We start from the raw sequence: 55,436 nt of genomic DNA, 5'->3' as shown, positions 1-55,436 counted from the left end.
GCTGATGTACGTCATGCGCCGCACGCAATTCGGCCGCGCCCTGCGCGCCATCGCCGAATCGCCCAAGGCCGCGTGGCTGCTGGGCATCAACGTCGAAAAACTGTTCGTCACCACCTCGTTCGCCGCGGCTGCCCTGGGCGGCGTGGCCGGCGTGCTGATCGGCCTGTACTCCAACGCGCTGTTCCCCCTGATGGGCCAGCCGATGCTGCACAAGGGCATCGCGGTCATCATCCTGGGCGGCATGGGCGACATCCGCGGCGCCATGCTGGGCGGCCTGTTCCTGGGCTTTGCCGAGGTGCTGTCGGTGGCCTACATCGGCTCCACCATGCGCGATGCGGTGGCTTTCGGCCTGCTGTTCCTGATCCTGCTGGTGCGCCCGCAAGGTCTGTTCGGCAAAGTGGTTCAACGCAAGGCTTAAAGAATGAGCGGATTCGAAAACTTCTGGGCCATTTACGGCAACCTGGTGCTCACGCTGGGCACCAACGCCTTGCTGGCCCTCTCCATCTGGCTGACCCTGGCTTGCGGCATGCTGGCCATGGCCAACGCAGCCTTCATGGGCATCGGGGCGTACACCGCCGCGCTGCTCACCATGAACTACGACGCGCCGTTCTCGGTCGCGCTGGCCGGCGGCATGGCCGCGCCCGCGCTGGTGGCGGCGCTGATCGGCTTGCCGACCTTGCGGCTGTCCGGGGTATATCTCGCCATGGCCACGCTGGGCTTTGGCGAAGTGGTTCGCGTGACCATCCTCAACACCGAGTCCATCACCGGCGGCGCGCTGGGCCTTAACGGCATCCCGCAGCTGACACAGTGGTGGCATGTGGTGCTGTCGGTCGTCATCGTGCTGTTCGTGCTGTGGCGCGTGCGCGCCTCCAAGATCGGACGCTCGTTCGACGCCATCCGCGGCGACGAAACCGCGGCCGGCCTGATGGGCATCGACGTGCGCGCCAACAAGATGCTGGCCTTCGTGGCCGGCGCGATGATCGCGGGTCTGGCCGGCGCCCTGAACGCGCACCTGACCTTCTTCATCGGCCCCAACGAGTACGGTTTCGACCGTGGCGTGGAAATCCTGACCATGGCGATCCTGGGCGGCATCGGCGGCCTGGCCGGTCCCGTGCTGGGCAGCTTCATCATTACCGTGCTGCCCGAAATGCTGCGCGGTTTTGCCGATCTGCGCCTGGTCGCGAACGGAGTGATTCTGGTGGTGATTGTGTTGTTCCTGCCGCAAGGCATCTGGGATCCGGCGCGCTTCAAGCGCTGGATGCGCCAAGGACGCCAGGGAGGCAAGCGCCATGCTTGAGCTTTCTTCCGTCTCCAAGAGCTTCGGCGGCCTGCATGTGCTGCATGACGTCAGCCTGTCGGTCCCCGAAGGCGCCATCTTCGGCCTGATCGGCCCCAACGGCGCCGGCAAGACCACGGTCTTCAACCTCATCACCGGCTTGTTGCCCCCCAGCGGCGGCACCATCACGTTCAACGGCCAGAGCGTGCTGGACAAGAAGCCGCACCGCATCACGCGCATGGGCATCGCCCGCACGTTCCAGAACATCCGTCTCTTCAAGGAGATGACGCTGCTGGAGAACGTGGTGGTGGGCGCTTATCGCCACATGAACTACGGCTTTCCCAGCCTGTTGCTGGGCCTGCCGGGCTACCGCGAGCACGAAAAGCGCGCCCGCGAGCGCGCGCATGAACTGCTCACCTGGATGCGCCTGGACCACAAGGCCAACGATCTGGCGGACAACCTGTCCTACGGCGAACAGCGCCGCCTGGAGCTGGCGCGCGCGCTGGCCACCGAGCCCAAGCTGCTGCTGCTGGACGAGCCCGTTGCCGGCATGAACACCGGCGAGCGCGCCGAACTCATGCGCGAGATCCTGGCGATCCGCGACCGCGGCTACACCATCCTCATGATCGAGCACGACATGCGCTTCGTCATGGGCTTGTGCGAGCGCATCGCGGTGCTGAACTTCGGCAAGATCATCGCTTGCGGCGGACCCGACGAGATCCGCAACAACGAACAGGTCATCGAAGCCTATCTGGGCCGCGAAGACGACGAAGACACCGAACAAGCGGAGGCCGCCAAATGAGCGCCATGCTGGAAGTCCGCGGACTCGAGGTCAATTACGGCCACATCGAAGCCGTCCGCGGCATCGACCTGGACCTGAACGCCAAGGAAATCACCGCCCTGGTCGGCGCCAACGGCGCCGGCAAGTCGACCACGCTGCTGGCGCTGTCGGGCCTGCTGCCCAAGGCGCGCGGCAAGATCACTTTCGAAGGCGAGGACATCACCAACCTGCCACCGCACCAGTTGGTGGCGCGCGGTATCGTCCAGGTGCCGGAAGGGCGGGCCATCCTCACCACCATGACCGTGCTCGAAAACCTGGAGCTGGGCGCCTACCGCCGCGGCCTGAAGAACGTCGACTCGGACCTGGAATACGTGTTCAACCTGTTCCCGCGCCTGAAGGAGCGGATCACCGGCATCGCCGGCAACCTGTCGGGCGGCGAACAGCAGATGCTGGCCATCGGCCGGGCCCTGATGGCCAAGCCGCGCCTGCTGCTGCTGGACGAACCCTCGATGGGCCTGGCGCCCATCGTGGTGCAGGAAATCTTCCGCTCCCTGCGCGCGATCAACGCCGACGGCCTGACCCTGTTCCTGGTCGAGCAGAACGTGCGCCAGGCGCTGAAGATCGCCCAGCACGGCTACGTGCTGGAGAACGGCGCCATGGCGCTGACCGGCACCGGCCGCGAACTGCTGGGCCATCCGCGCGTGCTGGAAGCCTACCTGGGCGCCTGAACCGGCGCTCCAGGGCGTGCGTCCCTGATTGTTTGGATGTGCCGGCGGCGCCTCAGGGCGCCGTCGGCGTATTTCCAACGCGGATTAAGTTGCCCACTTTTTGAGCAGCTGTGTTAGAATCGCAGGCTTTCCCTCATTTTGGCTAATGCACGGGCGGGTAATAACGCTTAGGCAAGACGCTGATATCGACTGAATATTTGGAAAACCCGATGGGTTCTTTCTTGGATTTCGGTCTAGTTCGGGGAAAAAAACTGGCTGGATGGTCCAGCCAGGAAAATTTTTATTCTTAGGAACCATCATGAAGACCTTTGTGGCCAAGCCGCATGAAGTCCAACGTGACTGGTTTGTGATCGACGCCAAGGGCAAAGTCCTCGGTCGTGTGGCCAGCGAAGTCGCACGTCGTCTGCGTGGCAAGCACAAACCTGAATTCACGCCGCACGTTGATACCGGTGACTACATCGTCATCGTCAACGCTGCCGATATCGTTGTTACGGGCGCCAAGGCGAAGGACAAGAAGTACTTCCGCCACACGACGTACCCGGGCGGTATCCGTGAAACGAACTTCGAGAAGATGCAAGAGCGTTTTCCCGGCCGCGCCATCCAGAAGGCTGTCAAGGGCATGCTGCCCAAGGGTCCTCTGGGCTACGCCATGATCAAGAAACTGAAGGTGTACGCCGGTGCCGAGCACCCGCACACCGCCCAGCAGCCCAAGACGCTGGATATCTAAGGAAACGCCATGATCGGTAACTGGAATTACGGAACCGGCCGTCGCAAAACCTCGGTGGCTCGCGTTTTCATCAAGAAGGGCACGGGTAAGATCGTTGTCAACGGCAAGCCCGTCGACGACTTTTTCGCCCGCGAAACCGGCCGCATGATCGTGCGCCAGCCGCTGGAACTGACCGGCCACCTGGAATCGTTCGACATCAAGGTCAACGTGCACGGCGGCGGTGAAACCGGCCAGGCCGGCGCAGTCCGTCACGGCATCACGCGTGCCCTGATCGACTACGACGCGACCCTGAAGCCCGCACTGTCGCAAGCTGGCTTTGTCACCCGCGATGCCCGCGAAGTCGAACGCAAGAAGGTCGGCTTCCGCAAGGCACGTCGGCGCAAGCAGTTCAGCAAGCGTTAATACGCTGCTGCAAGAAAAGCCCGCTTCGGCGGGCTTTTTTTCGCACTGTTTGTTCCAGCGCCGGATGCGGTCCGGCCGTTGTACGTCCCGCGCGGAACTCCGCGCATTCCCTCCGGTCGGAAAGAAGGACTGCGGTGCCATTTCGGGCTCTTAGCCGCAACACCCGCTTTCCCGAGCGATACAATCGATCCTCGTTCTACGAAGAGCACACATCATGGCCCAAGCATCGAACACCCGCATCAAGGTTGGTATCGTCGGCGGCACCGGTTACACCGGCGTCGAGCTGCTGCGCTTGCTGTCGCAGCATCCCAATGTGGAATTGACCGCCATCACGTCCCGCAAGGAAGACGGGCTGCCGGTGGCTGACATGTATCCGAACCTGCGCGGCCGCGTGAATATCGCTTTCTCCGCGCCGGAAAAGGCCACGCTGACGGATTGCGACGTCGTGTTCTTCGCGACGCCCCACGGCGTTGCCATGGCCCAGGCCCAGGAACTCATCAATGCCGGCACCAAGGTCATCGACCTGGCCGCGGACTTCCGCCTGCAGGACATCCCCACGTTCGAACGCTGGTACAAGATTCCCCATACCTGCCCGGACATCCTGGCCGAGTCCCAGTATGGCCTGGTGGAGCTGAACCGCGAGGCCATCTCCAAGGCCCGCGTCATCGGCAACCCCGGCTGCTATCCCACCACCGTGCTGCTGGGCCTGGCCCCGCTGCTCGAAGGCGGCAAGAAGCTGATCGATGCGCAAACCCTGATCGCCGACTGCAAGTCGGGCGTCTCGGGCGCTGGCCGCAAGGCGGAAGTGGGCTCGCTCTTCTCCGAAGCCTCCGACAACTTCAAGGCCTACGGCGTGGCTGGCCACCGCCATCACCCGGAAATCGTCGCACAGCTGGAAAAGATCGCTGGCGGCAAGGTCGGCCTGACCTTCGTGCCGCATCTGGTGCCGATGATCCGCGGCATGTTCTCCACCATCTACGCGCGCATCCTGCCCGAGGCCCGCGATACCGACTTCCAGGCCCTGTTTGAACAGCGCTACGCCGACGAACCCTTCGTCGACGTGATGCCCGCCGGCAGCCTGCCGGAAACCCGTTCGGTGCGCGCCTCCAACAACCTGCGCATCGCGCTCAGCCGCCCCGGCAATGGCGACCAACTGATCGTGCTGGTGATCCAGGACAACCTGGTCAAGGGCGCCGCTGGCCAGGCCGTGCAGAACATGAACCTGATGTTCGGCATCCCTGAATCGACCGGCCTGGACCAGGTCGCGATCCTGCCTTGATGTACGCAGGCTTGCGGCCGTAAGGCCGCAAGCCGCCGCTCTTTATGCCCGCCGATTCCTCTACCACGCCCCAGCCTCGCTCCGCCGGCGGATTGGCGCGCGTATTCGTAGGCCTGCTGATCGGCGTGCTGCTGGGCGGTTCCGCCAGTTTTTTCTACGCTCGCAAGCTCTACCGGCCGCAGGATGCCGTGGTGATCAGCGCCCGGCAGGCCGAGGTCCAGGAAGAGGCCATGCGTCAGCAGTCGACCCAGCTGCGTTACACGCAGGGCCAACTGGACACCGCCGACGGCGAACTGGTCATCGAACGCGCCGCGCGCCAGGAACTGGAAACGCAGCTACGCACGGTCCAGGCCGAGGTCGGCCGGGTCCGCGATCAACTGGCGTTCTATGAGCAGCTGTTGCCGCCGGGCCCCGAGGGTTCGGTGGACATCCGCGGCGTCGAGATCGACCGCAGCGGCGGCGGCCTGCGCTACAAGGTCCTGCTGATGCGCAGCGGCCGCAATGGCGGGTCTCCGTTTTCGGGCGCTTTGCGTTTCCAGGCCACCGGCATCCTGAAGGGCGAGACCGTGAAGGTGGATCTGGCGCCCATGCAGGTCAAGGCCGAATCCGGCTCCGTCGCCATTCCTGGAGACAGCACGCCGACCTCGCCGCTGGCCCTGCAGTTCGACCAGTATCAGCGCAGCCAGGGCATCCTGGCGCTGCCCGACGGATTTGTCCCCGAAAGCGTGACCGTCAGCGTCCTGGAGGGCGACACGGTCCGGGCGTCAAGAAGCGTCAAGCTCGAACTTTGAGTCTGCGCAAGCCCTGCGCTATAGTGACACTATGCGAGCGCCGTTGCCGCTCACCGAAATATGGCCGAACCGGCCAGGAGTGAACCATGAATGCAGTGACCGAAACCGTCGACCTGCAGGCCGCCCCGCCTGCTCCCCTGGTGTTTACCGACTCGGCCGCGGCCAAAGTGAAGGATCTGTTGGCCGAAGAAGGCAATCCTGAGCTGAAGCTGCGCGTTTTCGTGCAGGGCGGAGGCTGTTCGGGTTTCCAGTACGGCTTCACCTTCGACGAAGTCGTGAACGATGACGACACCGTGCTGGACAAGGCTGGCGTGCAACTGTTGGTGGATCCGATGAGCTTCCAGTACCTGGTCGGCGCAGAGATCGACTACAAGGAAGACCTGGAAGGCGCGCAGTTCGTCATCCGCAATCCCAACGCCAGCACCACCTGCGGCTGCGGTTCCTCGTTCTCGGTGTAATCACCCAGGCAGGAAAAGCAAAAGCCCTTCGGCGCGCCGAAGGGCTTTTTGCATGGGCGTGCGGTTTTCAGGCGGGATAGAGCGCGCCCAGGATGCGCGGGCCACGCGCGCCGGTGACGGCGGGCAGGCCCGCCGGCCTGCGCTGCACGAAGGCCTGCGCCAGCCAGGCGAACGCCAGGGCCTCGACTTCCTGCGCCGGCACGCCCAGCGCATCGGTGGCGTGCACGGGCCGCTGCAGGCAGTAGGCCAGCTCACGCATCAGGCCCGGATTGCGCGCGCCGCCGCCACAGACGAAGACTTCCTGCGTGCCCGCCGCGGCCGCATCGACGGCATTGGCGACCGTGCGCGCGGTCAGGCGTTGCAGCGTGGCCTGCACGTCTTGCGGCGCAGGCTTGGGGCCGTCGAACGCGGCCAGGCGGTCGTCCAGCCATTGCATGTTGAACAGGTCGCGCCCGGTGGACTTGGGCGGGGGCAGGGCGAACCAGGGTTCGCTGGCCAGCATTTGTTCCAGCAGCGGCGCCAGCACCTGGCCGGTCGCGGCCCAGCGGCCATCCGCGTCATAAGGCCGGCCCAGGTGACGCTGGCACCAGCCATCCAGCAGGACGTTGGCGGGTCCCGTGTCGAAGCCGCGGGGCGCATGCCCCGGCTCCAGCAGCGTCACGTTGGCGATGCCGCCCAGGTTGAGGACGGCGCGGCCTTGCGGCGCGCCGAAGATGGCAGCGTGGAAGGGCGGCACCAGCGGCGCACCCTGGCCGCCCGCGGCCACGTCGCGGCTGCGGAAATCCGCCACCACGTCGATGCCGGCCAGTTCCGCCAGCACGGCGGGGGCATTGAGTTGCACGGTGTAGCCCAGGTCGGGCCGGTGCCGGACCGTCTGGCCGTGGGCGCCGATGGCGGTCACGTCGCCGGCCGCGACGCCGGCCTGCTGCAACAGGGCCGCCACGGCCTGGGCATACAGGCGGGCGAGGGCGTTGGCGGCCAGCGCGGCGCGGGCCAGCTCGTCGTCGCCGGATTGATTCAGGGCCAGCAGTTCGCGCCGCAGGTCCGCAGGCATGGGCAGGCTGGCGCTGGCGAGCACGGCTGGCGCCGCGCCGTCGTCCAGGCGCACCAGCACGCCGTCCACGCCGTCCACGCTGGTGCCTGACATCAGTCCGATATAGAGCTGAGCGTTAGTTGTGGAAGGATTCACGAGAGCCTCGAAAAAGAAAAAGCGGCCGCGCAACTGAGAGTGCGGGGCCGCCTTTGACGGGGACGTTAGGCCGGCTTTAGCGGCTGGCCACGTTGGTCAGCGCGTCGGGCAGGGTCTGCTGGAACTCGGTCAGCAGCTGGATCTGCGCCTTGTACGGAGCCACGGCCTGGTTGAAGGCGCGGACTTCGGCGGGTTCCAGGCTGCGGGCGACCGGCAGGTCCACCGACAGGGGATCGATCGGCTGGTTGTCCACGCGGAATTCATAGTGCAGGTGCGGGCCGGTGGCCCAGCCGGTAGCGCCGACATAGCCCAGCAACTGGCCTTGCGAGATCTTCGAACCCTTGGTGATGCCTTCGGCAATGCGGCTCTGGTGGGCGTACAGCGTCGAATACTTGCCGTGGTGCTTGACGATGACGACGTTGCCGTAGCCGTTCTGCCAGCCGGAGAATTCCACCGTGCCGTCAGCGGTGGAGTGGATCGGCGTGCCGGAAGGCGCCGCGTAGTCCACGCCCTTGTGTCCCGTCCAGGTCTTGTGGATGGGGTGCATGCGCATGCCGAAGGTGGAGCTGATGCGGCTGAATTTCAGGGCGGTGCGCAGGAACGCGCCCCGCAGGCTGGTGCCGTCGAAGTCGTAGTACGAACCGCTCTTTTCGTCGGGGCTGAACCAGACGGCGTTGTAGGTCTTGTCGCCGTTGATGAATTCCAGCGCCAGCACTCGGCCGGCGCCGGCGTAGCGGCCGTCGTGCGAACGCACTTCGTAGACCACGCGGAATTTGTCGCCCTGGCGCAGGTCGCGCAAGAAGTCGATCTTGGCGCTGAGGATGTCGGCCATCTGCATGGTGACCGAGTCCGGGATGCCGGCGGCGTCGGTGGCGCCGAACAGCGACGAACGGATCGTGCCCACGGCGACGCGGGTCTGGCGTTCGGTGCTTTCGGTGATTTCCTCGGCCTTGTAGCTGTCGCCTGCCGGCGCGACGTGCAGCATGCGCGTCACGACCTGGCCGTCCGTCTCGTTGCCGGGGGTGTGGATGTAACGCAGCCAGATCAGGTTGCCGGCTTCGTCCGTCGCGGCCTGCACCGAGCGGCCCGGGTACAGCTTGTAGATGCTGCGGGCGCTGGCTTCGTGCGTCAGGAAGGTCTGCAGGCTGGGCGCGTCGAGTTCCAGGCGTTGCAGCACCGCGGCCAGCGTGTCGCCGGCGCGGATCCGGGTTTCGCTGATATAGGGAGCGGCACTGGGAGTGCTGACTTCGACTTGCTCGGCGCTTAGCGGCAGGACGCTGCTGATGATGCGCGAAGGGGGGAGTTCAGTGCGGTCGGGTTGCTGCACCATGCCGAGGGCGGCGGCGCCAGCGAACAGACCAATTGCGGTGACGAGGAGAGTGCGGCGGAAAAGTCCCGAGCGCTGGGGCTTGGGCTCGCCGGGCGCAAACACGGCAGCAACTTTGCGTTTGATGCTACTCGCCATTTCGTGGAGGCCACGATTCATCGTGAAGATACCCTCTCAGGTGGCTTGAGCTCGCAGGGTGCGTGACACGAACGGCCCTCGCGCGCACATTTCGGGGCAAGGGCTGGCGCGGGGCGCATCTTGTGAACAACGGGGTGTAAACCGGACCACAACTGCGTATAGATGGCAATTGCGTATGATTAGGGCGGTATCCTAGCTGATTCGGCTAGAATTTTCGATAGTTTTCGTCACTTTTTACACCTTTTTATCGGCTGAAGCCGAGTTGGTCCCCCTGCCATGTCACCCTCAGAAGCCCCGATTACCCCCGAAGTCGAAGCAGACCTGCGTATAGCGAAGCGCGGTTGCGATGAGTTGCTGGTCGAGTCCGAATTCGCCCGCAAGCTGGCCAGGAGCCGCGCCACGGGCGTGCCTCTGCGCATCAAATTGGGGTTGGATCCGACCGCGCCGGACATCCACCTGGGTCACACGGTGGTGCTGAACAAGATGCGCCAGCTGCAGGACATGGGCCACAACGTCATCTTCCTGATCGGCGATTTCACCTCCACCATCGGCGATCCCAGCGGCCGCAACAACACGCGCCCGCCGCTCACGCGTGAACAGATCGAGGCCAACGCCAAGACCTATTACGCCCAGGCCAGCCTGGTGCTGGATCCGGCGCGCACCGAGATCCGCTACAACTCCGAGTGGTGCGATCCGCTGGGCGCGCGCGGCATGATCCAGCTCGCGTCGCGCTACACGGTCGCGCGCATGATGGAGCGCGAGGACTTCACCAAGCGCTTCAAGGGCGGCATCCCGATCTCGGTCCATGAATTCCTGTATCCGCTGATGCAGGGCTATGACTCGGTGGCGCTGAAGTCCGATCTGGAGCTGGGGGGCACCGATCAGAAGTTCAACCTGCTGGTCGGGCGCGAGCTGCAAAAAGAGTATGGACAGGAGCCGCAGTGCATCTTGACGATGCCGCTGCTGGTCGGGACGGATGGCGTAGAGAAGATGTCCAAGTCCAAGGGCAACTACATCGGCATTTCGGAGTCGCCCGATTCGATGTTCGGCAAGCTCATGTCGATTTCCGACACGCTGATGTGGCGCTACTTCGAGCTGCTGTCGTTCCGCTCTCTGGAAGAGATCGCGGCGCTCAAGCAGGAGATCGATGGCGGCCGCAACCCGCGCGACGCCAAGGTCATGCTGGCCCAGGAAATCATTGCGCGCTTCCATTCCGCCAAGGCTGCCGATGACGCGCTGGCCTCGTTCGAAGCCCGTTTCCGCGACGGCGCGATCCCCGACGACATCCCCGAAGTGAACATCGGCGGCGCGCCGGTGGGCATACTCAAGCTGCTGCGCGAAGCCGGCCTGGTGGCCTCCGGTTCGGAAGCGCAGCGCAACGTGGAGCAAGGCGGCGTGCGCGTCAATGGCGACCGCGTGGAAGACAAATCGTTGCAATTGCCGGCGGGGACTTACGTCGTTCAGGTGGGCAAGCGCAAATTTGCGCGTGTTAACTTGAACCCATGATTGCGAAGTTTTGATACGCTGAGGGTACAGACAGGGGCAGTGGGGCCTTTGCGGCACATCAAGGAGCACGACATGAAACTTTCGAGTTTGTCCTTTTCCGATAACGAGTCGATTCCCGAACGCTACGCCTTCGGCAGGATCGATGCGCAATCGCACGTCGCGCTGGCAGACAACTTCAACCCGCAGTTCTCCTGGGACGAAGTTCCGGCGGGCACGCAGTCGTTCGCCTTGATCTGCCATGATCCCGATGTGCCCTCCGAACCCGACGACGTCAACCAGGAAGGCCGCGAGGTGCCGGCCAGCCTGCCCCGCGTGGACTTCTTCCACTGGGTGCTGGTCGATCTGCCGGCCGACCTGCGCGACATCGAGGAAGGCGCCTTCTCCAGCGGCATCACGCCGCGCGGCAAGGGCGGCCCGCTGGCGCCGATGGATGCGCGCCAGGGCATCAACTCGTACTCGTCATGGTTCGCCAACGATCACGACATGAGCGGCGACTACTTCGGCTATGACGGCCCGTGCCCGCCCTGGAACGACGCCATCCCGCACCGCTACGTCTTCACCCTGTATGCGCTGGACGTGCCCACGCTGAACCTGCAGGGTTCGTTCACCGGCGAAGACGCGCTGCGCGCGATCCAGAAGCACGTGTTGGCGCAGGCGTCGTTGACCGGCACCTATACGCTCAATCCAAAACTGGCTCCCAAGCAGATCGGCGCCACCTCGGCCTGATTCGCCGCGCCACAGAAAGGCCGCAGTCTTGCGACTGCGGCCTTTTTTTATCGCCGAAAAGATTCAGCCCGTGGCGCGCTTGAGCCGCAGCAGCGCCAATCCAAAAGTGATGAAGATGGCGCCGACCAGGCGGTTGATCCAGGTCACGATGCGGGGTTGGCGCAGCAGGCGCCGGGCGCGGTGGGCCAAGGCGCCATAGGCCAGCAGCGACACCAGCGACATGCCCGTGAAGATGCCCGTCAGGATGAAGAACTGCGGCAGCAAGGGCTCGGCCGCGTTCAGGAACTGAGGAAACAGCGCCGTGAAGAACAGGATGGGCTTGGGGTTCAGCGTTGCAACCAGCGCGGCTTCCGAATAGAGCCGCCCAGCGCTGCGCGGCGCCAGCGCGGCGGCGTCTGCGGGCGGCGCAATGTTCGAGCGGCCCAGCAGGTGCCGCAGGCCGATGTAGAGCAGGTACGCCGCGCCGGCCAGCTTGAGCAGCATGAACAGCATGGCGGACGATTGCAGCACCACGCCCAGTCCCAGCATGGCGGCGGCCGACAGCAGGAACAGCCCGGTGACATTACCCAGGGTGGAGGGCAGCACGGCCCGCCATCCACCCGCCGCGCCGTTACGGATGGCCAGCATGGTGGCCGGGCCGGGGCTGACGACGCTGACCGCAGCTACTAACGAGTAGGTTATGAGCGTGGCGCTTTGCATGAAAGTTTCTCAAGTCGGATTGAGACGGCTTTTCCGGCCGCGGAGGATGGCGTGGTTTTCGCGCCCATGCCGGGAATTTTGCCCGGGTTCCCTGCATTTTGGGAGCATTTGATCCTGTCCGACGGGGTAAACTATCCGTCATTCTCCGGGTTTACCCACCCGGGCGCAGTTTTCTCCTCTCTTACCGCCTCAGGAACCCCCCGTCATGTTTGACCGCAACCTCACCTTGTCCAAGGCTGACCCGGACGTTTGGGCCGCCATCCAGAAGGAAGACGTCCGCCAGGAACAGCACATCGAGCTGATCGCCTCGGAGAACTACGCCAGCCCGGCCGTCATGGAAGCCCAGGGCACGCAGCTCACCAACAAGTATGCCGAAGGCTATCCGGGCAAGCGCTACTACGGCGGTTGCGAATACGTGGACGTGGTCGAGCAGCTGGCCATCGACCGCCTGAAGCAGATCTTCGGCGCCGAAGCCGCCAACGTGCAGCCCAACTCGGGTTCGCAGGCCAACCAGGGCGTGTACATGGCCGTCCTGAAGCCGGGCGACACCGTGCTGGGCATGAGCCTGGCCGAAGGCGGCCACCTGACGCACGGCGCGTCGGTCAACGCCTCGGGCAAGCTGTACAACTTCATCTCCTACGGCCTGGACGAAAACGAAGTCCTGAACTATGACCAGGTCGAGCAACTGGCCAAGGAGCACAAGCCCAAGCTGATCGTGGCTGGCGCCTCCGCCTACGCCCTGCACATCGACTTCGAGCGCATGGCCCGCATCGCCCGTGAAAACGGCGCGCTGTTCATGGTCGACATCGCCCACTACGCCGGCCTGGTCGCTGGCGGCGCCTATCCCAACCCGGTGCCGCACGCCGACTTCGTCACCTCGACCACGCACAAGTCGCTGCGCGGCCCGCGCGGCGGCGTCATCATGATGAAGGCCGAGCACGAGAAGATCATCAACTCGGCGATCTTCCCCGGCATCCAGGGCGGTCCGCTGATGCACGTCATCGCCGGCAAGGCCGTGGCCTTCAAGGAAGCGCTGGAACCCGCCTTCAAGGACTACGCGCAGCAAGTGGTCAAGAACGCCAAGGTGCTGGCCGACACGCTGGTCAAGCGCGGCCTGCGCATCGTCTCCGGCCGCACCGAAAGCCACGTCATGCTGGTGGACCTGCGTTCCAAGGGCATCACGGGCAAGGAAGCGGAGGCCGTGCTGGGCCAGGCCCACATCACGGTCAACAAGAACGCCATCCCGAACGACCCGGAAAAGCCCTTCGTGACCAGCGGCATCCGCCTGGGCACGCCGGCCATGACCACGCGCGGCTTCACCGAAGCCGAAGCCGAGCTGACCGCCAACCTGATCGCCGACGTGCTGGACAACCCGCGCGACGAAGCCAACATCGCCGCCGTGCGTGCAAAGGTCAACGAACTGACCTCGCGCCTGCCGGTCTACGGCAAGAAGTAAGCGAGCATCCCTGCGGCGGGCTGTGGCCCGGCCGCAGCGGTCTACCAGGGACGGCCCCGCAAGGCGCCGTCCCTTTGTTTTCGGGCGGCTGGCGCCGCCTGGTAAAAAATACGGGGGCGGATTAGCCCGTATTGGCGCTGGCGGCCGGACGCCTCGTTACAATATGCTCAACTATTGCCCCCTCAGTGCCTTTAGGGATCACACATGCGGTGTCCATTTTGCGGCAATGCCGAAACGCAGGTCGTAGACAGCCGGGTCTCCGAAGAAGGCGACGCCATACGCCGTCGCCGTCGCTGCCTGTCCTGTGACAAACGTTTCACCACCTATGAACGGGTGGAGCTGGCCATGCCCTCCATCGTCAAGCGCAATGGCAGCCGCAGCGACTACGACCCCGGCAAGCTGCGCGCCAGCCTGAGCCTGGCGCTGCGCAAGCGTCCCGTCAGCACGGAAGACGTGGACGCCGCGGTCGCGCGCATCGAAGAGCAGTTGCTGGCCAGCGGGCTGCGTGAAGTGCCCAGCGAACACATAGGCGAGCTCGTGATGAACGAACTGCGCAAGCTCGACAAGGTGGCATACGTGCGCTTCGCTTCGGTCTACAAGAGCTTCGAGGACATCGGCGAATTCGTCGAAGCCATCCGCGAGATGCAAGGGCCGCTGTTGCCGGGCAAGCTGCGCAAGGACTAGCAGGGCTCAGGTTCAACCGATCCGCGGCCGGCTGGCCGCATCGAAGCTCGAAAATGACGGCGCTGCGGCGCCGTCATTGCATGGTGGGAGCCGTACGCGCCAGGCTGGGCGTCAGCGGCTGGAACTTGCGCCAGACGCGGCGCATGTGCTGCGCCGAGCCGAATCCCGACTTTTCGGCCACGCGCTCCAGGTCCAGCCGGGTATCGCGCAGCAGGTCGCGCGCCAGCGCCACGCGTATCTGATACAGGTAGTCCATCGGCGTGCAGCCCGCGTGTTCGCGGAACAGCCGCGTCAGATGGCGCGCGCTGGTGTGCGCCTGGTCCGCCAGCGATTGCGCCGACCAGGGCGCCGCCGGGTCGCGGATGACCGCGTCCTGCACCCGGTGCACGCCTGGATGCAGGTGGCTGCGATGGTCCAGCCAGGGCGACAGCGTGGAATCCGTGCCGGCGCGCCGTTGGTAGACCACCATGTCGCGCGCCGTTTCGCTGGCCACGCGCGGGCCGCAATGGCGCGACACCATGTGCAGAGCCAAATCGATGCCGGCCGTGATGCCGGCGCTGCTGACCAGTTTGCCGTCTTCGACGAAGATGCGGTTGTCATGCAGCCGCGCGCTCGGGTCAATGCTGGCCAGCTGTTCCAGGCAAGTGTGGTGTGTGGTGCAGTCGCGCTGCCGCGTCAGGCCGGCGGCGGCGGCGAACAGGGCGCCTGCGCACACCGTCATCAGCGTGAAGCCGTCCACCGGATGGCGGGCCGCGAGCCAGTCGATGATGGCGCGCGAGTCGGGGTCGTCCAGGCGCGTGGGCTTGCCCACCACGCCGGAAATGATGACCAGGGCTTCGGGCGGCAGGCTGGCCGGCAAGGCTTGGATATGAGCCAGGTGCAGGCCGGGCAGGCCGCTTTCGACTTCCCGGGACGGACCGCAGAAATGCTGTTCGAAGGCCCCGGGAACCAGCTTGTTGGCGACGCGGAAGGCCTCCGCGGGGCCTGCCACGTCCAGCAGCACGACGCCCCGCGTCAGCACGAAATACACTGGAACCATGCGGCCCTCCGCCAGTGTCAGGCCGCCAGCGCGTCGGCGGCGCGTGCGATGCGGGCAAAACGCCCTTGCAGCACCAGCTCGGTCCGGTCGCGGATCTCGGCCGGCGTGTAATGCTGGCCGGACGGGCTCTGCATGGCAAAGGTCAGGGTGGCGTCCGTGGGGAACACCACCTTGTAGCCGGCGTCGCTGGCGTGGCGCGAGGTGGTTTCGCAGCACTGTTCGGTGCGGATGCCGCTGACGATGATGCCTTCGATGCCGTGCTTCACCAGCCAGTCCTGCAGGCTGGCGCCGTCCGCGTCTTTGGCGTAGAGCGAGGAATGCACGGTCTTGTGGAACACGGCGGTGGGCTCGATGCGCAGTTCCTTGAGCGTCTTGACGTGGCCGGAGGCCATCGAGAAGGGGTTGGCGGGGTCGTTCGACACGCTGGTGTGGAACACCTGCAGTACCGGAATGTCGCGGGCCTGGGCGGCGTCGATCAGGGATTGGATCTGTTCCACGAACGCCGGGTACTCGGCTTCATCCCAAAACGGACGTTGCCGGAAAGAGTCTTGTACGTCGATGACGATCAGTGCTTGTTTCATGGATCGCGCTCCTGGAGGGCGAATTTTAGGGGTGTGCAGCTATTTTTACTGCAATCCGGCGCGGCGGCGAGTGCGGCGAAAGACGGCCATCGGCCTAAAACGGACATTGGCCGCCGCTGTCCCGTGGACCCGCTGCCGGACCGCCTGCCCGCCCTGCGGCGGACATACAATCCTGGACATGATGATTCCCAGCGACAACGACGACATTTTCTGGATGCGCCGCGCCCTGGCGTTGGCGCAGACCGTCATGTACTCCACCGCACCCAACCCCCGGGTCGGCTGCGTGATCGTGCGCGGCGGACAGGTGCTGGGCGAAGGCGCCACGCAGCCGCCGGGCGGCCCGCACGCGGAAGTCTGCGCCTTGCGCGACGTCCAGGCGCGCGGCGAATCCGTGGAAGGCGCCACGCTTTACGTCACCCTGGAACCCTGCAGCCATTTCGGCCGCACGCCGCCCTGCGTGGACGCTGTGCTTGCGGCCCGGCCGGCGCGGGTCGTGGTGGCCATCGGCGACCCCAATCCGCTGGTCAATGGGCAAGGGCTGGCGCGTCTGCGCGATGCCGGGATCGCGGTGACCACGGGCGTTTGCCGCGCGGAGGCGCTGGCCATCAACGCGGGTTTCATCTCGCGCATGAGCCGCGGCCTGCCGTGGGTGTGGATGAAGATGGCGGCCTCGCTGGACGGGCGCAGCGCGCTGCATAACGGCGTCTCGCAATGGATCACCGGACCCGAGGCTCGCGCCGACGGACACCGCTGGCGCGCCCGCGCCTGCGTGGTGCTGACCGGCATGGGCACCGTGCTGAAAGACGATCCGCAGCTCAATGTCAGAGGCGTGGACACGCCCCGCCAGCCGCGCAAGGCGGTAGTGGACGGCCGTTTTGAAATCCCCGAGGACGCGCGGTTGTTCGATGGCGCCGAGGTCATCATCTTCACGGCTCGCGAAGATGCCGCCAAGGCCGCGCGCCTGCAGGCCAGGAACGCCCGCGTGGTGCTGCTGCCGGGCGAGGCGCCGGGCCGGGTCGATCTGCCGGCGATGATGCGCTGGCTGGCGCAGGAACAGTTCAACGAGGTCCACGTCGAAGCCGGCGCGGGCCTGAGCGGCGCGCTGGTCGCCGCGGGCTGCGTGGATGAACTGCTGCTGTACCTGGCGCCGGTGCTGCTGGGCGACGCCGCCGGCATGGTCCGCCTGCCCATGCTGGAGCACCTGGACGGCGCCCGCCGCTATGAATTCATCGAGACCGCGCCGGTGGGCGCAGATCTGCGCGTGCGCGCCCGGGTGGCCGACACCTGGAATCAGCTGACGCGGCGGGTGGAGCTGCCTGAGCTGTCTTAGGCGCGGCGCCGGCCCGTGCGCGCCGCGGTGTAGCGCCAGGCCAGGATCGTGGCAGCGCCGCCGGCCAGGGCCAACAACGCGGCCGCCAGCAGCAGGCCGGGATGGTCGCGGCGCAGACGTTCCCACGATTTTCCGGCCTGCGTGTAATGGAACCAGGCAGCCGCCTGGAAATCGGGCGCGGCGCATTCGCGGCCGAAAGAGCCGCTGAACGGCACCTGCGCGCCGTGTTCTATATAGCGGCGGTAGATCGTGGCGGCCAGTTCCGGGGAGTCGTCGATGATGTAGCGGGCGCCCTGGCACAGCACGGCGGCGTAGGCTTGCGAGCGGCGTGGCAGCTCGTCGGACGCGCGCAGCGCATGATTGGCCGCGATCTCGCGGTAGTGGAAGCGGGTGTAGGGCTGCGCTTCGCTGGCGGCATAGCGACGGCGTTCCTCTTCGGTGACAAACGGGCCCGGCAGCGCGGCGGCGGCACGCAAGGCCGGCGTGTCGGGCGTTCCGGCATCGTCATCCTCAGCCTTCCGGCCTGGGACCGCGCTGCGTCCCGCGCCATAACTGGTGTTGCCGCCATAGACCGCAAAATCCGGCTCCTGTTCGTAGCCCATGATCTCCATCCCGTCGCGCCGCGCCAGCCGCGAAGCTTCGTACCAGGCTTGCGCCCGTGATGTGCGGCCCCAGGCGCTCCCGGCACGGCGCAAGGCCGCGCCATACTCCGCGGCGAGCCGGCGGGTTTCCTGCAGACGCACTTCCCACTTGCCGTCGACGCTTTCCAGCGTGGCGTAGCGGGCGTCCGAATCGGCGGGGAAATAGGGCAGCGCCAGCTCGATCGAACCTTCGCGCACCATCCGGCGCGCCAGCAGCAGGCGCAGGCGATCGGATGCGGTAATGGGATGCTGCCTTACCCAGTCGTAGAAATTCTGCGGATCGCGCGGCACGGACCTTGCCGGCGCCGGAGTGGCGGGCGCATGCCGGTCCACATAGGACTTGAGTTCGGCGGTGGTCAGCACGCGCTCAGCGACGTAGGCAGCGTCATTCCAGTACGGGGTGGATAACCAGAAGCCTCCGGCCGGATTGGCCGGATCGTCCTTCACGGTGGCGTGCAGTAGTTGATCCAGCGCCTCGACATACTGGCCGCGCGACAGCGTCAACACGCCTTGTTCGCCCAGCAGGCGCGCCGCGCCGACAGCCTCCAGGCTGCCGTCGGCGCGCGGAAACGCGCGTGCAGCCTGGGCATAGGCCTGGGCCGCCGCCTGCGTATCGCCTTGCCGCAGCGCCAGCTTGGCGCGGACCCACCAGGCCAAGGCCGTGTCCAGCCGCGCGGCCAACGTCTGCGCCAGCTCGTAGCGGCCGATGCGGTAGGCCAGCGCGGCTACGCGGTCGGCGTCCGGCACCTGCTTCAGGTCCTGGGTTTCCAATGCCGCAACCAGCGATTGCAGCGCCGGATTGGGTGTGACGTCATGCCCTTGCGCCGCATCGGCCAACCCCACCTGGCCAGTCGTATCGTAGGCGGCGTACGGATCGCTGGCGCTGTCCGGCCTGCCATCGACGATGTCGCCGACCCTGGCCAGCGCGTAGGCCACCAGCAGGCGTTGCGCGACTGGATCGTCGATCAGGCGGCGCGTGCGCGCCGGATCTTCCAAGGCCCATTCGGCCAGCATGCGCAGCGATGCATTGCCGCTCGCGGAGTCGCGCGCGGCCTGTTCGGCATAGAGGCGCAGCGCATGCTTTAGCGAGGCCGCGGGAATGGCGTCCATGCAGGGCTCGGCATTGACCAGCTCCATATAGCTGCATTGCCCCTGCGGCCCGGCGAGGAACAGGCGCGCCTCCTGGCCGTAGCTGGCAACGGCCAGGCCCAGCGGGTCCGGCGCGCCGTCGCGCGCCAGTTGCCGCACGCGGCCATAGGCTTGTGCCGCAGCCTGCCGCTGCGCCTCGGCGTCGTCAGTGGCTAACTCTGTCTCGTCCCCGATTTCTGCCAGCATATAGGCGGCCCAGACGCTGCGTGGCGCGGCCTGCTGCGCCGGCAACTGGAGAATGGCGCGGTAGCGGGCGCGCGCCTGCTCCAGCAGGCGGTCGGTGTCCGGCGCTTCGCGGGCGGCATGGGTGTCGACCGCGGCCGCGGCGTAAAGACGCACCGCTTCCGGCAAATCGGCGCCCAGCGCATAGGCCCGGTCGCCATCGGCCTGCGCGCGCATGGCGCGAGCCGTGGTCCGCTGCGCCGGCGTGAGCGCGGGATCGCGGTCTTCCGGCAGGGCGTTTTGCAGGTAGCTGCCGTCCGGCAATTCATAGGCTTCGCGGGCTCGCAGCGCATCGCTGGCGTCCACGAGGCGCGCGGTTTCATAGCTGAAAGCGTTGGCCGGCGTCGCACGCAGCGTAGCCGCGCGGTCGTCGAGCAGCTGGGCGGGGAACTCCGGCCCGCAGGCGATGACGATACCGGCTCCCGTCAGGAGCAGCAGCGCCGCAAGCGATTTACGGTTGTACATGGAAGCTCGTGGGCCCGTTTTCACAGCGTATCCAGCCTATGTTGCGTTGGCCGCCGGCATGCAGCAGGCCATTCTGGGAGCGGCGCAGGAAGGCGCCGCTGGAATCATGTTCGAGGGTATAGCCATTGATGCCGTCGGCCGCGCGGCAAGCGCCTTGCCAGCGGATCGCGAAGGGCAGGGCTGCGTCGGCATTGCCGCCGTTGGCCAGAATCAGGTCTTGCGCGCCGCTGCCGCCTGCTGCGCGCGCCGTGACGGACAGCGCCGGCGACAGGGGCTGGCGCGTCAGTACGGCGCGCCAGGTGGCCAGGCTCCAGGCGCGTTCGTCGCGCGCGGTGGGCAGGCGGAACCAGACGATGCCCGCCAGTCCGCGCGGACGGGCGCGGTGGATCTCATCGATGAAAGCCGCCATGGCTGCCGGGGTGGCCACCAGTTCGCTGGCGCGGCCGCCCGGCAGCAGGGCGGGGCGTTCGCTTTCGACCGCGGCGATGCTGCCGTCGTCGTTCCAGCTTACGCGGCTGCCATAGGTGGCCAACGCCACGCGCCATGGCCGCTGGGTGCGGTCCGCGAACGCCGCCAGCCAGGCGCTTGCGCGCCTGGCATTGAACAGCCCCTGTTCGGGACTCAGCACGGCGTGGACCTGCAACACGGCTTCATCGGGAATCCGCAACAGCGCGTCGAGCCCGGCGCCGCCCAGCCATGTCGGCAGCGCGGTTATCGACAAAGGCAGATCCGGTCCCAGGCCCTGCTTCAAGGTCTCCAGGAACGTCGCATAGGCGGGCAACTTGGAGGTTGGGCAGTCGTAGTCGATTTCGATGCCGGCCAAGCCGATACCCGCGCTTTCCCATGCGCCGCGCGCGGCGTTGATCCGCGCAAGCACTTCCGCGGCGGGCAGCGCATCGGCGCGACCGTCCAGGCGGAAAACCATGATGACGGGACGTTTGGCCGCGGCCAGTGCGGCCAGATCGGGCGCAGCAGTGAACCACCTGCCATCCGGGTTCATTTCCGCTATCAGCACGCGCCATGCCCGCACCACGTCGGCACTGTCGGCCAGCGCCTGGCTGACCGGCGGCGTCCAGACGCGTTGCCAGACATAGGCGTCGGCCGGCAGATCCGCCTGCTTGCCGCAAGCGGCCAGAAGCAGCAGCAAGACGCTGCAAAGCACTGCGCGACAGCGTTTGACGAGGACCTTCATGCGGCGGGTCAAAAATCGGAAAATTATGATGTGGCGATGGCGATGGGCGGACGACAGGAAGCGAACCAAATGCGCGGCGCGTTTCGAATGCGTGATTCTATCGCCGCCGCAAGGGGTATTAGCACTCTGCGTTCGCGGCTGCCAATCGCGCAGACCTCCGTAATCCGTGGCTTGCAGGCGATTCGCGATGCGCCAGCGCTATCGATATGCCATCAAGTTTGCGCAGGTTTGCGTGGTTGCAGCGCGTGTCTATTGCATGAATTTGAAAGCGCGCGACACGACTATTTTTGGCCTTGCGTTAAATGAATTGCCACAAAAACGTCAATTGGCTTTAGCATAGGCACATGACTTGGCGCCACGCACTGATGGACTACACCGTGCAATGCCACGCGCCCTCGTCACCACGGATCCTCGTGCAGCGTCATCGGTGCTTTTCACAACCGGACCTGCACGCTGCTGAACGAAGACGCTACGCGCCGTTCAGACCGTCCGCTGCCATCGCACAGCGGGCGCATCGGGTTTATGCCCGCATCATAAAAATCCCTGGGACATCGCTCTTCCCTTCAAATCATTGCTGAGCATTTCATGTGCGGATGCATCATGCACGCACGCATACAGCGATATGCTGAAGTCGAACGAGTGAACTTATTCACTTAAGTTGCATTCCCTGACGGAACTTGCATCCGAAGAGTGCAGCCTAACTGGAAAGGGCCTGATCATGCCTTTGGTTGATGTGTGGCGAAAGCAACATACCATCCGGCCGACAGTGCTTATCGCGAGATTGTCTAGTAATGCGCGAGCGCTGAGGCACAATGGGGGCAGGTAGGGACGTATTGGATTTTTCGCGTGTTGTAGGAGGTTTCCGTGCAAAACATCGTCGAAGGCTTCAAGTCGCAGTATGCAAGAGAGCAGGAATCGGAACTCTCTCTCGAGGAGTACCTCAACCTCGCCAAAAGCGATCCCATGGCGTACGCCAGCCCCGCAGAACGCATGCTGGCGGCAATAGGCGAACCCGAAGTCGTGGATACGCGCAACGACCCACGTCTTTCCCGTTTGTTTTCCAACCGGACCATCCGACGCTATCCGGCGTTCCAGGAGTTCTACGGCATGGAGGACGTGATCGGACAGATCGTCGCGTTCTTCAAGCACGCCGCGCAGGGACTGGAAGAGCGCAAGCAAATCCTCTATCTGCTGGGTCCGGTGGGCGGCGGCAAGTCGTCCATCGCGGAGCGGCTCAAGTCGCTGATGGAGGCCTATCCCATCTACGCCCTGAAGGGGTCGCCGGTCAACGAATCGCCGCTCGGACTGTTCCACCCGGAACGTTTCGGCGACACGCTTGAAAAGGAATACGGCATCCCGCGGCGCTACCTGAGCGGCATCATGTCCCCCTGGGCCGTGAAGCGCCTGAAGGAGTTCGACGGCGACATCTCGAAGTTCCGCGTCGTGCGCCTGAACCCGTCGGTGCTGCGCCAGATCGCCATCGCCAAGACTGAACCTGGCGACGAGAACAACCAGGACATTTCGTCGCTGGTGGGCAAGGTCGACATCCGCATGCTCGACCGCCACTCGCAGGACGATCCGGATGCCTACAGCTACTCTGGCGGGCTGTGCCTGGCCAACCAGGGGCTGCTTGAATTCGTCGAGATGTTCAAGGCCCCGATCAAGATGCTGCACCCCTTGCTGACGGCAACCCAGGAAGGCAACTTCAAGGGCACCGAAGGCTTTTCCGCGATCCCGTTCAACGGCGCCATTCTGGCCCACTCGAACGAATCGGAATGGCAGACCTTCCGCAACAACAAGCACAACGAGGCGTTCCTCGACCGTATCTACATCGTCAAGGTGCCTTACTGCCTGCAGGTGTCGGAAGAGGTCCGCATCTACGAAAAGCTGCTGCACCACAGTTCGCTGTCGGCGGCGCCATGCGCCCCGGGAACGTTGGACATGATGGCGCAGTTCTCGGTCCTGACGCGCCTGAAGGAACCCGAAAATTCCAGCATCTATTCGAAGCTGCGCGTCTACGACGGCGAAAGCCTGAAGGACGTGGATCCCAAGGCCAAGGCCCTGCAGGAATACAAGGACTATGCCGGCACAGATGAAGGCATGACCGGGGTGTCGACGCGTTTCGCGTACAAGATCCTGTCCAGCGTCTTCAACTACGACCAGACCGAAGTCGCCGCCAACCCGGTGCACCTGATGTACGTGCTCGAGCAGCGGATCGGCCGCGAAGACTACCCCGAGGAAATCCGCCGGCGCTATCTTGAATTCATCAAGGGCTACCTGGCGCCGCGCTACGCGGAATTCATCGGCAAGGAAATCCAGACCGCCTACCTCGAGTCCTATTCGGAATACGGCCAGAACATCTTCGACCGCTACGTGACCTTTGCCGACTGCTGGATCCAGGACGAGGAATTCCGCGACCCGGAAACCGGCGAAAGCTTCGACCGCAGCGCGCTCAACGACGAACTGGAAAAGATCGAGAAGCCGGCCGGCATCGCCAACCCGAAGGACTTCCGCAACGAGATCGTCAACTTCGTGCTGCGGGCGCGCGCCAACAACAACGGCCGCAACCCGACCTGGACCAGCTATGAAAAGCTGCGCGAAGTGATCGAGAAGAAGATGTTCTCGAACACCGAAGACCTGTTGCCGGTGATCTCGTTTAACGCCAAGGCGTCGGCCGAGGACAAGTCCAAGCACCAGAGTTTCGTGGATCGCATGGTTGAAAAGGGCTACACGGAAAAGCAGGTAAGACTGCTGTGCGAGTGGTATCTCCGTGTGAGGAAGTCTTCCTGAGCGAGGTGAATCATGAATTCACTCATCGATCGCCGTCTTAACGGGCGCAATAAAAGCGCCGTCAACCGGGAGCGTTTTCTCCGGCGTTATAAGAACCAGATCCGCAAGGCGGTACATGGGATGATCCGCGACCGCTCCATCCAGGACATGGATCAGGGCGGCGAGATCAACCTGCCCGCCCGCGACATCTCCGAGCCGACCTTCCATCACGGCCAGGGCGGCGACCGCGAGATCGTGCACCCCGGCAACCGCGAGTTTGCCAAGGGAGACACGTTCGACCGGCCGCAAGGCGGGCAGGGGGAAGGCGGCTCCGAGCCGGGCGAAGGCGAATCGGTCGACCAGTTCACCTTCAGCCTGTCGCGGGCGGAATTCCTGAACCTGTTCTTCGAGGACCTGGAACTGCCGCACATGGCGCGCACGCAGCTGGGCGAGGTCAGTCAGAAGAAATGGCAGCGCGCCGGCTACACGACCACGGGCTCGCCCAGCATGCTGAGCATCAGCCGCACGCTCAAGTCCTCGCTGGCGCGCCGCGTGTCGCTCGGCGTGAAGGCGCGCGCCGATCTGGAGGATGCCGAGGAGCGCCTGGCCAAGGCGCTGGAAGCGGGCGCTCCCCCCGACGAGATCAAGGCGCTGGAGCAGGACGTCGAAGGTTGCCGCGAACGCCTGGCCCGCGTGCCTTTCCTGGACGACCTGGACCTGCGCTACCGCAACCGGGTGTCGGTGGCCATCCCGATGGCGCGCGCCGTCATGTTCTGCCTGATGGACGTGTCGGGCTCCATGGACGAAAACAAGAAGGACCTGGCCAAGCGCTTCTTTTCGCTGCTTTACCTGTTCCTGTCGCGCAAGTACGAACACGTGGACCTGGTCTTCATCCGCCACACCGACAACGCCGAGGAAGTCGACGAACATACCTTCTTCTACGATCCCAAGAGCGGCGGCACCATCGTGCTGTCGGCGCTGGAACTGATGCGCGAGATCCTGGAGAAGCGCTATCCGCCGACCGCCTGGAACGTGTACGCGGCGCAGGCCAGCGACGGCGACTCGTTCGGCGCCGACGCGGGCAAGAGCGCGCGCTTCCTGGCCGAACATCTGCTGCCGGCCACGCGCTACTTTGCCTACATCGAAGTGCCCGACTCGCAGGAGGCGCGCAAGAGCAGCCTGTGGGCGGAATATGAACAGAAACTGGAGCCGCATTTCGTCATGCGGCGCATCTGCGAACGCGGCGAGATCTTCCCCGTGTTCCATGACCTGTTCAAAAAGGAAACCGCATGAATGCCATCGTGGGAGCGCTCGTGGAACCGGAGGCCGCCGGCAGCGCCCGGCCCATCTCCCAGGGTTCCGAATGGACCTTCGAACTGATCCAGTCCTATGACGACGCGATCTCCAAGGTCGCCGCCGAATACGGACTGGACACGTACCCGAACCAGATCGAGGTAATCACCTCGGAACAGATGCTGGATGCCTATGCGTCGGCCGGTCTGCCTATCGGCTATCCGCACTGGTCGTACGGCAAGGAATTCATCCGCAACGAGCAGTTCTACCGCCGCGGCATGCAGGGGCTGGCGTACGAGATCGTCATCAACTCCAACCCTTGCATCTCCTATCTCATGGAAGAGAACTCCATGACGATGCAGGCGCTGGTGATCGCCCACGCCTGTTACGGCCACAACTCGTTCTTCAAGGGCAATTACCTGTTCCGGCAATGGACCGATGCCGACGGTGTGCTGGACTACCTGGTCTTCGCGCGCAAATACGTCATGTCCTGCGAGGACCGCTATGGCATCGACGCGGTGGAATCCTTGCTCGATTCCTGCCACGCGCTCTCGCACCACGGCGTGGACCGCTACAAGCGCCCCACGCCCATTTCCTACAAGGAAGAGGCCGCGCGCCAGGCTGAACGCCAGGAGCATGCCCGGCTGCAGTACAACGACCTGTGGCGTACCCTGCCGCGCCTGGAGGCCGACAAGGACACCCACGTCGAGGCCTCGGTGTTTCCGCCGGAGCCCGAAGAGAACCTGCTGTACTTCATCGAGAAGTATTCGCCCAAGCTCGCGCCGTGGCAGAAGGAACTGGTGCGCATCGTCCGCAAGGTCGCGCAATACTTCTATCCGCAGACCCAGACCAAGGTCATGAACGAAGGCTGGGCCACGTTCTGGCACTACACCATCCTGAACCGGCTGCATGAAAAAGGCCTGGTCAACGACGGCTTCATGATGGAGTTCCTGCAAAGCCACACCAACGTGGTCAGCCAGCGCGGCTTCGACGAACGCGGCTACGGCGGCATCAACCCCTATGCGCTGGGCTTCGCGATGATGTCCGACATCCGCCGCATCTGCGAGGCGCCGACGGCCGAGGACCGGCGCTGGTTCCCCGACATCGCCGGCGGCGACTGGCTGAAGACGCTGGACTTCGCCATGCGCAACTTCAAGGACGAATCCTTCATCTCGCAGTACCTGTCGCCCCGCCTGATCCGCGAGTTCCGTTTCTTCGCGATCTCCGACCACCAGGCCAACCCCAAGCTCGAAGTCGCCGCCATCCACGACGACGAAGGCTACCGCGACATCCGCCGCCTGCTGGCTGCGCAACACAACCGCGACAACATGGTGCCGGACATCCAGGTGGTCCGCTTCAACCGCGACTCCGACCGTTCGCTGGTGCTGCGCCACCTGAAGAGCCGCGGCCGCCCGCTGGCGGGCGAGGACGCCGAACAGGTGATGAAGCACCTGGCCCGACTGTGGGGTTTCAGGGTGCGGCTGGAAGAGACCGAGCCGGACGGCACCGTCAGCTCCTACCGGGAACAGGACCCGCCGGCATCAGCCTCCTAGTGGTCGGCCAAAGCAGGGGACGCCGTTGGCGTCCCCTTTTCTTTGTCCGCTTGTCGGCGTTGTGCGAAATCTGCTAGAATCGCGGATTCGCATTTTCTGCAGCGGCTTGCCCGCAGCGAAAATCGCAGATAGGACAGGTGGCCGAGTGGTTGAAGGCGCACGCCTGGAAAGCGTGTATACGTCAAAAGCGTATCGGGGGTTCGAATCCCCCTCTGTCCGCCAGGATTCGCACTGCAAAGCAGTACACAAAAAACCCGCAAGCGCTCAAGCCTTGCGGGTTTTTTGCATTTTCGCGGCATAAAAAAACGCCGCCCGGCGTAATTTGCCGGGCGGCGTCTTGGACCGGAACGCTTACGCGCCCACCGGTTTCCCATCAGTGCGCCGCACCACCACCGTAGCCGAGCGCGCATCGCCGCCGCCTGCGCGCAACGTGTTCCACGTCTGATCCGGGTGCTGGATGTTGATGAAGAACGTGGTCAGGTCCGGCGTGTAGGCGATGCCGGTGATTTCGCAGCCCAGCGGGCCGACCAGGAAGCGCTTGGATTCGCCGGTCTTCTGGTCGATGTAGTACATCGAGTTGTTGCCGAAGAAGTCCGTGGTCGAGGCGCTGGTGCCGGCGTCGGTCTGGACCCACAGGCGGCCCTTGGGGTCGACGCGGATGCCGTCGGGGCTGGAGAAGGTGTCGCCGTTGACGTTGCCCGTCAGGTTGGCGGCCACGCCGTCGGCCTTGTCGCGGCCGGCCAGCAGCAGCAGGTCCCACTCGAAGGTGGTGGCCAGGGGCGAGTCGCCGCGCTCGTGCCAGCGGATGATGTGGCCGTGCGAGTTGTTGACGCGCGGGTTGGCGGCGCTGGTGCGCTTGCGGCTGCCGTTGTTGGTCAGCGTGCAGTACACGGTCTTGTCCACGCCCACCGTGATCCATTCCGGGCGGTCCATCAGCGTGGCGCCGGCGACGCGGGCGGCGGCGCCGGTGTTGACCAGCACGTCGGCCTGCGTATTGAAGTTGACGAGCTTGCCGGTGATCACGGTGCCGCTGGCGACCTGCGTGAAGTTGCCGGGATCGGTGGCGCCGGCGGTCAGGTTGTTCTTGCCCACGGTCAGTTCGACCCAGTTGCCGCTGCCGTCGTCATTGAAGCGCGCGGCGTACAGAGTGCCTTCGTCCAGCAGGCCCATGTTGGCGGCGCGGTTGGCGGGATCGTACGGCTTGCTCGGCACGAACTTGTAGATGCAGCCAGGCGTGGTGTCGTCGCCCATGTAGAAAGCAACACGGTTGTTCTCGTCCAGCATGAAGGCCGTGTTTTCATGGCTGAAGCGGCCCATCGCGGTGCGCTTGACGGCGGTCGAATCCGGGTTCTGGGGATCGATTTCCACCACCCAGCCATAGCCTTCGTCGGCCGGCTTGCCGGCGTCGCCGGTCTTGTAGTGGTAGTTGTTGAGCGTTTCTTCGCAGGTCAGGTAGGTGCCCCAGGGCGTGTCGCCGCTGGAACAGTTGTTCAGCGTGCCGACGACGGTGTCGCCCACGACGGACTTGGCCGGGCCGCTGACGTTGTAGACGGTGTTGCCGGTGTAGCGCTTGTTGTAGCGCGAGTCGGTCTTGACGGTCCAGGCGCCGTTGGCGCCGCGGGCGATTTCGATGACGGACACGCCGACGTTGGACAGGCGGGTTTTCACGCCTTCGACGCTCTGGTCCAGGGTCTCGTCGTCCAGCGCTTCATGGTTCAGCACCAGCAGGCCGCCCTGGTTGGGGTCCACGCCGGGCAGGGCATAGAAGTGCATGCCATCGTGCTGGCCGCCGGATTGGGTTTCCGTGGCGGGATAGGACTGCGGCACGCCGGCGTAGCCAGCCGAGCCGATCATGCACTTGTCGCCGGCGGAGTAGAGCACTTCGGCCACGTAGCCTGCGGGAACCGTGACGGTGTCGGCGACGATCTTGTCGGCCAGCGGGGTGAACGTGACGGAATAGTCGGGGCCGGGGGGCGGCTTGGTGCCGCCTTCGCCCGGCTCGTTGCCGGAGGTGTCGTCGTCGTCATCGTCGCTGCCGCCACAGGCGGTCAGCAGGGTCGATGCGCCGAACACGGACAGCATTGACAGGCCGAAGCTGTTCTTCAGCAAAGTGCGGCGCTGGGGATTCGCGGCGACGATTTCGTCGAACATCTGCCCGGGAACGGTGACTTCGTCTTGGGCTTCGCGATAGGGGGCGCGCAATTTATCAGTCAAGTAAGACATTCCAACCTCATAGTGTCGCGATCGAGTCGCTCAATTGTTTGTAAGCAAAACGAAAGCGAGGTTAAAGGTCGGTCGTTACAACGGGGTGACGATAGTGTGAAGTCCTTATGGTTAAGTGGGTAGTCCGCCGCCTGACCGAGTCCGTGATCGGAATTCCGGTTGAGGCGGCGGCGTTGCGATTGTCAGTCTTGCGGCCCGACGATGGGCGTGACGTCCAGCACATACATCTGCCGCTCGCCTTCGTGCACGGAGTCGATGCAGACCTGCGTGCCGTCGCGGCTCCAGCGCGGATGCAGGTCGCAGCGGTTTTCCTTGGACAGATTGGGATCGGCGTAGAAGCTGCCCAGCGAATGGCGCAGGCCGGTCTGCATGTCGTAGAGGAACAGGATGCGCTCGTGCGTGGTCGAGTCCGGATAGGTGTCACTGAGCAGCCAGCGCGTGTTCACGGGAGAGTAGGTCATGTGGCCGTTCTCCGTCAGCACGCCGTCGCCCACGACCTGGACCGCGCCGCCGGGCGCATCGCGGTAGAGGTGGTAGTGGATGCTGCCGTCATGCGGGCCCCAAACGATGATGGTCTGGTCGTCGCGCCACAGCGGGTGCGAGATCTGGTATTCGGATTTCTCGTAGTCGAACGTGCCGACCGCGCCGGGATCGAAGTCGTCGGCCAGTTGCGGCAGCGGATGGTCGGAGCATTCCAGCAGGCGCATGTCGCTGCCGTCGGCGTTCATGGTGATCAGCCGGTGCAGAAAGCAGGTCTCGTCCTTGACGCGTTCGGTCCAGCGGTGCAGGAACAGGATGCGGGAGGACGAAGGATTGATCTCGATATGGCTGACCCAGTGGATGGCGCGCTCCATCGAGTCGCGCGGATGGAAGTTGCGCAGGTCGGCGTAGCTGACCAGCAGGCGGTGCGCGCCGCTTTCCAGGTCCATGCTGTGGATGCCGTCGTCGGCTGGGGCGTAGTCCACGGGGCCGGGCGCGTGTTCGCTGTAGCCGATGGTCTCGTGCGTGATGTAGAGGCGGCGGTAATCCACGCAGAGCGCGTAGCGGCTGTTGGGCGCGGCCACGTAGATGGGCAGCGGCAGGTGGCGCGTCTGGCCGGTGGCGACGTTGTGGACCGCGGAGCGGAAGCCCGGATAGAAGCCGCTGTCGTCGTCGCGGCGGCAGTTGTAGATCATCTGCGGCTCGGACTCGCCGTCCAGCCATTGCAGTTGGCAGCCCATCTGCCAGTTCCAGGCCGTGGTGCTGCCCACGGCGTGGTAGCGGTCGCCGTCCTGGAGATCGAAGTAACCCACCTCGGCGCTCAACTCGGGCGTGAGCCGCGCGTCCTTGAACGGCGTGCGGTTGGCCAGCAGATAGCGGCCGTCGCGATGCCAGACGGTTTTGTTGTAGTAGCCGAAGAAATGATGGTGCGGCGTGGCGCCCAGGCGGCGGCAGGCGATGGGCGTGGCGAGCATGCGGTTCATGGATGGCAGGGCAAAGAGGAAGTCGGAAAGAAAAAAGGGCGGCGCAGGCGCCGCCCCGGGCGTTCAGCCCGCAGTGATGTGTTCGGTTTCGATGACCTTGTTCCAGCGGGCGCGTTCGCGTTCGACGAAGGCGCGCGCGTCGGCGGGGCTGTTGCCCACAGGAGTCATGCCCAGGCGCTCCAGGCCTTCGCGGAATGCCGGGTCGGCGTAGACGCGGCGCAGGTCGGCGCTGATCTTTTCGATCAGCGCGTCCGGTACGTCCTTGCTGGCGGCCAGCGTGGTCCAGGACGTCACGGTCAGGCCGGGCAGGCCTGCTTCGGCGGCGGTGGGGACGTCGGGCAGGGCTGGCGAGCGCGTGGCGCCGGTGATGGCCAGCGCCTTCAGCTTCTTGGCCTGGATGTAGCCGATGGTGGTGGGCACGTTCTCGAACAGCAACTGGATCTGGCCGCCCAGCAGGTCGTTGGTGGCGGCCGAGCTGCCGCGGTACGGGATGTGCACGATGGGCGCCTGCGCGGCCATCTTGTAGAGCTCGCCCACCATGTGCACGGACGAGCCCACGCCGGCCGAGCCGAAGTGCAGCGTTTCCGGCTTGGCCTTTGCCAGCGCGGTGAGTTCGGCCAGGGTGTTGGCTTCCAGCGCGGGGTTGGCCACCACCACGTGCGGCATCTCGGCCACGATGGTGATCAGCTTCAGATCGCGGGCGGGTTGGTAGTTGAGGTTCTTGTAGACCCCGTAGGTGGCATGCAGGCCGATGGAGCCCAGCAGCAGCGTATAGCCGTCCGGCCCCGAGTCGGCGACGAACTTGCCGCCGATGTGCCCGCCCGCGCCGGGGCGGTTTTCCACCACTACCGACTGGCCGTAGAGCTTGCCCAGGTGTTCGGCCAACAGCCGTCCCTGGATATCGGAGCTGCCGCCCGCGGTGAAGGGCACGATGATGCGCACCGGGCGGTCGGGATAGTTGGCTTGCGCGTGCGCGGCCAGCGGCAGGGAGGCTGCCGTCAGGCTCAGGCACAGCGTTTGCAGGAGTTGGCGCCAGGAGCGGCGGAGGTTCATGTGGTTTCCCCTGGAAGGTTGGGTAGTGCGGGGGCGCATCTGGCGGCGCCCTTGGGAAAACCAGTGTAGGAGTCCTCATGTATTTGAAAAAATTCTTTTTTCAACATAGGCTATGCAAGTTTGCTATACATTGCCCGCCATGAGCCGACCCCTGAATTTCCGCCAGATCGAAGCCTTCCATGCGGTCATGCTGGCCGGCACCACTACCGGCGCGGCGCAGATGCTGCGCACCACCCAGCCCTCGGTCAGCCGGCTGCTGGCGCAGGTGCAGCAGGCCAGCGGCCTGAAGCTGTTCGACATGGAGCGCGGCCGCTTGCGGCCCACGCGCGAGGCCAAGGATCTGTTCGATACCGTGCAGCGGCACTTCGTGGGGCTGGAGCGCATCGAGGACCGCGTTGCTGCGATGCGGCGCAGCGGCAGCGGCGTGCTGCGGCTGGCCTGCACCCCGGCGCTGGGCCTGGGCGTGCTGCCCGGCGCGATCGAGACCTTCGCGCAGCGCTATCCCGAGGTCCACATCAACATGCAGACCGTGGGCAGCCAGTATCTGCGGGAAGGGTTGCTGCACGGCACCTACGACCTGGTGGTGACTACGGCGCCCATGGACGGCGCACAGCTGGAAATGCAGGCCTTGCACGAAAGCGCGGCGGTTTGCGTGATGCGGCCCGACCATCCGCTGGCCGCGCAGCCGTCCGTCGACATCATGGACCTGGACGGGCGCCGTCTGCTGGTGCTGAACGCGGATGACGACGTCTATCTGCAGCTGCGCGGCGCGATGCAGGAACATCAGGCGCAGCCCGCCTCGGAAATCGAGACCACCTATTCATCCACCATCTGCGCGCTGGCTGCCGCCGGCAGCGGCCTGGGCGTGGTCAATCCCTACATCGCCGCGGTGTTCGCGGACCGTTTGGCGATACGGCCGTTCACGCCGCGCCTGCCGGTGCGCGTCAGCATGGCTTACCCCGCGCAGACCGCGCCGTCGTCGGTGACCGAGGCCTTCGTGGAGATCCTGGCGCGCGGTTTCCAGGCGCAGCCGGACGCGACCTGAGCGCGGCAGGGGCCGCGCTCGGGCTCGCGTATCATCTGGCCATCGCGTCGGCTCAGCTCTTGCGGTTTTCGTAAGACGTATCCAGCACGTCATCTTCCGGGGTGATGATGCCGGGTTCGCCAGGTTCCGCCATGGCGCGTCCGCGCCTTGGCATGCCGGCGACCTCTTTGCTGTGGTCCGCCATCGGCAGGATTTCGGTGCCTTTGCGCGGGTCGACGGCGACGGGTTGTTCCGTTTCAGCGGCCTTGGCCGCCTGCGGATCGGGGGCGGTTTTCAACATGATGTCTGCTCCGCTTGCGGGCGTCCCGGGATGGCGACGCGCCTGGTTGCCACTTCCATCTTAGGGCCGTGCGGCCGGCTGGGAGCAGGAATGCCTGTCACGTTTGCAAGGGGCTGTTGCAGGAGCCCGACCCTTATAATTTCCGACGCCTCGCGGCTTGCCGCAAGCCGCCCGGTTTCTCACTTTCCATACGCCTACCTTGACTGAATCCGTCGAACGCTCCGTCCATGCTGAACTCGTTGCCGTGCTGGTCGCCGTCACCAACGGCGAGCCGCGGGTGCTGACGACCGACGATGCGCGCGCCTTGCCGGCCGGTCCCTTCAAGCTGTCGCACCGTTCGCTGCAGGCCGGGCTGCGCGCCTGGGTGGAGGAGCAGACCCATCACCCGCTGGGTTACGTGGAGCAGCTCTACACCTTCGCCGACGGCGACCGCTCCGATGAATCGGGCGCGCGTGTGATGTCGGTCAGCTACCTGGGCCTGACGCGCGAGGCGGGCGAGACCGGCGTGGCGCAAGTCGGCTGGCAGGATTGGTACCGCTACTTCCCTTGGGAAGACCAGCGCACGGGCACGCCCGCGCTGGTGGAAGAAATAATCGTCCCGCGTCTGGCCGCCTGGTGCGAAGACAGTAGCGATGCGGCCGTGCGCATGCGCCGCCGCCAACGCGCCGCTATCACCTTCGGACTGGACGGCTCGCCCTGGAACGAGGACATGGTGCTGCAGCGCTACGAGCTGCTGTTCGAAGCGGGGCTGGTGCCCGAAGCGGCCCGGCGCGGGGGCAAGGGCGCCGTGGTGCCGGGCGAACCCATGCGCCACGACCACCGTCGCATCCTGGCCACCGGCATCGCGCGGCTGCGCGCCAAGATCAAGTACCGCCCCGTGGTGTTCGAGTTGATGCCCGCGCAGTTCACCCTGCTGCAATTGCAGTTGGCCGTGGAGGCGCTGGCCGGGCGCGGCCTGCACAAGCAGAATTTCCGCCGCCTCATCGAGCAGCAGGCGCTGGTCGAAGAGACGGGCGAAATGGCCACGGGCACGGCCGGCAGGCCGGCCAAGCTGTTCCGTTTTCGTCGTGACGTGCTGCTGGAGCGCGCTATTGCAGGGAGCAAGTTGCCGCTGTCTCGGGCGATGTGACGTTGAGATGCATCACGCTTGAGAGTCCAAGTCACCCAAGAGTTTTAGCGGTTCTCGCGGGTGTGCCACAGCCGCAGCACGTGGACAACCGCATCCTGGTTTTCGTAGCGAATCTCGTACTCTCCAACCAGGATTCTTCTCACCTCTCGTGGTTCGAATTGGAACAGTTGTTCGCCAATACGCGGGTTGGTCTAAGAACTTGATCTTGCCCTGCTCCTGGCGACGCCGTGATCAGCGCGAGGCAGATTTCGGACTCGATGACACGCTAATGATCTCGAAATAATCACAGTGATTAAGATTTAATCGATCACACAAGCTATTTCAAACTGGACGGAAAATGGCTGACGCTTGACAAGCCTTATGCTCGTCTCTAGCATAAGTGGTGCGCAATCTCCGCGCCTTTTTTTAATTGGTAAATACTCAAAATGAGCATTAAAGCCGAAGCGCCTATGACCATCGCCCGACTGCCCGTTCCCCCTCTGCCGGAAGTCATGCTGGAGCCGCTGGTGCGCGCGGCCTTGCTCGAGGACCTGGGACGCGCCGGGGACCTGACCACCGACGCCATCGTGCCCGCCGACGCCACGGCGCAGACCCGTCTGGTCGCGCGCCAGGAAGGCGTGCTGGCCGGGCTGGACCTGGCCCGCCTGGCGTTTCGCGCCATGGACCCGGGCATCAAGTTCGACGTTGCGCTGCGCGACGGCAGCGAATTGCAGCCAGGCGCGGAAATCGCCCGCATCAGCGGTAACGCCCGCGCCATGCTGACGGCTGAGCGCGTAGCGCTGAACTTCCTGTGCCATCTGAGCGGCGTGGCCAGCGCCACTGCGTCCATCGCCCGCGCCATCGAAGGCTACGGCGCCCGCGTTACCTGCACCCGCAAGACCATGCCGGGCCTGCGCGCCGTGCAGAAGTACGCGGTGCGTGTCGGCGGCGGCAGCAATCACCGCCACGGCCTGGACGACGCGGTACTGATTAAGGACAACCACATCGCGCTGGCGGGCGGGGTCGCGACGGCGGTCGAGCGGGCGCGCGCCGGCATCGGCCACATGGTCAAGATCGAACTGGAAGTGGACACGCTGGAGCAGTTGGAAACGGCGCTGTCCCTGGGCGTGGATGTGGTGCTGCTGGACAACATGAGCCTGGACGATCTGCGCCGCGCCGTGGCCATGGCGCGCGGCCGGGCCATCACCGAGGCTTCGGGGCGCATCACGCCCGAAACCGCCGCGGCGGTGGCGGCCACCGGGGTGGACCAGATCGCGGTGGGCTGGATCACCCATAGCGCCAAGGTGCTCGACATTGGCCTGGACGCCTGACCTTCCGCCGGCCGCCGGCCGGCATTGCCCATGCCCCCGCGCGCATGCCGCGCAGGGACGCTTGCAAGCCCGCATCATGAATCGCCTGCTTAGCTCTGTTCTCGCATTCCTGGTTTTGCCCCTGGCCGCCTGCGGCAATTCACCCTCGGGCGAAGCGCCCAAGGACGCCGCTTATCCTTCGCACCCCATCACCATCGTGGTGACATTTCCGCCGGGTGGCGGCACCGACCTGCTGGCGCGCCGCATCGGCGCCAGCCTGCAGGAGCAGTTCGGCATGGCGGTGGTGGTGGAAAACCGTCCTGGGGCCAGCGGCAACATCGGCGCGCGCGCCGTGGCCGAAGCGCCTGCCGACGGCCATACGCTGCTGATGGTCAATAGTTCCTTCGCGATCAATCCGGGGGTCTACAGCAATCTGGGCTTCTCGCCCAAGCAGGATTTTGCGGCGGTCATCAACGTGGCCTTCGTGCCGTCGGTGTATGTGGTGCCGGCGGTTTCGCCCTGGCGCAGCCTGGACGATGCGCTGGCCGCCGCCACGCCGGACCGCCCGCTGCCGTTCGCGTCCTGCGGCAACGGCACGCCGCAACACCTGGCCGGCGAGATGCTGTCGCGCGCCACCGGCGCACCTTTGCAGCACGTGCCTTACAAAGGTTGCGGACCGGCGCTCACCGACGTGACCGCCGGCCAGGTTGGAATGGGCGTGGTCACCGCGTCCAGCGCCGCGCCTTTGATTGCGGCCGGCAAGTTGCGGGCGCTGGCCGTGACCTCGCCGGCGCGCTCGCCGCTGTTGCCGTCGGTGCCGACGGTGGCCGAGCAGGGCGTGCCCGGCTACGCGCTGGACCAGTGGCATGGCCTGCTGGCGCCGGCGGCCACGCCGCCCGCGGTGGTGGCCAAGTTGAATGCGGCAGTGGCGAAGATCGTCCAGCGCCCCGAGGTGCAGGCGGCGCTGCGCGAACAGGGCTTTACGCCCGCCAGCAGCACCCCGCGTGAATTCCAGGCCATGATCGACGCGGATATTGACCGATATACCGCCCTGACGCAGGCGATCGGCTTGCGCGCCGACTGAGCCGGGCGCAGGCCGGCCGGACTCAGGCCGCGGCGGCGGCCCGGGCGTGCTGTTCCAGCTGTTCCTTCAGGCCCGGCTGCAACTTGAGCTGGCGCGCCAGTTCGTCCAGATAGGCGCGTTCCATATAGCTTTCCTCATCCACCACCAGCAGGCTGGCCAGGTACATCTCGGCCGCCATTTCCGGCGTTTGCGCGGCTTGCGCGATCACGGACGGATCCAGGGGGCGCGACAGTTCGGCTTCAAGCCAGCGGCGGTCTTGCGCGTCCGACGACAGCTTGGATAGTTCAGTTTCGAGCAGTGCGCGTTCTTCCGGGCCGATGTGGCCATCGGCCTTGGCCGCGCCGATCATGGCGGTCAGCACCGCCGTGCTGTGCTGCTCGGCCTGGGGCGCGGGCAGGCGGTCCAGCGTCTGCGGGGGAGCGGCCGGCGCGCCAGCCTGGCTGCGTTGCCAGTCGCCATAGGCGCGATAGGCCAGGGCGCCCAGCGCCGCCATGCCGCCGTACATGGCAACCTTGCCGCCGATCTTGCGGGCCTTCTTGCTGCCCAGCAGCAGTCCGAGCGCGCCCGCGCCCAACGCGCCGCCGCCCAGGCCGGTCAGGAAGGACGAACCCTTGCCGCCCGTGGCGTTCTGCACGCGATTGGTGGTGTCCGACAGCAGCCCTTGCCCGGACTGCAGCAGTTGATCGAGAAGTTGTCTGGCGCTCATGCGGCCCCCTTTAAAGTTTGCTCAGGTATTGCGGATAGAGATATCCGACCGGAGCGGGAGGCAGAAGTTCAGCTTACAGTCAGTTGCTTGCGCGGGCGACGTCCTTGGAGCGCCCGCCAGGTGATACAACGTGGTCTGGGGCGGCCGCGGCGGCTGCCCGTCAGGACCCCGTTACCAGGAGACAGGACCCATGAGCATCCGCGTGAGCCAAAATGCGCCCAACACGCTGCAATTCACCGCCACGGCCGAAGGCCACGATCTGCCGCTGGACATGCCCCAGCCTGCCGGCGCCGGCCCCGACCCCCACGACTACTTCGACACCGCCCTGGGCGGCTGCAAGGCCATGACCTTGATGGTCTACGCGCAGCGCAAGGGCCTGCCGCTGGAATCGGTGGGCGTGGAAGTGGTGCGCGACGCCAGCGAGGAGCGCAAGGGGATCTACCGCCTGACGGCCAAGCTGACGCTGAACGGCGAGCTGTCCGACGCGCAGATCGACGAACTGCTGGCGGTGGCCGAGAAGTGCCCGGTGCACAAGCTGATGACGGCGGTGGACGTGCAGGTGTCCACCGTGGTGGTGCAGCCGGCCTGACGGGGCCGGTTGCGGCGGCAGGGGCTGGCGGCGGCCCCGCCGCGGGTGGATTCAGTCTTCCATGCCCGGGACGATGGTCGAGAAACCGGCATCCACGTGGGTGATCTCGCCCGTCACGCCGGCGGCCAGGTCCGACAGCATGAAGGCGGCGACGTTGCCCACGTCTTCGATGGTGACGTTGCGACGCAGAGGAGCCTGGGCTTCCACGAACTTCAGAATGGCCGAGAAGTCCTTGATGCCGCTGGCGGCCAGCGTCTTGATGGGGCCGGCGGAAATGCCGTTGGCGCGGATGCCGCGCGGGCCCAGCGCCGTGGCCAGGTAGCGCACGCTGGCTTCCAGCGAGGCCTTGGCCAGGCCCATGGTGTTGTAGTTCGGAACCACGCGTTCGGCGCCCAGGTAGGTCAGCGTCAGCACCGAGCCGTTGCGGCCTTCCATCAGCGGCAGCGCGGCTTTGGCCATGGCGGCGAAGCTGTAGGCCGAGATGTCATGCGCGATGCGGAAACCTTCACGCGACAGGCCGTCGAGGAAGTTGCCGGCGATGGCTTCGCGCGGGGCGAAACCGATGGAGTGCACCAGGCCGTCCAGGCCGTCCCAGTGTTGGCCGAGTTCGGCGAAGGCGCCTTCGATCTGGCTGTCTTCGGCCACATCGCAGGGCAGCACGATCTTGCTGCCGAATTCGGCCGCGAATTCGCCTACGCGGTCCTTGAAGCGGTCGCCCACGTAGGTGAACGCCAGTTCGGCGCCTTGCTGGTGACAGGCGCGCGCGATGCCGTAGGCGATGGATCGGTTGGAAAGCACCCCGGTGACCAGGATGCGCTTGCCGGCGAGAAAGCCCATATTTCTATCCTTTGATTTTTTCCCTCTGGAATCCGCCTATTTTAAGGAGTTTGCGCGGTTTCGCGATATGAAAATCCCTGGGACGGATCCGACCGGCATGAGCCTTTAGGACGGTTTTCAGAGCGGCGGAAACAGGCGCACGAAACTGGCGAGCAAGGGATCGCGCTGGTCGGCGCGCCAGACCAACTCCAGATCGAACGTCAGGTCTATGCCGCCGATTTCCTTGAAGACCACGCCGGCCGGACCATGCAGCCGGAACGAGGCGGGAATGATGGCGCAGCCCAGGCCGGCCGACACCAGGCCGAGGATGGTGGGAAGATCGGTCGCCACGGCGGCCGGGCGCGTCAACGGAATGCCGGCGGCCTTCAGGATGCGCACCAGCGCGTCATAGTGCGAGGGCGATCCGGCGCGCGGGAACAGGATGAACTTCTGGCCCGCCAGGTCCTTGAGCGTGCGGATCTTGCCGACGTTGCGCGCCACCGCCGCGGGCATGGCGAGCAGCATGCGGTCTTCATAGATCTTCATTCCCTCCACTTCGCCATCGAGCGGAGAGCGCCAGGCGACGACGCCCACGTCCAGCTCGTGGCGTTTGATCGCATCGAGCTGCCAGGCCGACAGGCCGGATTCCAGCTGTACATCGGTATCGGGCGAGGCGCGCGACAGGGCCGCGATCGCCTGTCCCAGGCCGGGCAGCCAGCTGTAGCCGGGCATGATGCCGATCTTCAGCGAGCCTGCCTTGCCATTGGCCGCCAGCGCCACCTGCGCCCGCAGGGTTTCGGAACCCGCCAGCATCAGTTTCGCGTGGGCGAGCAGCGCTTCGCCAGCGCGCGTGAGCGCCACGCCGCGCGGCAACCGGACCAGCAGTTGCGCGCCGAATTCCTCTTCCAGCGCCATCATCTGGCGCGACAGGGCGGGCTGGGCGATATGCAACGCCTTCGCCGCGCCGGCCACGCTGCCGGCTGCGCACACCGCTGCGAAGTAGCGCAACTGTCTCAATTCCATGCCATGCCTCCCGGGCATATGTAGCAAGCATCAAAAGTATTTGTTGCTGGTCAGTCAAATACCTATATTTTCGGATTTAACCCCATAACGTATACCCAAAAGGTCTATGACGAAACCGACATTCCGCGAGTCGCCGTTATTGCGTGACCGGCGGGTCGCGCACCTGCCGGCACGCAACCCGCACTGCGCGACGGCCTTCACCGACATCGATCTCGACGCGCCTGGACGCCAGGCGGGCTTCCTGCACATCCCGCAGTCGCCGCACGAAGACGCCTGGGGCACGGTGCGCATACCCATGGCGGTGCTGGCCAATGGCGACGGCCCCACCGTCATCCTGGAAGCCGGCAACCACGGCGACGAGTACGAAGGCCAGATCGTGCTGGGCGAATTCATCCGCGACCTGCCGCTGGACCGCATTCGGGGGCGCCTGATCGTCATGCCCGCGCTCAACGCGCCGGCAGCGGAAGCCGGCCTGCGTACCTCGCCGCTGGACGGAAAGAACCTGAACCGCACGTTTCCCGGCGACCATGCGGGCAGCATCACGGAACAGATCGCCGCCTACGTCAGCGACGAGCTGTTCTCGCGCGGCGACGCGTTCCTGAGCCTGCATTCCGGCGGTTCGTCGCTGGACATCATTCCCAGCGCCCTGGTCCAGCCGTCGCAAGACGCCGGGCAGACCCAGCGCAACATCGATGCCGTAATGGCCTTCGGCGCGCCGTTCAACGTGATGCTGGACACGCTGGGCGATACCCGCACCAGCGTCGCCACGGCCGTGGCGGCGGGGCTTACCTGTGTCAGCACCGAGATGGCGGGACGCGGCACGGTGACGGACAGTGCGCTCGCGCTGTGCCGCGCCGGCGCGCTGCGCGTGCTGGCGCATTGGGGCGTGCTGGACCAGGCTTGCGCCCAGCCGCTGGCGGCGCAGCCAGCGCCCCTGTGCAAGGTCAGCGGCGCGAAGTCCTACGTCATCGCCTCCGAACGCGGTGTGTTCGAGGCTTACCATCGGCATGGCGAAGCCGTCGAGGCCGGCCAGCCCGCGGGCCGCATCCACCAGACATTCGATCCGCGCCGCGCGCCGGTCGAGCTGGTTTACGGGACCAGTGGCGTCATCTTCGCCAAGCGCCATCCCGGCATCGTCGTGCCCGGCAACGTCTGCTGCGTTGTGGCCAGCGCGGCCTGATTCACCCATTTTTGAAGAACGGAACATGGCAATCCATATCGAAACCCCGGCGCTCGCATCCCGCGCCTTCTCCCTGCGCAGCGGCAAGGACGTGCGCCTGAAGATGGAGGCGCTGCAGCCCAGCGGCTCGTTCAAGGCCCGCGGCATAGGCCACGCCTGCCAGATCTACAAATCCCGCGGGGCCCGGCGCTTCATCTCTTCGTCCGGCGGCAACGCCGGTTATGCGGTGGCCTACGCCGGCCGCATGCTGGCCACGCCGGTGACGGTGGTGGTGCCCGCCACGACCTCGGAGCGCGCCAAGAGCCTGATCCGCTCCGAAGGGGCGGAGGTCATGGTGCATGGCGCCTCCTGGATGGAGGCCAATGCCCGCGCGCTGGAACTCATGACCGAGGCGGATGCGTTCCTGCATCCCTTCGACGACCCTTTGCTGTGGGAGGGGCACGCGACCATGATCGACGAGCTGGCTCGGCAGGGCGGGCGGCCGGATGCGGTCATCTGCTCGGTCGGCGGCGGCGGGCTGCTATGCGGCGTGGTCGAAGGCCTGCGGCGCAATGGCTGGGCGGAAGTGCCGGTGATTGCGGCCGAGACGGCCGGCGCCGACTCCTATGCCCAGGCCCTGGGCGCGGGGGCGCCGGTGCTGTTGCCCGAGATCCGGTCCATTGCGACCTCATTGGGCGCGCGGCAGGTCTGCGAGCGCGCGCTAGAACTGGCGAAGGAGCATCCCATCGAGAGCGTGGTGGTATCGGATGCCGCCGCGGTGGCAGCCTGCGAGGACGTGCTGCTGGAGCACCGCATTCTGGTCGAGCCCGCCTGCGGCGCCTCGATTGCGGCGCTGGACGGCGGTTCGGATCTCCTGAAGAACGCACGATCGGTGGCGGTGATCCTGTGCGGCGGCGTGGGCGTAACGGCGGGCCAGCTGACGCAATGGAGTACGCAGTTCGCGGCGCAGCCGCGGTAGCGGGTGGCGGATGGACATAAAAAAGGCGCGTCCCGCGGGACGCGCCTTTTTCATGCAAGCGCCGATCAGCCGCGGGCGTTGGTGCCCGGCACGCGCAGTTGCGAGCCGACCTTCAGGGCGCTGCCCTTGATGTTGTTGAGCGCGCGCAGCGCGTCGACCGAGGTGCCGTACTGCTTGGCCAGCGAGAACAGCGTGTCGCCCTGGCGTACCTTGTGGGTGCGGACATTGGGGCGGGCGCTGGCTACGCGGGCGGCTGGCGCCTGGGTGGTGCGGCCGCGCGGGGCGGCGGCCTTGTTGTCCGACGGTGTCGAGTCCAGCGCGCCCACCGGCGTGGCCAGCGAGGCCAGCTGCACGCCGCCCGTGCCGGGTTCGCCCGGCACCAGCAGGGATTGGCCGGAGGCGGATTTCTGGCGCGAACCGATGTCGTTGGTCTGGCGCAGCGTGGCTTCGCTCACGCCGAAACGCTTGGCGATCGAGGCGTAGGATTCACCGCGGCGCGTATGGTAGATCTTCCAGGCGCTGAGGTCGCCCTTGTAGTTGGTCAGGTTGGCGTTGAAGATCTCGACGCGGTCGGCCGGCAGCAGCAGGGTGGGGCCGTGGTCGCCGCGGATCACGGGACGGTTGAACGAGGGGTTCAGCGCCTTGAATTCGTCCAGCGGCATTTCGGCCAGCTTGGCGGCGATTTCCAGGTCGATGTCGCTGTTCTTCTGGACCGTCACGAAGTAGGGCGTGTTGCCCACCGGGGGCAGGGCCACCGCGTAGCGTTGCGGATCGGCGATGATGTTCTTGATGGCCTGCAGCTTGGGCACGTAGTTGCGGGTTTCATCGGGCATGTTCAGGGACAGGTAGTCCGTGCCCTGGCCGGCCGCCTCGTTCTTGGCCATGGCGCGCTGCACCGAGCCTTCGCCCCAGTTGTACGAGGCCAGCGCCAGGTACCAGTCGCCCTGCATTTCAAACAGCTTTTCCAGGTAATCCAGCGCCGCGTTGGTCGAGGCGATGGGGTCGCGGCGCTCGTCGCGCCACCAGTCCTGCTTCAGGTTGAAGTGCTGGCCCGTGGCCGGCACGAACTGCCACAGGCCGGACGCCTGGGCGCGCGACAGCGCGGTCGGGTTGTAGGCGCTTTCGACGAAGGGCAGCAGCGCCAGCTCTGTCGGCAGGCCGCGGCGGTTGATCTCGTCGACGATGAAGTACAGGTATTTGCCTGCGCGTTCCGCCATGCGCTGCACCGACTCGGGGTGGGACGCGTAGTACTCGGTCCACTGCTGCGAGAGATCGGTGTTCAGGTTGGGGATGGCGAAACCGCGGCGGATGCGGTCCCAGGCGTCGGCGGGCGGGTTGGTCAGGTCAACCGTCCGGGACGTGTCGCGGGCGATGTATCGCCCTTGCGAATTGGTGGTGAGGTTCTTGCTATCGGGGGCTTTGGTTCCTGCGCAACCGGCGAGGACTGCCAGCATGAGCGGCAGAAGGAGTCGGGATAGATTCATCGGGTTGTCACTTGAAATCGTTCTTCCATTCACGAAGGGAGGCAAAAACCTCTACCGGCGTAGCGTGGCTGCGGCCGGCCCAGCGCTCTGCGGCGTGGACGACCTCAACTTCTTGCGTGCGCAAAAACGGATTGGCCGCGCGTTCCTGCCCGATGGTGGACGGAAGCGTGGGAAGACCTTCTGCTCGTAATTGCTGGGCCTGCTGGTGCCACTGTTGCAGGCTGCGGTTGGCCGGATCGACTGCCAAGGCCCAGCGCAAGTTCGCTAGAGTGTACTCGTGTGCGCAAAAAACCTGTGTATCTGGCGGTAAAACAGCAAATTTCCCTAAAGAATCATGCATTTGCGCCGGAGTGCCTTCGAAAAGACGGCCGCAGCCCCCCGCAAACAGGGTGTCGCCACAGAACAGAACCTGCTCCTGGCCGGCCGCCCGGCCGTAGTAGGCGATATGGCCGGCGGTGTGCCCGGGCACGTCCAGCACGGCCAGATCCAGGTCCAGTTCCGGGATCGCCACGCGGTCGCCCTGCGCCAGGCGCACGTCGCAGCGCGGCAGCTGTTCATGCGCGGGGCCGTATACGGTAATGCCCTCGATGCGGGACAATTCCGGTACGCCGCCCACATGGTCGCCATGATGGTGCGTGAGTAGAATGGCGCGCAGTCTCAAGCCGTTCTGGGCCAGCCATTGCAGCACCGGGCCGGCGTCGCCGGGATCGACCACGGCGGCTTCATCGCCGCGGACGATGGCCCAGATGTAGTTGTCGTTGAAGGCGGGTAGAGGCAAGACCGCGGCGTTGCGATCGCGGCCGCCTGTGGGGGCGGTCAAGGCTTGCATGGGATTCGAAGGAATAGAACGTGGCAGAAGATACTCCGCCGATTGTAGAACTGGCCGAATGGTTCCAGACGCCGCCGGGACAGTACGTCCTGGCCTGGGAGCGGGCGCAGTTCGATGCGGCTGTCGCGGACGTGTTCGGATATTACGCCTGGCAGGTGGGTCTGGCGGACATGAATCTGCTGCGCGCCAACCGCATGCCCTTCAAGGGCTACGTGGGCGCCGAGACCCCGTCCGCGGAAAGCGCGGCGGCCTGGCAGTCGCGGGTGGTGCTGGCCGAGCCCGAGGCCCTGCCGTTCGAATCCCAGAGCGTGGACCTGCTGATCCTGCCGCATGCCTTCGAGTGCGCGGACGATCCCCACAACGTGCTGCGCGAGGTCGAACGCGTGCTGGTGCCCGAAGGGCGGGTCGTGATCTCGGGCTTCAATCCCTGGAGCATGTGGGGCATGCGCACGCGCATGCCCGGCATGGAACCCTGGCTGCCGCAGCCGCCGTCATCCCAGGTGTCCTTGCCGCGCCTGAAGGACTGGTTCAAGCTGCTGTCGCTCGAGGTCGAGGCCAGCCACTTCGGCTGCTACGCCCCGGCCTGCCGCAGCGAAAAGTGGCTGCAGCGCTGGTCCTTCCTGGAGTCGGCGGGCGCCCGCTGGTGGAGCGTGGGCGGCGCGGTCTATCTGGTGTCGGCCGTCAAGCGGGTGGCCGGCATGCGTATCATTGGCCCGGCCTGGAAGAAGGCCAAGCCCAAACGCGCCCGCGCCGCGTCCGTGGTGGTCAACCGCCACGCGGACGACGGCTCCTGAGGCCCCAGTCCCGCGCCGCGGGGCCAATTTTTGGGACTTTTTTTAGCAAGGAATACCAAGCAGCACCATGCAGGACGACAAAGCGAACGAGCAGAAAGTGGAAATGTGGACCGACGGCGCCTGCAAGGGCAACCCCGGTCCGGGCGGCTGGGGCGTGCTGATGCGCGCCGGCAGCCATGAAAAGACCCTGCATGGCGGCGAACTCCAGACCACCAACAACCGGATGGAGCTGCTGGCAGTCATCCAGGGCCTGCGCGCGCTCAAGCGCCCGTGCACGGTCATCATCCATACGGACTCCCAATATGTAATGAAGGGCATGACCGAGTGGCTCGCCAACTGGAAGCGGCGCGGCTGGATGACGGCCGACAAGAAGCCGGTCAAGAACGCCGAGCTGTGGCAACTGCTGGACGAACAGGTGCAGCGCCATACCGTGTCCTGGCGCTGGGTCCGCGGCCACGCCGGCGATCCCGGCAACGAACGGGCAGACCAGTTGGCCAACATGGGCGTGGAATCGGCCCGCCGGGGCTGAGGGCATCGGGATATACCCTCAAATCCGCCCTCTGGGGCGGATTTAGTTCTTTCATCCGGCTTCAGGATTGTTCCAGTATGTAAATCCGGGTGCTAAAGTGCCAACCCTCATTCCAGTTCCTGCGGCGCAGTCCGCGTGGGGGCATGCCAGGCCCGCGCCGCAATACCGCCACATTCGCGCATGAAAAAAGCAGTACTGCTCGCCGCCGTAGCGGCAGGGTTGGCCGCGGGGGCCGCGCTCGGCGTTTTTGTGCCGCGCTGGCTCGCCTTCGGAACCGTCAGTCCACAACCCGGCGCCGTCGAGGCGCCCCTCGTGACGCGCGTTGCGCCCGTTCGGGTCGAAGTGGCCGCCGTTGAAGAGATTCCTTTCGCGCGCGGCATCTCGGCCGTGGGCAGCCTGCGCTCCGACGAGTCCGTGGTGCTGCGACCAGAGGTCGCGGGCCGCATCCAGTCGATCGATTTCAAGGAAGGCCAGCCGGTCAAGCGCGGCGACGTGCTGATCCGGCTGGACGATTCCGTGCCGCGCGCCGAGCTGGCCCAGGCGCGCGCCAACCTGACGCTGGCGCAAAGCCACTACCGGCGCTCGGTGGAGCTGCAGGGCAAGGGCTTCGTCAGCCAGCAGGCGCGCGACGAATCCGCCAGCACCCTGAAGGTGCAGGAAGCCGCCGTGGCGCTGGCGCAGGCGCGCCTGGACAAGATGACGATCTCGGCGCCGTTTGGCGGCATCGCGGGCCTGCGCAGCGTGTCGGTGGGCGACTACGTCAACCAGGGCCAGGACCTGGCCCCGCTGGAGGCGATCGATCCGCTCAAGGTGGATTTCCGCGTCCCTGAAATGTATTTGAGCAAGGTGGGCGTGGGCCAGCAATTGACGCTGCGCATGGACGCGCTGCCCGGCCAGGAGCGCCAGGGCGTGGTCTACGCGGTCAGCCCGCTGGTCGACGCGGGCGGACGCTCCATCCTGCTGCGCGCCACGGTCCCCAACAAGGATGCGGTGCTGCGTCCGGGCATGTTCGCCCGCGTGCAGCTGCAGTTCAACCAGGACAAGGCGCTGGTCGCGCCGGAAGCCGCGCTGTCGCCCTCGGGCGCGACGCAATACGTCTACCGCGTCAAGGATGGCGTGGCCGAGCGGCGCGAGGTCACCATCGGCGAGCGCCGCGAGGGCCGCGTCGAAATCCTGACCGGCGTGGCGGCGGGCGACCGGCTGGTGGTGTCGGGCTTGCAGCGCGTGACAGACGGCGCCGCGGTGACCGTCCTGGCCAACGGCGCGTGACGCCGGCTTTTTTCCCTATGTGGCGGTAGCGCAATGCGTATCTCGGAAACCTGCATCAAGCGGCCGGTGTTCGCATCGGTCCTGTCGCTGATCATCGTGCTGATCGGCCTGATTTCGTATTCGCGCCTGACCGTGCGCGAGTATCCGAAGATCGACGAGCCCATCGTGTCGGTGGACACCACCTACAAGGGCGCCTCGCCCGAGGTGATCGAATCGCAGGTGACCAAGCCGCTGGAAGACCAGCTGGCCGGCATCGAGGGCGTGGACGTGATGACCTCGCGCAGCCGCTCGGAACGCAGCCTCATCAACATCAAGTTCAACCTGTCCCGCAATCCGGACGCCGCGGCCGCGGAAGTCCGCGACAAGGTTTCGCGCGCCCGCCGCTTCCTGCCCGACGAGATCGACGAGCCCATCATCGGCAAGGTCGAGGCCGATTCCCAGCCCATCATCTACATCGCGGTCGAGTCCGGTTCGTACTCCGCGATCCAGACCTCGGACTACATCAACCGCTACATCAAGACCCGCCTGTCGGTGCTGCCCGGCGCGGCCGAGGTGCGCGTCTTCGGCGAACGCCTGCCGTCCATGCGCATCTACGTGGACCGCGACAAGCTCGCCGCCTACGGCCTGACCGTGCAGGACGTGGAGGCCGCGCTGCGCAGCCAGAACGTCGAGATTCCGGCCGGCCGCATCGAGTCGCGCGCCCGCGAGTTCTCGGTGGTGTCTTCCACCGACCTGCAGACGCCGGCCCAGTTCGAGAACGTGATCGTCGCCAACGTCAAAGGCTATCCGGTCCGCATGCGCGACGTGGCCAATGTGGAGATCGCCGCCGCCAGCGACCGCGTGCTGTCGCGCTTCAACGGCAAGCCCGCCATCAACATCGGCGTGACGCGCCAGTCCACCGCCAACCCGCTGGAACTGTCCAAGGCGGCGCGCGAGGAAGTGGCGCGCCTGAACGAGAACCTGCCGGCCGGCATGAAGCTGAACATCGCGTATGACTCGTCGGTGTTCATCGAACGCTCCATCGACTCCGTGTTCCACACCATCGGCGAAGCCATCGTCCTGGTGGTGCTGGTGATCTTCTTCTTCCTGCGCAACCTGCGAGCAAGCATCATCCCCATCGTCACCATTCCGGTGTCGCTGGTGGGCGCCTGTGCGCTGATGTACCTGTTCGGTTTTTCCATCAACACGCTGACGCTGCTGGCCATGGTGCTGGCCATCGGCCTGGTGGTGGACGACGCGATCGTGGTGCTGGAGAACATCTTCCGCCACATCGAAGAGGGCATGCCGCGCAAGGAGGCCGCGCTGCGCGGTTCGCGCGAGATCGGCTTCGCGGTGGTCGCCATGACCATGACGCTGGTCACCGTGTACGCGCCGCTGGCTTTCGCCACGGGCCGCACCGGGCGGCTGTTCATCGAATTCGCGCTGGCGCTGGCCGGCGCCGTGCTGGTGTCGGGTTTCGTGGCGCTGACGCTTACGCCCATGATGTGTTCGGTGCTGCTGCGCCACCAGAGCAGCCACAGCCGCTGGTACAACCTGATCGAAGGCTGGCTCAACGGCATGAGCAACGGCTACCGGCGCGCGCTGGCGCTGGCCCTGCGCCACCGCTGGGTGGTAGTGGCCATCGGCCTGGCGGTCGCGGCCGCGAGCGGCGTGCTGTTCAAGGTCGTCAAGAGCGAGCTGGCGCCCATCGAGGATCGCGGCGTGGTGTTCGGCATCGTCAGCTCGCCTGAAGGGGCGACGCTGAACTACACGCTGGAAAGCATGCTGGGCATCGAAAAGTTCTACTCCGACATTCCGGAGGCCAGCGGCAGCCAGGTGACCGTGGGCTTCCCCACCGTGACGGACGGCACTGCCATCCTGCGCCTGAAACCCTGGGAAGAGCGCAGCCGCAAGCAGCAGGCCATCACGCAGCAGCTGCAGCCGCAATTCGCCTCGCTGCCCGGGGTGCGTGCGTTCCCGACCAATCCGCCGTCGCTGGGCCAGTCGGCGCGTTCCAAGCCGGTTGAGTTCATCATCATGAGCCAGGCGTCCTACGCCGAGCTGTCACGCCTGACCGAGGTGTTCCTGGCCGAGCTGCGCAAGTATCCCGGCCTGATCAACCTGGATACCGACCTGCGCCTGAATACGCCCGAGCTGCGGGTGCGCGTGGACCGCGACAAGATGGCCGACGTGGGCGCCAATGTGGATACCGTGGGCCGCACCCTGGAATCCATGCTGGGCGGCCGCCGGGTCACGCGCTACAAGGACGAAGGCGAACAGTACGACGTGATCGTGCAGGTGACGCCGCGCGACCGCGCCAATCCCACCGATATCTCGGGCATCTACGTGCGGGCGCGCGACGGCAGCATGGTGCAGCTGGACAATCTGCTGGGCGTGCACGAGGGCGTGTCGCCGCAATCGCTGAACCACTTCAACCGCCTGCGCGCCGTGAAGATCGACGGTGCGGTGGCGCCCGGCTACGCGCTGGGCGAAGTCCTGACGCACATGCACCAGGTGGCGCGCGACGTGCTGCCCAACACCATCGTGACCGACCTGGATGGCCAATCGCGCGAGTTCCGCGATTCCTCCGGCAGCATCTATCTGGTCTTCGCCATGGCGCTGGCCTTCATCTACCTGGTGCTGGCCGCGCAGTTCGAAAGCTGGCGCAATCCCTTCATCATCATGCTGTCGGTCCCGCTGTCCATGACCGGCGCGCTGCTGGCGCTGTGGCTGACCGGCGGCACCTTGTCCATCTACAGCCAGATCGGCCTGATCACGTTGGTGGGGCTGATCACCAAGCACGGCATCCTGATCGTCGAATTCACCAACCAACTGCGCGACGAGGGCAAGGAGTTGTTCGAGGCCGTGGTCGAAGCCAGCGTGCTGCGCCTGCGCCCCATCCTGATGACCACCGGCGCCATGGTGCTGGGCACCGTGCCGCTGGCCTTGTCCACGGGCGCGGGGGCGGAATCGCGCCAGCAGATCGGCTGGGTCCTGGTGGGCGGGCTGATGCTGGGTACACTACTGACCTTGTTCGTCGTGCCGGTGGCCTATACCTTGATCGCCACCGCACGCAAGAAACCCGGCCAGGCCGGCAGCGCAGCGCATCACCCGGACCCCGCTCCGGCGCCGCACGCGCAGCCCGCCGCGCCTGCCCAAGCGTCGGAATAAGTTATGCGCCAGATCATCTTTGACAGTGAAACCACCGGACTGGACCCTGCCCAGGGCCATCGCATCGTCGAGATCGGCTGCGTGGAAATGGTCAACCGGATGGCCACCGGCAACAACCTGCACATCTACCTGAACCCGGACCGCGACAGCGACCCCGAGGCCTTGGCCGTGCACGGCCTGACCACGGAGTTTCTGTCGGACAAGCCACGCTTCGCCGATGTCGCGGACGAATTCGTCAAGTTCATCCAGGGCGCCGAGCTGATCGCGCACAACGCCGCGTTCGACGTCAAGTTCTTCAACGCCGAACTCGCCAAGACCGGGCGCGGCGCGGTCACCGAGTACTGCGAGACGGTCACGGATTCGCTGTTGCATGCGCGTTCGCTGTTCCCGGGCAAGCGCAATTCGCTGGACGCGCTGTGCGACCGCTTCGGCATCTCCAACGCCCACCGCACCCTGCACGGCGCATTGCTGGACGCGCAGTTGCTGGCGGAAGTCTGGCTGGCCATGACCCGCGGCCAGGACGCGCTGCTGATCGACGTGGACGACAGCGCCAGCGGCGGCGGCAATGGCATCGAGCTGGCCCGCTTCGACGCTTCGGGCCTGCCCGTGATCAAGGCCAGCGAGGCGGAACTGGCCGAACACGAAAACTATCTCGCGGCCCTGGACAAGTCCGTGGGCGGGGAGTGCACCTGGCGCAAGATCGACGCGCCGGTGGCGGCCGCATAAAGTTTTTTCGAGGCGACTTGCACACGTCCAAAAAAACGTGCTAATATTTCGCCTCTTTCGGGGTGGTTAGCTCAGTGGTAGAGCACTGCCTTCACACGGCAGGGGTCACTGGTTCGAACCCAGTACTACCCACCAAAGACCCTTGGAAGATGACGTAAGCCCCAGGCTTATCGTTGTCGGCGTACCAAGGTTAAAAAAAGACGCAAAGCAAAGAAAGCCAACCGCGAGGTTGGCTTTCTTGTTTTGTGCGCATCGAACATGACTCCGCCTTCAAGCCCGGACGCCTTGCCCATTGCGAGCAAGCCATTGCGCTGAACCGTCCCTTTCATTACGCTTAGCTTGATTTGACGCAAGCGGACTCTCATCGATTGAGCCGCGTCGCATGCAAGCCTGACTATCATGGATAACAAAGGCTTTGGCCCGTGGGGCCAGGCGTAGGCGAACAGGAGAAGGTCATGTCCGAGCACACCACTACCATGTTGATCATTATCGGCGCCGGGGTGGCGCTCATGCTGATCGGTTTCGGGCTGCGCGACCGCAATCTCGGCATGGGGCTGATGGGCATAGGCCTGATCACGGCCCTGGGCACGATCATCTACAAGGCCTACATCACCTTCTATTGACCGCTAGCCGCGGCCGGCCGGACTTCAGCCCTGCTGCGTCTTGCGCACCGTGCGCGCCAGCAGCGTGTCCAGCTGGTTTGCGAAGGCCTTGCGGTCGGCCTGGCTGAATGCGGCCGGGCCGCCGGTATCCACGCCGCTGGCCCGCAGCTCTTCCATCATGTCCCGCAGCGCCAGCCGCTCCCGGATCGTATCCGGCGTATAGCGTTCGCCGCGCGGGTTCAGGGCCATTGCGCCTTTTTCCAGGACTTGCGCGGCCAGCGGGATGTCGCCGGTGATCACCAGGTCGCCCTCGGATGCGCGCTCGGCGATGTGGGCGTCGGCGACGTCGAAGCCGCGCGGCACCTGCACCGCGCGGATCAGCGGGGAGGGCGGGGTGTAGAGCATCTGGTTGGCCACCAGCGTCAGCGGCAGCTGCCAGCGCTGGGCAGCGCGGAACAGGATGTCCTTGATGACTGCGGGGCAGGCGTCCGCATCGACCCAGATGTGCATGCGCTTACTTGTCCAGCGCGTTTTGCAGCACTTCGGCCACGATGTCGTTGGTGGACACGCCGCGTTCGGCCGCCAGGGCGCGCAGCTTGTCGGCGTGGGCTTGCGACAGCTTCAGCGGGAACGGCACCAGGCCGGCGGCCTGGTCCAGCTTGCGCTGTTCGCGGCGGTCGGGCACTTGCGAGGCGGTGCCGAAGCGGTCCGGGGTGGAGGCTTGCTTGAGCTGGCCGGCCAGCTTCAGGGCCTGGTTTTTCTGCAGATCGAATTTATTCATGGAGATTCCTGGTAGGGAGCGCAATCATAAGCGCAACCGGCTTTATTGCGGCTTGGCCTGTTCAAGCTTGGCCAGCCCTTCCTGGGCGCCGTCGTGCAGCGGCACGGTCAGGCCGCGGCGGGCGGTCGTCAGGCCCACCTGAGCGCCCTGGGCCGAGCCCGCGGCCAGCAGGTCCTGCCCGGTCACATAGACCGCGCGCACGATCACCAGGGCCTCGTCCCGGGTCAGGTCCGCGGTGGTGAGCAGCAGAGCCGCCATGCCCACGGTGGAGATAGGCTCCGTCTGGTTGGGGTAGGTGCCGGCGGCGATGTCCAGCGGCATCAGCGCGTTGTCCTCGGCCCCGGTCAGCGTCTTGATGGCGGCAGGGTCCAGCGGCAGCAGCTTCAGTCGCGCCTGGGTCAGCGCATCGCGCAAGGGCGTGGCGGGCACGCCGATGACCTGGGCGGCGGCGTCGACCTTGCCGGAGTTCAGCGCAGGCAGGGACTCTGTGAAGGGCGTATCGGCCACGGTGTAGTCGCGGCCGGCTTGCAGGCCGTGCGCGGCCAGCACGGTTTCCAGCGTGGCGCGCACCGCCGAGCCTTCCGGTCCGAGGGCGATGGTCTTGCCCTTGAGATCGCGTACGCCGCGCAGGGCGGCGTCGTCGCGGACCACGATATGGACCAGTTCCGGATACAGGCTGCCCAGGGCGCGCAGACCGGTGAAAGGCCCCTGGCCGGCGAACGGCCCCTTGCCGTCATAGGCGAGCCGCGCCGTGTCGGCCTGGGCCAGCCCCACCACCGCGTCGCCGCTGCGCAACAGCGCGATGTTCTCGGCGCCGCCGCCCGTGATCAGCGGCGAGACCCGGATCTGCTGCTTGCGAGCGACGTCGCTCAGGGCGCGCGCGAACGCCACATACTCGCCGCGGTCCGGACCGCCGGCGAGCGGATAGCCCTGTTGCATGCGGGCCAGCCGGCCATTGATGCGCGCCACGGAGCGTTCCAGTTCCTGCTGCACTACGTGCTGCGCGGTGCTGGAGGCGCTGTAGGAAACCGAATGAGTGATCTGGTCCAGCGTGTCCAGCAGCTGGCGCGTGACGGGAGGCGGCGCGCCGGTGTCCAGGTTGGGCGCCTCGGCCGCCTTGAAGCCGGCCGGGGTCACCAGCTTCCAGGTGTCGCCTTCCTGGCGGTAGATGGCGCTGGCGTGCGCGACGATGCGGTCGCCGGCCTGGTTGCCGCCGGATTTCACGCCGCTGATGCTGCGCGGACCTGCGCCCAGCAGCGTGACCAGCGCGGCGGCGCCGGGCTGGTCCCAGGCGCCCAGGGTGATGTTGCGCGCCAGGTCCAGTTCGACGTCGTAATAGACCACGCGGCGGGTTTCGCCCGCCGGGGCGCTGCTGTCCGAGGCCGAGCCCATGCGCTTGATCTCGGCGATGCGGAACAAATCCGCGCCGTAGGCGGTGGCCAGGCTGCGTTCCACGTCGGCGCGCAGGGCGTCGGTATCGGGCGCGCGGCCGCAGGCCGCCAGCAGCAGGCAGAAGCTCAGAATGACAAGACGTTTGAACATGGTCACATGCCTCCCACGAACGGCAAGGAGATCAGCGAGGTCAGCACGATCACGTTGAGGATGTCGACCAGGAAGGCGCCGGTGACCGGCACGACGATGAACGCTTCCGGCGCCGGGCCGTGGCGCCGCGTCAGCGCCTGCATATTGGCGATGGCGGTGGCGGTCGCGCCCAGCGCGAAGCCGCAGAAGGCGGCCGACATGATGGCTGCTTCGTAGTCGCGCTTGAGCATGCGGAACACGACCCAGGCGGCATACAGCGCGCACACCAGGGTCTGCACCGCCAGCATCAGGGCCAGCGGGCCGGCCAGGCGCGCCACGCTGGACAGGTCCAGCGTCATCATCGTCATGCCCAGGAACAGCGACAGCGAGATGGTGCCGATGATTTCGGTGGCGCGGTCGTCCAGCTTCAGACCCAGCTTTTCGCCGCCGTTGCGGATCAGTACGCCCGTGGCCAGGCACCACAGGAAATTCGGCAGGCTGACCGGGGCGTCCTCGACCAGGGCGGCCAGGTAGCCGCCGACCACCAGGCAGACCAGGGCGGCGGTCAGGGACACGATGTAGGAGCCTGCAGAGGACGCGGGTGCGTTTTCCGTCAGGTCCGCAGGCTCGTGGCCGTCGCCGGGCGCGTGGTCCAGGCTGCCGGCCAGCTTGTGGCGCCGCATCAGCCATTCGGCCACCGGCCCGCCCACCACGCCGCCCAGCACCAGCCCCAGGGTGGCGGCGGTCATCGCCAGCGCCATCACGTCCTGGATGTTGTTGAAGTCGGCGAAGCGCGTGGCATAGGCCGCGCCCGTGCCGTGCCCGCCCACCAGCGTGATCGTGCCGCCCAAAAGGCCCATCAGCGGATGCATGTCCAGCAGCCAGGCCATGCCCAGCCCGACGGCGTTCTGCAGCACCAGGAACGGGATCAGGGCCAGCAGGAAGGCAATCAACCTGGGACCGCCCTTGGCCAGCAGCTTGAGGTTGGCGGTCAGGCCGATGCTGCCGAAGAACAGCAGCAGCAAGGTCGGCTTGATGCTGGTTTCCAGCGAGACGGACACGCCGCCCCAGGTCGCCAGCAGGTAGGCCAGTACGGCGAACAGAAGGCCGCCGACGATGGGGTCCGGAATGCTGTAGCGGGCGAGGAAGCCGATCCTGGTGGTGAGCACGCGTCCGATGACCAGGACGAGGCAGCATGCCAGCAGTGATTGAACGGGCGTAAGCGAGATCATAGGTACCTTTGCGCCCTGTCAGGGCACGGTGAACTTTCTGGCTGTTTGAACCCTGCCGCCTCTCACGGACTGAGGCTTATGTTACGTCCGCCGAGCGGGCGGTGTACATGGGGGCAGGGAGGCGGCGCGCGGCGCGAAGCCGGGCGGGCGGAAAGCCGCGGCGCAGGCAGCCGCGGCCGGGGCGGCTAGAGCGGAAATGCGCGCGACATGTATTGCGCGCGCGGCCCGTAGCCAGCCAGTTTTTCGGTCAGGTCGGCGCTGTCTGCGCTGACCGGCAGGTAGCCGTGGCGCTGCCAATAACCCACGGCGGATTCCAGGGACACGAGGCTCGCGCGGCGCAAGCCGCCCTCATGCGCGCTGCGGGCGGCGGCGCGCAGCAGCGCCTGGCCCACGCCCAGCCCTTGCGCCGAGGGCGCCACGGCGCAGTCGTGCAGGAACCAGTGGTCGGCCGCGGCCGGCAGCGTCGCGAGCGCGACGTCCAGGGCGGGCGGCAGTCCCGCATCCCAGGGATAGGAGATCAGGTAGCCCAGCAGCGCATCGGGGCTGGCCGCGGGCTGCGCCACCCAGCAGTGCGCGGGGGCGAGCGCCAGGCGATTCTGGAAGAAATCCGCGCTTTCCAGCAGGAAACCGGGGTAGGCCAGGGTCTGGAGAGCCAGGATGGCGTCCACGTCGCTGGCCTGCATGAGCCGGACTTGATATTGCATGACAACCTGCGAAAACAAAAAACTCGGGCGCATTTTACCGATGCACGGACGGCCTCGGGCTTTACAGGGCTTCACAAATTGGGGACACAGGTTCACGGGACTTTATTGTTTTCAGGGAGGGGCTCCCTAGAATTCGCCCTGGATTGCCGGATCGTCGGGCGCGCCGCATTTTATGAAAATTCAACGACACCCTTCGCATACTGCTCGCCATAGTCCTGCATTCCGAGTCTAGAGCCATGCACATCCAATTCCGGTCCGAATCCGCCGTCCCGCAAGTGTTGACCAAATCGTATCCTCTGGAAGCGGTATGGCCGGCGGCCGAGGCGCCCGTACCGTATGACGCCTGCGTGACTTGCGTGATTCCCTGCCTGAACGAATGCGAAAACCTGCGGGTCCTGCTGCCTTTGCTGCGCAACCGCCTGGAGGCGCTTTGCACCAGCTGGGAGATCATCGTGGCCGATGACGGCAGCACGGACGGCACGGAAGCGCTGATGGCCGAATGGACCGAACACGACGGTTTCCGCTACGTGCAGCTGTCGCGCAACTTCGGCAAGGAAGCCGCGATCAGCGCCGGCC

At 65.8% G+C, this 55,436-nt stretch carries 53 protein-coding genes, 2 tRNA genes and 1 pseudogene (2 of these 56 running past the window's edge); 34 read left to right on the top strand and 22 right to left on the bottom strand.

What is annotated here, in order from left to right; genetic code table 11:
- From IB268_RS28970 to erpA, 9 genes are all read left to right on the top strand, one after another.
- Positions 1 to 418, top strand: partial view of a branched-chain amino acid ABC transporter permease gene (locus IB268_RS28970; protein WP_054458379.1) — the 3' end only. 464 nt of this gene lie to the left of the window's left edge; the window shows 418 of its 882 coding nt (coding positions 465-882); its start codon lies off the left edge, out of view; its stop codon occupies positions 416 to 418.
- Positions 419 to 421: 3 nt separating this feature from the next.
- Positions 422 to 1,297 carry a branched-chain amino acid ABC transporter permease gene (locus IB268_RS28965; protein ID WP_054458380.1) on the top strand — a complete coding sequence of 292 codons (876 nt, stop codon included), beginning with the start codon at positions 422 to 424 and terminating at the stop codon, positions 1,295 to 1,297.
- A complete protein-coding gene (locus tag IB268_RS28960) occupies positions 1,290 to 2,078 on the top strand; it encodes an ABC transporter ATP-binding protein (RefSeq protein WP_054458382.1) in 789 nt (262 codons plus the stop codon). Before IB268_RS28965 ends, IB268_RS28960 begins: the two co-directional genes overlap by 8 nt.
- Positions 2,075 to 2,785 (top strand): ABC transporter ATP-binding protein, encoded by a 711-nt coding sequence (locus IB268_RS28955; RefSeq protein ID WP_054458384.1) that lies wholly within the window; start codon positions 2,075 to 2,077, stop codon positions 2,783 to 2,785. Before IB268_RS28960 ends, IB268_RS28955 begins: the two co-directional genes overlap by 4 nt.
- A gap of 298 nt (positions 2,786 to 3,083) precedes the next feature.
- On the top strand, positions 3,084 to 3,512 hold the full coding sequence (rplM, locus tag IB268_RS28950; protein ID WP_013391412.1) for a 50S ribosomal protein L13: 429 nt from the start codon (positions 3,084 to 3,086) through the stop codon (positions 3,510 to 3,512).
- A gap of 9 nt (positions 3,513 to 3,521) precedes the next feature.
- The gene (gene rpsI, locus IB268_RS28945; RefSeq protein WP_006217310.1) at positions 3,522 to 3,914 is read left to right on the top strand and encodes a 30S ribosomal protein S9; all 393 of its coding nucleotides are present in this window, start codon (positions 3,522 to 3,524) and stop codon (positions 3,912 to 3,914) included.
- A gap of 214 nt (positions 3,915 to 4,128) precedes the next feature.
- Complete coding sequence (gene argC / locus IB268_RS28940) at positions 4,129 to 5,193, top strand: N-acetyl-gamma-glutamyl-phosphate reductase (protein WP_054458385.1); 1,065 nt, start codon at positions 4,129 to 4,131, stop codon at positions 5,191 to 5,193.
- Positions 5,194 to 5,237: 44 nt separating this feature from the next.
- The gene (locus tag IB268_RS28935) at positions 5,238 to 5,984 is read left to right on the top strand and encodes a DUF6776 family protein (protein ID WP_054458387.1); all 747 of its coding nucleotides are present in this window, start codon (positions 5,238 to 5,240) and stop codon (positions 5,982 to 5,984) included.
- A gap of 86 nt (positions 5,985 to 6,070) precedes the next feature.
- The gene (gene erpA / locus IB268_RS28930; protein ID WP_013391415.1) at positions 6,071 to 6,442 is read left to right on the top strand and encodes an iron-sulfur cluster insertion protein ErpA; all 372 of its coding nucleotides are present in this window, start codon (positions 6,071 to 6,073) and stop codon (positions 6,440 to 6,442) included.
- 67 nt (positions 6,443 to 6,509) lie between these two features.
- Here the strand turns inward: erpA and IB268_RS28925 are convergent, their stop codons facing one another.
- Entirely contained in the window at positions 6,510 to 7,631 is a 1,122-nt protein-coding gene (locus IB268_RS28925; RefSeq protein WP_255423470.1) for an anhydro-N-acetylmuramic acid kinase, read from the bottom strand.
- Between the two features lie 76 nt (positions 7,632 to 7,707).
- Entirely contained in the window at positions 7,708 to 9,117 is a 1,410-nt protein-coding gene (locus tag IB268_RS28920; RefSeq protein WP_054458392.1) for a M23 family metallopeptidase, read from the bottom strand.
- A gap of 255 nt (positions 9,118 to 9,372) precedes the next feature.
- Here IB268_RS28920 and tyrS point away from each other — a divergent pair, with 255 nt between their 5' ends.
- Together tyrS and IB268_RS28910 are read left to right on the top strand one after the other, a co-directional pair.
- Complete coding sequence (gene tyrS / locus IB268_RS28915; protein ID WP_054458395.1) at positions 9,373 to 10,602, top strand: tyrosine--tRNA ligase; 1,230 nt, start codon at positions 9,373 to 9,375, stop codon at positions 10,600 to 10,602.
- Positions 10,603 to 10,674: 72 nt separating this feature from the next.
- Complete coding sequence (locus IB268_RS28910; protein ID WP_054458397.1) at positions 10,675 to 11,328, top strand: YbhB/YbcL family Raf kinase inhibitor-like protein; 654 nt, start codon at positions 10,675 to 10,677, stop codon at positions 11,326 to 11,328.
- A gap of 63 nt (positions 11,329 to 11,391) precedes the next feature.
- Here the strand turns inward: IB268_RS28910 and IB268_RS28905 are convergent, their stop codons facing one another.
- Positions 11,392 to 12,027, bottom strand: a complete 636-nt coding sequence (locus IB268_RS28905) for a LysE family translocator (protein ID WP_054458399.1) — start codon at positions 12,025 to 12,027, stop codon at positions 11,392 to 11,394.
- Positions 12,028 to 12,232: 205 nt separating this feature from the next.
- Between IB268_RS28905 and glyA the strand changes: the two genes are divergently transcribed.
- Together glyA and nrdR are read left to right on the top strand one after the other, a co-directional pair.
- A complete protein-coding gene (gene glyA / locus IB268_RS28900) occupies positions 12,233 to 13,483 on the top strand; it encodes a serine hydroxymethyltransferase (RefSeq protein ID WP_054458401.1) in 1,251 nt (416 codons plus the stop codon).
- Positions 13,484 to 13,687: 204 nt separating this feature from the next.
- A complete protein-coding gene (gene nrdR / locus IB268_RS28895) occupies positions 13,688 to 14,167 on the top strand; it encodes a transcriptional regulator NrdR (RefSeq protein WP_013391422.1) in 480 nt (159 codons plus the stop codon).
- Between the two features lie 73 nt (positions 14,168 to 14,240).
- Here the strand turns inward: nrdR and IB268_RS28890 are convergent, their stop codons facing one another.
- Together IB268_RS28890 and IB268_RS28885 are read right to left on the bottom strand one after the other, a co-directional pair.
- On the bottom strand, positions 14,241 to 15,206 hold the full coding sequence (locus IB268_RS28890; RefSeq protein ID WP_119450702.1) for a GlxA family transcriptional regulator: 966 nt from the start codon (positions 15,204 to 15,206) through the stop codon (positions 14,241 to 14,243).
- Positions 15,207 to 15,223: 17 nt separating this feature from the next.
- Positions 15,224 to 15,787 (bottom strand): cysteine hydrolase family protein, encoded by a 564-nt coding sequence (locus IB268_RS28885; protein ID WP_054458405.1) that lies wholly within the window; start codon positions 15,785 to 15,787, stop codon positions 15,224 to 15,226.
- A gap of 178 nt (positions 15,788 to 15,965) precedes the next feature.
- Between IB268_RS28885 and ribD the strand changes: the two genes are divergently transcribed.
- Entirely contained in the window at positions 15,966 to 17,117 is a 1,152-nt protein-coding gene (gene ribD, locus IB268_RS28880) for a bifunctional diaminohydroxyphosphoribosylaminopyrimidine deaminase/5-amino-6-(5-phosphoribosylamino)uracil reductase RibD (RefSeq protein WP_054458407.1), read from the top strand.
- Here ribD and IB268_RS28875 read toward each other — a convergent pair.
- Both IB268_RS28875 and IB268_RS28870 read right to left on the bottom strand, forming a co-directional pair.
- Positions 17,114 to 19,594, bottom strand: a complete 2,481-nt coding sequence (locus IB268_RS28875) for a hypothetical protein (protein ID WP_192355194.1) — start codon at positions 19,592 to 19,594, stop codon at positions 17,114 to 17,116. The genes ribD and IB268_RS28875 overlap by 4 nt on opposite strands.
- Positions 19,581 to 20,741 carry a DUF3142 domain-containing protein gene (locus IB268_RS28870; RefSeq protein WP_225591523.1) on the bottom strand — a complete coding sequence of 387 codons (1,161 nt, stop codon included), beginning with the start codon at positions 20,739 to 20,741 and terminating at the stop codon, positions 19,581 to 19,583. Before IB268_RS28870 ends, IB268_RS28875 begins: the two co-directional genes overlap by 14 nt.
- Positions 20,742 to 20,973: 232 nt before the next feature.
- On the opposite strand from IB268_RS28870, the gene IB268_RS28865 reads away from it, so the two are divergent.
- The 5 genes from IB268_RS28865 (at position 20,974) to IB268_RS28845 (ending at position 26,623) form a co-directional block, all read left to right on the top strand.
- A complete protein-coding gene (locus IB268_RS28865; protein WP_156337471.1) occupies positions 20,974 to 21,126 on the top strand; it encodes a hypothetical protein in 153 nt (50 codons plus the stop codon).
- Positions 21,127 to 21,659: 533 nt separating this feature from the next.
- Positions 21,660 to 23,576 (top strand): PrkA family serine protein kinase, encoded by a 1,917-nt coding sequence (locus IB268_RS28860; RefSeq protein WP_370127010.1) that lies wholly within the window; start codon positions 21,660 to 21,662, stop codon positions 23,574 to 23,576.
- A 12-nt stretch (positions 23,577 to 23,588) separates the two neighbouring features.
- Entirely contained in the window at positions 23,589 to 24,848 is a 1,260-nt protein-coding gene (locus IB268_RS28855) for a YeaH/YhbH family protein (RefSeq protein WP_175161254.1), read from the top strand.
- The gene (locus IB268_RS28850; protein WP_082401331.1) at positions 24,845 to 26,401 is read left to right on the top strand and encodes a SpoVR family protein; all 1,557 of its coding nucleotides are present in this window, start codon (positions 24,845 to 24,847) and stop codon (positions 26,399 to 26,401) included. The genes IB268_RS28855 and IB268_RS28850 overlap by 4 nt, the downstream gene beginning before the upstream one ends.
- A gap of 131 nt (positions 26,402 to 26,532) precedes the next feature.
- A tRNA-Ser gene (locus IB268_RS28845) sits at positions 26,533 to 26,623 on the top strand.
- Between the two features lie 129 nt (positions 26,624 to 26,752).
- On the opposite strand, the gene IB268_RS28840 is transcribed toward IB268_RS28845, so the two are convergent.
- The 3 genes from IB268_RS28840 to IB268_RS28830 all read right to left on the bottom strand — a co-directional run bounded on the left by IB268_RS28840 (position 26,753) and on the right by IB268_RS28830 (position 31,140).
- The gene (locus tag IB268_RS28840) at positions 26,753 to 28,624 is read right to left on the bottom strand and encodes a PhoX family phosphatase (RefSeq protein WP_054458417.1); all 1,872 of its coding nucleotides are present in this window, start codon (positions 28,622 to 28,624) and stop codon (positions 26,753 to 26,755) included.
- A 182-nt stretch (positions 28,625 to 28,806) separates the two neighbouring features.
- The gene (locus IB268_RS28835; RefSeq protein WP_192355193.1) at positions 28,807 to 30,087 is read right to left on the bottom strand and encodes a hypothetical protein; all 1,281 of its coding nucleotides are present in this window, start codon (positions 30,085 to 30,087) and stop codon (positions 28,807 to 28,809) included.
- 63 nt (positions 30,088 to 30,150) lie between these two features.
- Positions 30,151 to 31,140 (bottom strand): tripartite tricarboxylate transporter substrate binding protein, encoded by a 990-nt coding sequence (locus tag IB268_RS28830; protein WP_192355192.1) that lies wholly within the window; start codon positions 31,138 to 31,140, stop codon positions 30,151 to 30,153.
- A gap of 139 nt (positions 31,141 to 31,279) precedes the next feature.
- Here IB268_RS28830 and IB268_RS28825 point away from each other — a divergent pair, with 139 nt between their 5' ends.
- Entirely contained in the window at positions 31,280 to 32,185 is a 906-nt protein-coding gene (locus IB268_RS28825; RefSeq protein ID WP_054458422.1) for a LysR substrate-binding domain-containing protein, read from the top strand.
- A 52-nt stretch (positions 32,186 to 32,237) separates the two neighbouring features.
- Here the strand turns inward: IB268_RS28825 and IB268_RS28820 are convergent, their stop codons facing one another.
- On the bottom strand, positions 32,238 to 32,465 hold the full coding sequence (locus IB268_RS28820) for a hypothetical protein (protein WP_054458424.1): 228 nt from the start codon (positions 32,463 to 32,465) through the stop codon (positions 32,238 to 32,240).
- Between the two features lie 199 nt (positions 32,466 to 32,664).
- On the opposite strand from IB268_RS28820, the gene IB268_RS28815 reads away from it, so the two are divergent.
- Positions 32,665 to 33,594, top strand: a complete 930-nt coding sequence (locus tag IB268_RS28815) for a hypothetical protein (protein ID WP_054458550.1) — start codon at positions 32,665 to 32,667, stop codon at positions 33,592 to 33,594.
- A 44-nt stretch (positions 33,595 to 33,638) separates the two neighbouring features.
- Here IB268_RS28815 and IB268_RS28810 read toward each other — a convergent pair.
- A pseudogene (locus tag IB268_RS28810) lies at positions 33,639 to 33,785 on the bottom strand (type II toxin-antitoxin system RelE/ParE family toxin); the annotation flags it as partial.
- A 234-nt stretch (positions 33,786 to 34,019) separates the two neighbouring features.
- Here IB268_RS28810 and nadC point away from each other — a divergent pair.
- On the top strand, positions 34,020 to 34,904 hold the full coding sequence (nadC, locus tag IB268_RS28805; protein WP_119450693.1) for a carboxylating nicotinate-nucleotide diphosphorylase: 885 nt from the start codon (positions 34,020 to 34,022) through the stop codon (positions 34,902 to 34,904).
- A gap of 76 nt (positions 34,905 to 34,980) precedes the next feature.
- Complete coding sequence (locus IB268_RS28800; RefSeq protein ID WP_054458428.1) at positions 34,981 to 35,967, top strand: tripartite tricarboxylate transporter substrate binding protein; 987 nt, start codon at positions 34,981 to 34,983, stop codon at positions 35,965 to 35,967.
- Positions 35,968 to 35,989: 22 nt separating this feature from the next.
- Here the strand turns inward: IB268_RS28800 and IB268_RS28795 are convergent, their stop codons facing one another.
- Positions 35,990 to 36,673, bottom strand: a complete 684-nt coding sequence (locus IB268_RS28795; RefSeq protein WP_054458430.1) for a tellurite resistance TerB family protein — start codon at positions 36,671 to 36,673, stop codon at positions 35,990 to 35,992.
- A gap of 190 nt (positions 36,674 to 36,863) precedes the next feature.
- Here IB268_RS28795 and IB268_RS28790 point away from each other — a divergent pair, with 190 nt between their 5' ends.
- A complete protein-coding gene (locus IB268_RS28790; protein WP_054458431.1) occupies positions 36,864 to 37,262 on the top strand; it encodes an OsmC family protein in 399 nt (132 codons plus the stop codon).
- A gap of 51 nt (positions 37,263 to 37,313) precedes the next feature.
- Here the strand turns inward: IB268_RS28790 and fabI are convergent, their stop codons facing one another.
- Both fabI and IB268_RS28780 read right to left on the bottom strand, forming a co-directional pair.
- Positions 37,314 to 38,099, bottom strand: coding sequence for an enoyl-ACP reductase FabI (gene fabI / locus IB268_RS28785; RefSeq protein ID WP_013391441.1), 786 nt, complete (start codon positions 38,097 to 38,099; stop codon positions 37,314 to 37,316).
- A gap of 117 nt (positions 38,100 to 38,216) precedes the next feature.
- Positions 38,217 to 39,101 carry a LysR family transcriptional regulator gene (locus IB268_RS28780; RefSeq protein ID WP_192355191.1) on the bottom strand — a complete coding sequence of 295 codons (885 nt, stop codon included), beginning with the start codon at positions 39,099 to 39,101 and terminating at the stop codon, positions 38,217 to 38,219.
- Between the two features lie 106 nt (positions 39,102 to 39,207).
- Between IB268_RS28780 and IB268_RS28775 the strand changes: the two genes are divergently transcribed.
- Complete coding sequence (locus IB268_RS28775) at positions 39,208 to 40,281, top strand: succinylglutamate desuccinylase/aspartoacylase family protein (RefSeq protein ID WP_054458434.1); 1,074 nt, start codon at positions 39,208 to 39,210, stop codon at positions 40,279 to 40,281.
- A 25-nt stretch (positions 40,282 to 40,306) separates the two neighbouring features.
- Positions 40,307 to 41,239 (top strand): pyridoxal-phosphate dependent enzyme, encoded by a 933-nt coding sequence (locus IB268_RS28770; protein ID WP_192355190.1) that lies wholly within the window; start codon positions 40,307 to 40,309, stop codon positions 41,237 to 41,239.
- 65 nt (positions 41,240 to 41,304) lie between these two features.
- Here the strand turns inward: IB268_RS28770 and IB268_RS28765 are convergent, their stop codons facing one another.
- Positions 41,305 to 42,723, bottom strand: coding sequence for a transglycosylase SLT domain-containing protein (locus IB268_RS28765; protein ID WP_054458438.1), 1,419 nt, complete (start codon positions 42,721 to 42,723; stop codon positions 41,305 to 41,307).
- Between the two features lie 7 nt (positions 42,724 to 42,730).
- Positions 42,731 to 43,552 carry a hydroxyacylglutathione hydrolase gene (gene gloB, locus IB268_RS28760; protein ID WP_192355189.1) on the bottom strand — a complete coding sequence of 274 codons (822 nt, stop codon included), beginning with the start codon at positions 43,550 to 43,552 and terminating at the stop codon, positions 42,731 to 42,733.
- Positions 43,553 to 43,572: 20 nt separating this feature from the next.
- Between gloB and IB268_RS28755 the strand changes: the two genes are divergently transcribed.
- The 7 genes from IB268_RS28755 to IB268_RS28725 all read left to right on the top strand — a co-directional run bounded on the left by IB268_RS28755 (position 43,573) and on the right by IB268_RS28725 (position 50,643).
- Positions 43,573 to 44,346, top strand: coding sequence for a class I SAM-dependent methyltransferase (locus tag IB268_RS28755; RefSeq protein WP_054458442.1), 774 nt, complete (start codon positions 43,573 to 43,575; stop codon positions 44,344 to 44,346).
- Positions 44,347 to 44,413: 67 nt separating this feature from the next.
- The gene (gene rnhA, locus IB268_RS28750) at positions 44,414 to 44,875 is read left to right on the top strand and encodes a ribonuclease HI (RefSeq protein WP_054458443.1); all 462 of its coding nucleotides are present in this window, start codon (positions 44,414 to 44,416) and stop codon (positions 44,873 to 44,875) included.
- Positions 44,876 to 45,055: 180 nt separating this feature from the next.
- Positions 45,056 to 46,144 (top strand): efflux RND transporter periplasmic adaptor subunit, encoded by a 1,089-nt coding sequence (locus IB268_RS28745; RefSeq protein ID WP_054458445.1) that lies wholly within the window; start codon positions 45,056 to 45,058, stop codon positions 46,142 to 46,144.
- 33 nt (positions 46,145 to 46,177) lie between these two features.
- The gene (locus IB268_RS28740; protein ID WP_192355188.1) at positions 46,178 to 49,294 is read left to right on the top strand and encodes an efflux RND transporter permease subunit; all 3,117 of its coding nucleotides are present in this window, start codon (positions 46,178 to 46,180) and stop codon (positions 49,292 to 49,294) included.
- A 3-nt stretch (positions 49,295 to 49,297) separates the two neighbouring features.
- The gene (gene dnaQ / locus IB268_RS28735; protein WP_054458449.1) at positions 49,298 to 50,020 is read left to right on the top strand and encodes a DNA polymerase III subunit epsilon; all 723 of its coding nucleotides are present in this window, start codon (positions 49,298 to 49,300) and stop codon (positions 50,018 to 50,020) included.
- A 60-nt stretch (positions 50,021 to 50,080) separates the two neighbouring features.
- A tRNA-Val gene (locus IB268_RS28730) sits at positions 50,081 to 50,155 on the top strand.
- Between the two features lie 320 nt (positions 50,156 to 50,475).
- Complete coding sequence (locus IB268_RS28725) at positions 50,476 to 50,643, top strand: hypothetical protein (RefSeq protein WP_042796365.1); 168 nt, start codon at positions 50,476 to 50,478, stop codon at positions 50,641 to 50,643.
- Between the two features lie 24 nt (positions 50,644 to 50,667).
- Here IB268_RS28725 and IB268_RS28720 read toward each other — a convergent pair whose 3' ends face one another.
- The 5 genes from IB268_RS28720 to IB268_RS28700 form a co-directional block, all read right to left on the bottom strand.
- On the bottom strand, positions 50,668 to 51,132 hold the full coding sequence (locus IB268_RS28720) for a YaiI/YqxD family protein (RefSeq protein WP_192355187.1): 465 nt from the start codon (positions 51,130 to 51,132) through the stop codon (positions 50,668 to 50,670).
- A 4-nt stretch (positions 51,133 to 51,136) separates the two neighbouring features.
- A complete protein-coding gene (locus IB268_RS28715) occupies positions 51,137 to 51,403 on the bottom strand; it encodes a hypothetical protein (RefSeq protein WP_054458453.1) in 267 nt (88 codons plus the stop codon).
- Positions 51,404 to 51,445: 42 nt separating this feature from the next.
- On the bottom strand, positions 51,446 to 52,951 hold the full coding sequence (locus tag IB268_RS28710) for a TAXI family TRAP transporter solute-binding subunit (RefSeq protein WP_192355186.1): 1,506 nt from the start codon (positions 52,949 to 52,951) through the stop codon (positions 51,446 to 51,448).
- Positions 52,948 to 54,156, bottom strand: coding sequence for a sodium/glutamate symporter (gene gltS / locus IB268_RS28705; RefSeq protein WP_054458457.1), 1,209 nt, complete (start codon positions 54,154 to 54,156; stop codon positions 52,948 to 52,950). The genes IB268_RS28710 and gltS overlap by 4 nt, the downstream gene beginning before the upstream one ends.
- 185 nt (positions 54,157 to 54,341) lie before the next feature.
- The gene (locus IB268_RS28700; protein ID WP_192355206.1) at positions 54,342 to 54,839 is read right to left on the bottom strand and encodes a GNAT family N-acetyltransferase; all 498 of its coding nucleotides are present in this window, start codon (positions 54,837 to 54,839) and stop codon (positions 54,342 to 54,344) included.
- Positions 54,840 to 55,096: 257 nt separating this feature from the next.
- Here IB268_RS28700 and IB268_RS28695 point away from each other — a divergent pair, with 257 nt between their 5' ends.
- On the top strand, positions 55,097 to 55,436 hold the beginning of the coding sequence (locus IB268_RS28695; protein ID WP_119450685.1) for a glycosyltransferase family 2 protein. 713 nt of this gene lie beyond the right edge of the window; the window shows 340 of its 1,053 coding nt (coding positions 1-340); it begins with the start codon at positions 55,097 to 55,099; the stop codon falls past the right edge of the window.

This window comes from Achromobacter sp. ACM01, from assembly GCF_014851745.1.
Classification (GTDB): Bacteria; Pseudomonadota; Gammaproteobacteria; order Burkholderiales; family Burkholderiaceae_B; genus Achromobacter; species Achromobacter aegrifaciens.
The sequence above is the reverse complement of the archived record's forward strand: the minus strand, read 5'-3'. Positions and strand labels throughout refer to the sequence as shown.

Excerpts from the sequence above, each read along its gene's own strand:
- IB268_RS28965 (WP_054458380.1), top strand. The coding sequence starts at position 422 with ATGAGCGGATTCGAAAACTTCTGGGCCATTTACGGCAACCTGGTGCTC.
- IB268_RS28960 (WP_054458382.1), top strand. The coding sequence starts at position 1,290 with ATGCTTGAGCTTTCTTCCGTCTCCAAGAGCTTCGGCGGCCTGCATGTG.
- IB268_RS28955 (WP_054458384.1), top strand. The coding sequence starts at position 2,075 with ATGAGCGCCATGCTGGAAGTCCGCGGACTCGAGGTCAATTACGGCCAC.
- rplM (WP_013391412.1), top strand. The coding sequence starts at position 3,084 with ATGAAGACCTTTGTGGCCAAGCCGCATGAAGTCCAACGTGACTGGTTT.
- rpsI (WP_006217310.1), top strand. The coding sequence starts at position 3,522 with ATGATCGGTAACTGGAATTACGGAACCGGCCGTCGCAAAACCTCGGTG.
- argC (WP_054458385.1), top strand. The coding sequence starts at position 4,129 with ATGGCCCAAGCATCGAACACCCGCATCAAGGTTGGTATCGTCGGCGGC.
- IB268_RS28935 (WP_054458387.1), top strand. The coding sequence starts at position 5,238 with ATGCCCGCCGATTCCTCTACCACGCCCCAGCCTCGCTCCGCCGGCGGA.
- erpA (WP_013391415.1), top strand. The coding sequence starts at position 6,071 with ATGAATGCAGTGACCGAAACCGTCGACCTGCAGGCCGCCCCGCCTGCT.
- IB268_RS28920 (WP_054458392.1), bottom strand. The coding sequence starts at position 9,117 with ATGAATCGTGGCCTCCACGAAATGGCGAGTAGCATCAAACGCAAAGTT.
- tyrS (WP_054458395.1), top strand. The coding sequence starts at position 9,373 with ATGTCACCCTCAGAAGCCCCGATTACCCCCGAAGTCGAAGCAGACCTG.
- IB268_RS28910 (WP_054458397.1), top strand. The coding sequence starts at position 10,675 with ATGAAACTTTCGAGTTTGTCCTTTTCCGATAACGAGTCGATTCCCGAA.
- IB268_RS28905 (WP_054458399.1), bottom strand. The coding sequence starts at position 12,027 with ATGCAAAGCGCCACGCTCATAACCTACTCGTTAGTAGCTGCGGTCAGC.
- glyA (WP_054458401.1), top strand. The coding sequence starts at position 12,233 with ATGTTTGACCGCAACCTCACCTTGTCCAAGGCTGACCCGGACGTTTGG.
- nrdR (WP_013391422.1), top strand. The coding sequence starts at position 13,688 with ATGCGGTGTCCATTTTGCGGCAATGCCGAAACGCAGGTCGTAGACAGC.
- IB268_RS28890 (WP_119450702.1), bottom strand. The coding sequence starts at position 15,206 with ATGGTTCCAGTGTATTTCGTGCTGACGCGGGGCGTCGTGCTGCTGGAC.
- IB268_RS28885 (WP_054458405.1), bottom strand. The coding sequence starts at position 15,787 with ATGAAACAAGCACTGATCGTCATCGACGTACAAGACTCTTTCCGGCAA.
- ribD (WP_054458407.1), top strand. The coding sequence starts at position 15,966 with ATGATGATTCCCAGCGACAACGACGACATTTTCTGGATGCGCCGCGCC.
- IB268_RS28875 (WP_192355194.1), bottom strand. The coding sequence starts at position 19,594 with ATGTACAACCGTAAATCGCTTGCGGCGCTGCTGCTCCTGACGGGAGCC.
- IB268_RS28865 (WP_156337471.1), top strand. The coding sequence starts at position 20,974 with ATGCGCCAGCGCTATCGATATGCCATCAAGTTTGCGCAGGTTTGCGTG.
- IB268_RS28855 (WP_175161254.1), top strand. The coding sequence starts at position 23,589 with ATGAATTCACTCATCGATCGCCGTCTTAACGGGCGCAATAAAAGCGCC.
- IB268_RS28850 (WP_082401331.1), top strand. The coding sequence starts at position 24,845 with ATGAATGCCATCGTGGGAGCGCTCGTGGAACCGGAGGCCGCCGGCAGC.
- IB268_RS28840 (WP_054458417.1), bottom strand. The coding sequence starts at position 28,624 with ATGTCTTACTTGACTGATAAATTGCGCGCCCCCTATCGCGAAGCCCAA.
- IB268_RS28835 (WP_192355193.1), bottom strand. The coding sequence starts at position 30,087 with ATGAACCGCATGCTCGCCACGCCCATCGCCTGCCGCCGCCTGGGCGCC.
- IB268_RS28830 (WP_192355192.1), bottom strand. The coding sequence starts at position 31,140 with ATGAACCTCCGCCGCTCCTGGCGCCAACTCCTGCAAACGCTGTGCCTG.
- IB268_RS28825 (WP_054458422.1), top strand. The coding sequence starts at position 31,280 with ATGAGCCGACCCCTGAATTTCCGCCAGATCGAAGCCTTCCATGCGGTC.
- IB268_RS28820 (WP_054458424.1), bottom strand. The coding sequence starts at position 32,465 with ATGTTGAAAACCGCCCCCGATCCGCAGGCGGCCAAGGCCGCTGAAACG.
- nadC (WP_119450693.1), top strand. The coding sequence starts at position 34,020 with ATGAGCATTAAAGCCGAAGCGCCTATGACCATCGCCCGACTGCCCGTT.
- IB268_RS28800 (WP_054458428.1), top strand. The coding sequence starts at position 34,981 with ATGAATCGCCTGCTTAGCTCTGTTCTCGCATTCCTGGTTTTGCCCCTG.
- IB268_RS28795 (WP_054458430.1), bottom strand. The coding sequence starts at position 36,673 with ATGAGCGCCAGACAACTTCTCGATCAACTGCTGCAGTCCGGGCAAGGG.
- IB268_RS28790 (WP_054458431.1), top strand. The coding sequence starts at position 36,864 with ATGAGCATCCGCGTGAGCCAAAATGCGCCCAACACGCTGCAATTCACC.
- fabI (WP_013391441.1), bottom strand. The coding sequence starts at position 38,099 with ATGGGCTTTCTCGCCGGCAAGCGCATCCTGGTCACCGGGGTGCTTTCC.
- IB268_RS28780 (WP_192355191.1), bottom strand. The coding sequence starts at position 39,101 with ATGGAATTGAGACAGTTGCGCTACTTCGCAGCGGTGTGCGCAGCCGGC.
- IB268_RS28775 (WP_054458434.1), top strand. The coding sequence starts at position 39,208 with ATGACGAAACCGACATTCCGCGAGTCGCCGTTATTGCGTGACCGGCGG.
- IB268_RS28770 (WP_192355190.1), top strand. The coding sequence starts at position 40,307 with ATGGCAATCCATATCGAAACCCCGGCGCTCGCATCCCGCGCCTTCTCC.
- IB268_RS28765 (WP_054458438.1), bottom strand. The coding sequence starts at position 42,723 with ATGAATCTATCCCGACTCCTTCTGCCGCTCATGCTGGCAGTCCTCGCC.
- gloB (WP_192355189.1), bottom strand. The coding sequence starts at position 43,552 with ATGCAAGCCTTGACCGCCCCCACAGGCGGCCGCGATCGCAACGCCGCG.
- rnhA (WP_054458443.1), top strand. The coding sequence starts at position 44,414 with ATGCAGGACGACAAAGCGAACGAGCAGAAAGTGGAAATGTGGACCGAC.
- IB268_RS28745 (WP_054458445.1), top strand. The coding sequence starts at position 45,056 with ATGAAAAAAGCAGTACTGCTCGCCGCCGTAGCGGCAGGGTTGGCCGCG.
- IB268_RS28740 (WP_192355188.1), top strand. The coding sequence starts at position 46,178 with ATGCGTATCTCGGAAACCTGCATCAAGCGGCCGGTGTTCGCATCGGTC.
- dnaQ (WP_054458449.1), top strand. The coding sequence starts at position 49,298 with ATGCGCCAGATCATCTTTGACAGTGAAACCACCGGACTGGACCCTGCC.
- IB268_RS28725 (WP_042796365.1), top strand. The coding sequence starts at position 50,476 with ATGTCCGAGCACACCACTACCATGTTGATCATTATCGGCGCCGGGGTG.
- IB268_RS28720 (WP_192355187.1), bottom strand. The coding sequence starts at position 51,132 with ATGCACATCTGGGTCGATGCGGACGCCTGCCCCGCAGTCATCAAGGAC.
- IB268_RS28715 (WP_054458453.1), bottom strand. The coding sequence starts at position 51,403 with ATGAATAAATTCGATCTGCAGAAAAACCAGGCCCTGAAGCTGGCCGGC.
- gltS (WP_054458457.1), bottom strand. The coding sequence starts at position 54,156 with ATGATCTCGCTTACGCCCGTTCAATCACTGCTGGCATGCTGCCTCGTC.
- IB268_RS28700 (WP_192355206.1), bottom strand. The coding sequence starts at position 54,839 with ATGCAGGCCAGCGACGTGGACGCCATCCTGGCTCTCCAGACCCTGGCC.